Origin of the sequence: Streptomyces sp. NPDC058697, assembly GCF_042715345.1 — a bacterium.
Taxonomy (GTDB): domain Bacteria; phylum Actinomycetota; class Actinomycetes; order Streptomycetales; family Streptomycetaceae; genus Streptomyces; species Streptomyces liliifuscus.
Genome location: NZ_JBHXSU010000013.1, coordinates 1 through 56,536, shown reverse-complemented (window position 1 = coordinate 56,536; position 56,536 = coordinate 1). Strand labels below are relative to the sequence as shown.

General features: G+C 70.3%; 48 protein-coding genes, 3 pseudogenes and 1 riboswitch. Of the genes and pseudogenes, 20 read left to right on the top strand and 31 right to left on the bottom strand.

All coding sequences use genetic code 11. The annotated features are described in order from the left end of the window. Positions 1-125: 125 nt before the first annotated feature. Together ACFWXQ_RS27885 and ACFWXQ_RS27880 are read left to right on the top strand one after the other, a co-directional pair. Complete coding sequence (locus tag ACFWXQ_RS27885; protein ID WP_383936320.1) at positions 126-848, top strand: hypothetical protein; 723 nt, start codon at positions 126-128, stop codon at positions 846-848. 896 nt (positions 849-1,744) lie between these two features. Continuing rightward, on the top strand, positions 1,745-2,008 hold the full coding sequence (locus ACFWXQ_RS27880; protein ID WP_383936322.1) for a hypothetical protein: 264 nt from the start codon (positions 1,745-1,747) through the stop codon (positions 2,006-2,008). A 175-nt stretch (positions 2,009-2,183) separates the two neighbouring features. On the opposite strand, the gene ACFWXQ_RS27875 is transcribed toward ACFWXQ_RS27880, so the two are convergent. Beyond that, entirely contained in the window at positions 2,184-2,588 is a 405-nt protein-coding gene (locus tag ACFWXQ_RS27875; RefSeq protein WP_383936324.1) for a DUF1992 domain-containing protein, read from the bottom strand. 172 nt (positions 2,589-2,760) lie between these two features. Between ACFWXQ_RS27875 and ACFWXQ_RS27870 the strand changes: the two genes are divergently transcribed. Continuing rightward, complete coding sequence (locus tag ACFWXQ_RS27870) at positions 2,761-3,159, top strand: hypothetical protein (protein WP_383936326.1); 399 nt, start codon at positions 2,761-2,763, stop codon at positions 3,157-3,159. 48 nt (positions 3,160-3,207) lie between these two features. On the opposite strand, the gene ACFWXQ_RS27865 is transcribed toward ACFWXQ_RS27870, so the two are convergent. Beyond that, on the bottom strand, positions 3,208-3,888 hold the full coding sequence (locus tag ACFWXQ_RS27865) for an O-methyltransferase (protein ID WP_383936328.1): 681 nt from the start codon (positions 3,886-3,888) through the stop codon (positions 3,208-3,210). A 302-nt stretch (positions 3,889-4,190) separates the two neighbouring features. Between ACFWXQ_RS27865 and ACFWXQ_RS27860 the strand changes: the two genes are divergently transcribed. Continuing rightward, positions 4,191-6,257 carry a bifunctional glycosyltransferase 87/phosphatase PAP2 family protein gene (locus tag ACFWXQ_RS27860; protein WP_383936330.1) on the top strand — a complete coding sequence of 689 codons (2,067 nt, stop codon included), beginning with the start codon at positions 4,191-4,193 and terminating at the stop codon, positions 6,255-6,257. Here ACFWXQ_RS27860 and ACFWXQ_RS27855 read toward each other — a convergent pair. Together ACFWXQ_RS27855 and ACFWXQ_RS27850 are read right to left on the bottom strand one after the other, a co-directional pair. Next, a complete protein-coding gene (locus ACFWXQ_RS27855) occupies positions 6,211-7,866 on the bottom strand; it encodes a hypothetical protein (RefSeq protein ID WP_383936332.1) in 1,656 nt (551 codons plus the stop codon). The genes ACFWXQ_RS27860 and ACFWXQ_RS27855 overlap by 47 nt on opposite strands. A gap of 194 nt (positions 7,867-8,060) precedes the next feature. Continuing rightward, the gene (locus ACFWXQ_RS27850; protein WP_383936334.1) at positions 8,061-9,305 is read right to left on the bottom strand and encodes a cytochrome P450; all 1,245 of its coding nucleotides are present in this window, start codon (positions 9,303-9,305) and stop codon (positions 8,061-8,063) included. Between the two features lie 303 nt (positions 9,306-9,608). On the opposite strand from ACFWXQ_RS27850, the gene ACFWXQ_RS27845 reads away from it, so the two are divergent. Next, positions 9,609-10,778, top strand: a complete 1,170-nt coding sequence (locus tag ACFWXQ_RS27845) for a steroid 3-ketoacyl-CoA thiolase (RefSeq protein WP_383936336.1) — start codon at positions 9,609-9,611, stop codon at positions 10,776-10,778. Between the two features lie 132 nt (positions 10,779-10,910). Here the strand turns inward: ACFWXQ_RS27845 and ACFWXQ_RS27840 are convergent. The 3 genes and pseudogenes from ACFWXQ_RS27840 to ACFWXQ_RS27830 all read right to left on the bottom strand — a co-directional run. Continuing rightward, positions 10,911-11,068 (bottom strand): annotated as a pseudogene (locus ACFWXQ_RS27840) (helix-turn-helix domain-containing protein); the annotation flags it as partial. Positions 11,069-11,097: 29 nt separating this feature from the next. Next, positions 11,098-12,609 carry an IS607 family element RNA-guided endonuclease TnpB gene (gene tnpB, locus ACFWXQ_RS27835; protein ID WP_383936338.1) on the bottom strand — a complete coding sequence of 504 codons (1,512 nt, stop codon included), beginning with the start codon at positions 12,607-12,609 and terminating at the stop codon, positions 11,098-11,100. Beyond that, positions 12,606-13,184, bottom strand: a complete 579-nt coding sequence (locus ACFWXQ_RS27830; RefSeq protein ID WP_383936340.1) for an IS607 family transposase — start codon at positions 13,182-13,184, stop codon at positions 12,606-12,608. Before ACFWXQ_RS27830 ends, tnpB (ACFWXQ_RS27835) begins: the two co-directional genes overlap by 4 nt. Positions 13,185-13,284: 100 nt before the next feature. Between ACFWXQ_RS27830 and ACFWXQ_RS27825 the strand changes: the two genes are divergently transcribed. Next, complete coding sequence (locus ACFWXQ_RS27825; protein WP_383936342.1) at positions 13,285-13,653, top strand: ATP-binding protein; 369 nt, start codon at positions 13,285-13,287, stop codon at positions 13,651-13,653. A gap of 57 nt (positions 13,654-13,710) precedes the next feature. Beyond that, positions 13,711-13,992 (top strand): annotated as a pseudogene (locus ACFWXQ_RS27820) (WD40 repeat domain-containing protein); the annotation flags it as partial. A 40-nt stretch (positions 13,993-14,032) separates the two neighbouring features. Here ACFWXQ_RS27820 and ACFWXQ_RS27815 read toward each other — a convergent pair. Both ACFWXQ_RS27815 and ACFWXQ_RS27810 read right to left on the bottom strand, forming a co-directional pair. Next, complete coding sequence (locus ACFWXQ_RS27815; protein ID WP_383936344.1) at positions 14,033-14,902, bottom strand: hypothetical protein; 870 nt, start codon at positions 14,900-14,902, stop codon at positions 14,033-14,035. A 212-nt stretch (positions 14,903-15,114) separates the two neighbouring features. After that, positions 15,115-16,119 carry an alpha/beta fold hydrolase gene (locus tag ACFWXQ_RS27810; RefSeq protein ID WP_383936346.1) on the bottom strand — a complete coding sequence of 335 codons (1,005 nt, stop codon included), beginning with the start codon at positions 16,117-16,119 and terminating at the stop codon, positions 15,115-15,117. A 355-nt stretch (positions 16,120-16,474) separates the two neighbouring features. On the opposite strand from ACFWXQ_RS27810, the gene ACFWXQ_RS27805 reads away from it, so the two are divergent. Then, entirely contained in the window at positions 16,475-17,302 is an 828-nt protein-coding gene (locus ACFWXQ_RS27805) for a glycoside hydrolase domain-containing protein (protein ID WP_383936348.1), read from the top strand. A gap of 156 nt (positions 17,303-17,458) precedes the next feature. Here ACFWXQ_RS27805 and ACFWXQ_RS27800 read toward each other — a convergent pair whose 3' ends face one another. The 7 genes from ACFWXQ_RS27800 to ACFWXQ_RS27770 form a co-directional block, all read right to left on the bottom strand. Next, positions 17,459-18,187: a YoaK family protein gene (locus ACFWXQ_RS27800; RefSeq protein WP_383936350.1), complete on the bottom strand. Its 729-nt coding sequence runs from the start codon at positions 18,185-18,187 to the stop codon at positions 17,459-17,461. Positions 18,188-18,365: 178 nt separating this feature from the next. Beyond that, entirely contained in the window at positions 18,366-18,791 is a 426-nt protein-coding gene (locus tag ACFWXQ_RS27795) for a transglycosylase SLT domain-containing protein (protein ID WP_383936352.1), read from the bottom strand. Positions 18,792-19,124: 333 nt separating this feature from the next. Then, positions 19,125-19,955, bottom strand: a complete 831-nt coding sequence (locus ACFWXQ_RS27790; RefSeq protein ID WP_383936411.1) for an ECF transporter S component — start codon at positions 19,953-19,955, stop codon at positions 19,125-19,127. A gap of 185 nt (positions 19,956-20,140) precedes the next feature. After that, positions 20,141-21,931, bottom strand: a complete 1,791-nt coding sequence (locus tag ACFWXQ_RS27785) for an ABC transporter ATP-binding protein (RefSeq protein ID WP_383936354.1) — start codon at positions 21,929-21,931, stop codon at positions 20,141-20,143. After that, positions 21,928-23,160, bottom strand: coding sequence for an energy-coupling factor transporter transmembrane component T (locus tag ACFWXQ_RS27780; RefSeq protein WP_383936356.1), 1,233 nt, complete (start codon positions 23,158-23,160; stop codon positions 21,928-21,930). The genes ACFWXQ_RS27785 and ACFWXQ_RS27780 overlap by 4 nt, the downstream gene beginning before the upstream one ends. Before the next feature lie 11 nt (positions 23,161-23,171). Next, positions 23,172-23,870, bottom strand: coding sequence for an SCO2322 family protein (locus tag ACFWXQ_RS27775; protein ID WP_383936358.1), 699 nt, complete (start codon positions 23,868-23,870; stop codon positions 23,172-23,174). Next, positions 23,867-25,126 carry a prenyltransferase/squalene oxidase repeat-containing protein gene (locus ACFWXQ_RS27770; RefSeq protein WP_383936360.1) on the bottom strand — a complete coding sequence of 420 codons (1,260 nt, stop codon included), beginning with the start codon at positions 25,124-25,126 and terminating at the stop codon, positions 23,867-23,869. Before ACFWXQ_RS27770 ends, ACFWXQ_RS27775 begins: the two co-directional genes overlap by 4 nt. A 148-nt stretch (positions 25,127-25,274) precedes the next feature. Then, a riboswitch (cobalamin riboswitch) is annotated at positions 25,275-25,392 on the bottom strand. A 261-nt stretch (positions 25,393-25,653) separates the two neighbouring features. Here ACFWXQ_RS27770 and abc-f point away from each other — a divergent pair. After that, positions 25,654-27,279, top strand: coding sequence for a ribosomal protection-like ABC-F family protein (gene abc-f / locus ACFWXQ_RS27765; RefSeq protein ID WP_383936413.1), 1,626 nt, complete (start codon positions 25,654-25,656; stop codon positions 27,277-27,279). Positions 27,280-27,308: 29 nt separating this feature from the next. On the opposite strand, the gene ACFWXQ_RS27760 is transcribed toward abc-f, so the two are convergent. Beyond that, positions 27,309-28,334, bottom strand: a complete 1,026-nt coding sequence (locus tag ACFWXQ_RS27760; RefSeq protein WP_383936362.1) for an MBL fold metallo-hydrolase — start codon at positions 28,332-28,334, stop codon at positions 27,309-27,311. A 232-nt stretch (positions 28,335-28,566) separates the two neighbouring features. Here ACFWXQ_RS27760 and ACFWXQ_RS27755 point away from each other — a divergent pair, with 232 nt between their 5' ends. Beyond that, positions 28,567-30,024, top strand: a complete 1,458-nt coding sequence (locus ACFWXQ_RS27755; protein ID WP_383936364.1) for an aldehyde dehydrogenase — start codon at positions 28,567-28,569, stop codon at positions 30,022-30,024. Between the two features lie 3 nt (positions 30,025-30,027). Next, entirely contained in the window at positions 30,028-30,261 is a 234-nt protein-coding gene (locus ACFWXQ_RS27750; protein WP_383936366.1) for a ferredoxin, read from the top strand. Positions 30,262-30,292: 31 nt separating this feature from the next. On the opposite strand, the gene ACFWXQ_RS27745 is transcribed toward ACFWXQ_RS27750, so the two are convergent. Genes ACFWXQ_RS27745 through ACFWXQ_RS27735 form a run of 3 tightly spaced genes read right to left on the bottom strand, consistent with a single transcriptional unit; the run spans position 30,293 to position 31,562 of the window. Next, positions 30,293-30,670 carry a hypothetical protein gene (locus tag ACFWXQ_RS27745; protein ID WP_269653439.1) on the bottom strand — a complete coding sequence of 126 codons (378 nt, stop codon included), beginning with the start codon at positions 30,668-30,670 and terminating at the stop codon, positions 30,293-30,295. Next, the gene (locus ACFWXQ_RS27740) at positions 30,667-30,870 is read right to left on the bottom strand and encodes a hypothetical protein (protein ID WP_269653440.1); all 204 of its coding nucleotides are present in this window, start codon (positions 30,868-30,870) and stop codon (positions 30,667-30,669) included. The genes ACFWXQ_RS27745 and ACFWXQ_RS27740 overlap by 4 nt, the downstream gene beginning before the upstream one ends. Before the next feature lie 44 nt (positions 30,871-30,914). Further along, positions 30,915-31,562 carry a TetR family transcriptional regulator gene (locus ACFWXQ_RS27735; RefSeq protein WP_269653441.1) on the bottom strand — a complete coding sequence of 216 codons (648 nt, stop codon included), beginning with the start codon at positions 31,560-31,562 and terminating at the stop codon, positions 30,915-30,917. 234 nt (positions 31,563-31,796) lie between these two features. Between ACFWXQ_RS27735 and ACFWXQ_RS27730 the strand changes: the two are divergent. The 3 genes and pseudogenes from ACFWXQ_RS27730 to ACFWXQ_RS27720 form a co-directional block, all read left to right on the top strand. Beyond that, positions 31,797-33,102: pseudogene (locus ACFWXQ_RS27730) on the top strand (glycosyltransferase family 4 protein); the annotation flags it as partial. Between the two features lie 775 nt (positions 33,103-33,877). Then, complete coding sequence (locus ACFWXQ_RS27725; RefSeq protein ID WP_383936369.1) at positions 33,878-34,648, top strand: class I SAM-dependent methyltransferase; 771 nt, start codon at positions 33,878-33,880, stop codon at positions 34,646-34,648. Continuing rightward, positions 34,645-35,715, top strand: coding sequence for a prenyltransferase (locus ACFWXQ_RS27720; RefSeq protein ID WP_383936371.1), 1,071 nt, complete (start codon positions 34,645-34,647; stop codon positions 35,713-35,715). Before ACFWXQ_RS27725 ends, ACFWXQ_RS27720 begins: the two co-directional genes overlap by 4 nt. 48 nt (positions 35,716-35,763) lie before the next feature. Here ACFWXQ_RS27720 and ACFWXQ_RS27715 read toward each other — a convergent pair whose 3' ends face one another. Continuing rightward, complete coding sequence (locus tag ACFWXQ_RS27715) at positions 35,764-36,060, bottom strand: hypothetical protein (RefSeq protein WP_383936373.1); 297 nt, start codon at positions 36,058-36,060, stop codon at positions 35,764-35,766. Positions 36,061-36,276: 216 nt separating this feature from the next. On the opposite strand from ACFWXQ_RS27715, the gene ACFWXQ_RS27710 reads away from it, so the two are divergent. The 3 genes from ACFWXQ_RS27710 to ACFWXQ_RS27700 are packed head-to-tail and all read left to right on the top strand — an operon-like array spanning position 36,277 to position 39,843. Continuing rightward, positions 36,277-37,497: a hypothetical protein gene (locus ACFWXQ_RS27710; RefSeq protein WP_383936375.1), complete on the top strand. Its 1,221-nt coding sequence runs from the start codon at positions 36,277-36,279 to the stop codon at positions 37,495-37,497. Beyond that, positions 37,494-39,098: a VWA domain-containing protein gene (locus ACFWXQ_RS27705; protein ID WP_383936377.1), complete on the top strand. Its 1,605-nt coding sequence runs from the start codon at positions 37,494-37,496 to the stop codon at positions 39,096-39,098. Before ACFWXQ_RS27710 ends, ACFWXQ_RS27705 begins: the two co-directional genes overlap by 4 nt. After that, positions 39,085-39,843 (top strand): hypothetical protein, encoded by a 759-nt coding sequence (locus ACFWXQ_RS27700; protein WP_383936379.1) that lies wholly within the window; start codon positions 39,085-39,087, stop codon positions 39,841-39,843. The genes ACFWXQ_RS27705 and ACFWXQ_RS27700 overlap by 14 nt, the downstream gene beginning before the upstream one ends. 90 nt (positions 39,844-39,933) lie before the next feature. Here the strand turns inward: ACFWXQ_RS27700 and ACFWXQ_RS27695 are convergent, their stop codons facing one another. The 10 genes from ACFWXQ_RS27695 to ACFWXQ_RS27650 form a co-directional block, all read right to left on the bottom strand. Beyond that, the gene (locus tag ACFWXQ_RS27695; RefSeq protein ID WP_383936381.1) at positions 39,934-40,941 is read right to left on the bottom strand and encodes an LLM class F420-dependent oxidoreductase; all 1,008 of its coding nucleotides are present in this window, start codon (positions 40,939-40,941) and stop codon (positions 39,934-39,936) included. Positions 40,942-41,073: 132 nt separating this feature from the next. Next, complete coding sequence (locus ACFWXQ_RS27690; protein ID WP_383936383.1) at positions 41,074-41,916, bottom strand: hypothetical protein; 843 nt, start codon at positions 41,914-41,916, stop codon at positions 41,074-41,076. Positions 41,917-42,167: 251 nt separating this feature from the next. Beyond that, complete coding sequence (tnpB, locus tag ACFWXQ_RS27685; protein ID WP_386269418.1) at positions 42,168-43,631, bottom strand: IS607 family element RNA-guided endonuclease TnpB; 1,464 nt, start codon at positions 43,629-43,631, stop codon at positions 42,168-42,170. Positions 43,632-43,861: 230 nt separating this feature from the next. Beyond that, positions 43,862-44,800, bottom strand: coding sequence for an N-acetylmuramoyl-L-alanine amidase (locus ACFWXQ_RS27680; RefSeq protein WP_383936387.1), 939 nt, complete (start codon positions 44,798-44,800; stop codon positions 43,862-43,864). Between the two features lie 174 nt (positions 44,801-44,974). Next, complete coding sequence (locus ACFWXQ_RS27675; RefSeq protein ID WP_383936389.1) at positions 44,975-46,177, bottom strand: sialidase family protein; 1,203 nt, start codon at positions 46,175-46,177, stop codon at positions 44,975-44,977. Next, complete coding sequence (locus ACFWXQ_RS27670) at positions 46,165-46,707, bottom strand: RICIN domain-containing protein (RefSeq protein ID WP_383936391.1); 543 nt, start codon at positions 46,705-46,707, stop codon at positions 46,165-46,167. The genes ACFWXQ_RS27675 and ACFWXQ_RS27670 overlap by 13 nt, the downstream gene beginning before the upstream one ends. Before the next feature lie 102 nt (positions 46,708-46,809). Beyond that, positions 46,810-47,316 (bottom strand): RICIN domain-containing protein, encoded by a 507-nt coding sequence (locus ACFWXQ_RS27665; RefSeq protein ID WP_383936393.1) that lies wholly within the window; start codon positions 47,314-47,316, stop codon positions 46,810-46,812. A 115-nt stretch (positions 47,317-47,431) separates the two neighbouring features. Continuing rightward, entirely contained in the window at positions 47,432-48,481 is a 1,050-nt protein-coding gene (locus ACFWXQ_RS27660; RefSeq protein ID WP_383936395.1) for a helix-turn-helix domain-containing protein, read from the bottom strand. Between the two features lie 138 nt (positions 48,482-48,619). After that, a complete protein-coding gene (locus ACFWXQ_RS27655) occupies positions 48,620-49,270 on the bottom strand; it encodes a class I SAM-dependent methyltransferase (protein ID WP_383936397.1) in 651 nt (216 codons plus the stop codon). A 156-nt stretch (positions 49,271-49,426) separates the two neighbouring features. Next, positions 49,427-51,208, bottom strand: a complete 1,782-nt coding sequence (locus tag ACFWXQ_RS27650; protein WP_383936399.1) for an MFS transporter — start codon at positions 51,206-51,208, stop codon at positions 49,427-49,429. Positions 51,209-51,429: 221 nt separating this feature from the next. On the opposite strand from ACFWXQ_RS27650, the gene ACFWXQ_RS27645 reads away from it, so the two are divergent. From ACFWXQ_RS27645 to ACFWXQ_RS27635, 3 genes are all read left to right on the top strand, one after another. Continuing rightward, entirely contained in the window at positions 51,430-53,691 is a 2,262-nt protein-coding gene (locus ACFWXQ_RS27645) for an acyl-CoA dehydrogenase (protein ID WP_383936401.1), read from the top strand. After that, positions 53,688-54,878: a lipid-transfer protein gene (locus ACFWXQ_RS27640; RefSeq protein WP_383936403.1), complete on the top strand. Its 1,191-nt coding sequence runs from the start codon at positions 53,688-53,690 to the stop codon at positions 54,876-54,878. The genes ACFWXQ_RS27645 and ACFWXQ_RS27640 overlap by 4 nt, the downstream gene beginning before the upstream one ends. A gap of 125 nt (positions 54,879-55,003) precedes the next feature. Continuing rightward, positions 55,004-56,434, top strand: a complete 1,431-nt coding sequence (locus ACFWXQ_RS27635; RefSeq protein ID WP_383936405.1) for a DHA2 family efflux MFS transporter permease subunit — start codon at positions 55,004-55,006, stop codon at positions 56,432-56,434. Positions 56,435-56,536: the final 102 nt, after the last annotated feature.

Here is a 56,536-nt window from a genome sequence, read left to right as displayed (position 1 = left end):
TCGAACGGGGGACGCCGCGATCGACACGCTGCCGCACGGATGTCGTGAGCGCAGTTTGGGGAGCGTCGTGCGGGCAACCCGGCTGGGGAAGCGGCCCTATGGGCCCAGAACCCGGAAGGCATTCCATGTCCACAGGCGTGATCATCCTTCTGATCGTGGTCGCGGTGGCTGTTGTGGCCGCCGTGGTCGCCCGGTCCGTCGTGGCCCGCGGGGCGGGCGGCGGGCGAGGCCTGAAGCGGCGCTTCGGGCCCGAGTACGACCGGGCCGTCGCGCGGCACGACGGCGACTCCAAGGCCGCCGAGCACGAACTCGAAGAGCGGGTGAAGCGGCACGGATCGCTGCGCGAGCAGCCGCTGGAGCCCGGGGCGCGGGAGCGGTATCTGGTCCGCTGGACCGCCGTGCAGGAGCAGTTCGTCGACTCGCCGCGTGACGCCGTCGTCGAGGCGGACCGGCTCATCGCCGAGGTGGCCGGCGCCCGTGGGTTCCCGGACGGCAGCCGTCACGACGAGCAGCTCGACGCGCTCTCCGTGCACCACGCGCACCACGTCCACGGCTACCGGCGCGTCCACCGGGCCGCGCACGCGCCCACGGCCGGCTCCGGCACGGGCCAGGCGGCGGCCGGTACGGAGGAACTGCGCGAGGCGTTGGTGGAGGCCCGCGCACTCTTCCAGGACCTGACGGCCCCGGCCCGCGGAGAGGAAAAGGCGCTGTCCCGTGGGAAGAGCGCCCCCCGCGAGAAGACCGACGAGGCCCCCGAGACCACCCGAACCGACACCGACACCGACAGTTCCCGCGGCCGCACACACGCCCCGTGGGCCCTCAACAGGCGCCATGTGAAGGGGAGTTGAGAGCCATGCCGGACGACAACAAAACAACCGGACCCCCGCCCCCACCAGAACGACGCAACGACAGGCGGACACCCACCACCGACCCGGCATCTGCCACCGATTCGGCATCTCCCGACCGGGAGACACCTCCGGACCGGCCGACGTCTGCCGACCGGCGGACGTCTGCCGACCGGCCGACGTCCGCCGACCCGACCGGGGCGCCTGACCGGGCGGAGGGCGCCAGTCGGGCCGAGATACCCGGCAAGGCTGGGGCCGCCGACCGGACCGGGATACTTGGCCGGGCTGGGTCTGCCGACCGGGCTGGGGCAGCCGACCGTGCGGAGGGTGCCGGGCGTGCCGAGGCACCCGACCGGAGTGGGGCGCCTGACCCGACCGGGGCACCTGGCCGGGATGAGGCTGCCGACCGGACCGGAGCACCCGGCCGGGCTGGGGCAGCCGACCGGACCGGGGTGCTTCCCCGGGCTGGGGCTGCTGACCGGGCCGAGGGCGTCAGGCGGGTCGAGGCACCCGGCCGGAGTGGGGCGCCTGACCTGACCGGGGCATCCGGCCGGGATGAGGCTGTCGACCGGACCGGGGCACCTGACCGGGCCGAGGCGGCCGACCGGGCGGAGGGTGCCAGTCGGGCCGAGACATCCGGCAGGGCTGGGGCTGCCGACCAGACCGGGATACTTGGCCGGGCCGGGCGGCCCGCCACCCCCGGCGGGGTCCCCGCTCCCGATGCCGGCTCAGGCACACCCGCCCCGTCAGGGGCGCGGGGAACTGCGCGCTCAGCCCAGGCGGACCGGCACATGACCACGACGGGAAGTTCCACGGCTCCCGAAGGCACACCTGTCCCTGGCACTCACGGCAAGGCAACCCCTGAAACCGCCAGCGGCACCCGCACCGGCGGACGCCTGATGTCCCCCGACGCCGGCGACAAGTGGACCCTCCAGCTGCAACACGCGGTGGCCGGCTTCATAGACGGCCCCCGCGGCTCGGTCGAAGAGGCCGACAAGGTCCTCCAAGAGGTCGCGGCACGGTTCACCGACGCCGTCACCGAGCGCCGCCGCACACTCCGTACGTCCTGGCAGACCACCGGCGAGGACAAGGCCGACACCGAACAACTCCGCCTGGCCCTACGGGACTACCGGGAACTGGCGGAACGGCTCCTGCGGCTCTGAACCCACAGGGCCCAGCGAACCCCCGTACCCCCGCGAACTCCCGCACACCACAAGCACCTTGAGGCATCTTGCGCAGCGAGGCCCTGCCCCGGGCCATGTGTCGGGGCAGGGCCTCACCCGTGCCCCGAAAGGGCGGCGCGGTCTCGACGAGGACGAGGGCGAGGACGCTGCGGCCTCAGCCGGCGCGCCGCTCGTGCCACTCGCGGACGATCTCCTCGACGTCGTACGGCTTGAGGCCAAGCGGCGGGCCAGGCGGCGGCTTGAACATCATTTCGCGGATCTTCTTGTTGATCTCCGTGACGATCCGCCGTACCGCCTGCTCCGACGGGGCCTTGGCGACCGCCTCAAGGGCGTCCTCGGCCTCCTTGCGGAGGGCCAGCGTCGGCGGCAGTACGGTCAGGCCCTCGCGGATCATCTTCTGCTTGATCCACCACAGTTCGTCGTACGACGTCTCGGGACCGCTCGTCAGCGGCTTGCCCATGCCGGGGAGGTCGGCGAACTCCCCACGGGCCTCCGCATCGCGGATCTGCTTGTCGACCCAGGACTCGAAGCTGACACCAGGAGGCTTGCGCTCGGTCATGAGTCCATTGTGCCGGACGGTGCGCGAACCGTGCCGGAACGGTATGGGGCTGCACCGGACGGTCCGGGGCCGGGCGAATTATCATTCGGCGGCGACACCTCGCCGGGGCGTCAACCGCGTCCTGGCGCGGGACAATTGGAACGCGGGAACGCGCGGGAACGAAGGAGCACACGTGCTCGAACTCACCATGGCCACGGTGTCCGGTACGGAAGCCGGCGCGACGGCCGGTATGCAGATGGCCGACGCGCCGAGCGAGCCGGGTGCCGTGCTGCGGGTGGGGCGGGACCGGGGCGTGTGCCGCCTCGCGACGCCCGACGACTGGCTGTTCGTCTCGCGGGTGCACCTGGAGTTCCTGTGCGGGCCCGAGGGCAGCTGGCAGGTGACCTGGCTGCGGGGCTCGCACGACGACCCCTCGTCCGAGGTGCGGCTCACCCTGGTCGGCGGGGCCGCCCCGCAGATCCTGCCGTACGGCGGGACGGCCAAACTGCCCCTCGGCGGTTCCGGCGAACTGATCGTCTACGACCGCACCGGGCCCCGCAGCGTCAACGTGGGCTTCTACCACGAGGTCTGACCCCCGAGGGGCGAGAGTCCGTAGCCCCCGTGAACGGCCAGGGAGGGGCTACGGCAGTACGCGTGCCAGCGCGAACCCGTCGTACCCCTTCGAGCCCACCGTCTGGATCGCCGTGGCGGTCAGTTTCGGGTGTGTGGCGAACAGGTCGAGGGCCTCGCGGGTGCCCTGCACGCTCGGGTCGTCGCTGGTGGCGTCGGTGACGGCGCCGCCGCGGACGACGTTGTCGAGGATGATCAGGCTGCCGGGGCGGGTGAGCTTCACGGCCCACTCCACATAGCGGGGGTTGTTGACCTTGTCCGCGTCGATGAAGACCAGGTCGAAGGGGGCCGGGTTCCCGTCGCCCTCGTCGGCCAGCTTCGTCAGGGAGTCGAGCGCCGGGCCCACCCGGACCTCGGTGATCTTGTCCAGGCCGGCCCGGGCGAGGTTGCGGCGGGCCACCTCGGCGTGTCGTTCGCTGTACTCCAGCGTGATCAGCCGGCCGTCCTGCGGGAGGGCGCGGGCCAGCCAGATGGTGCTGTAGCCGCCGAGTGTGCCGATCTCCAGGATGCGCGTCGCGCCCTGGATCACGGCGAGGAGATGCAGCAGCTTGCCCTGCGGCGGGGCGACGTTGATGTGGGGCAGTCCGGCGGTGTCGCTGTCGCGCAGCGCGTCGGTCAGGGCGTCGTCCGGCGGGGCGAGGAGGCCGGTGAAGTAGTCGTCCACGTCGTGCCAGAGCTGCGGCTCGGTCATACGGGTATGCCTTTCGTCTGTCTAGTTAGGTGCGCTAAGTAGTTCCGTCGCTGAATATAGCCGGTTACTGGCAGGTTGGGTGGTTGTATTCCTCTCACGGCGCTCGCGGCGGCTTGTGAGGGAGCCACATCGGCCGCTCTACACCTCCATCCGGACAAAAGGCTGAAGGACGTCAGGTGAAGAGGGGGTTGCCTGCGTCTCACGGCGGGGGGAGTGCGAGCCTCTTAGGATTCGAACAGGAAACAGACGCACCCAGACCCATGGGACACCGGGGACGAACGGGGCGGGAGGGCCGACGGCGCGTGGCGAATGTTGAGCACGGTGGGCGACCAGGGGATGCCTTCGGGGCGGCGGCGCCCGGAGCGGCGAAGGCACGGCTGGGACTGGTCCGCGCGGGCCTCTGGCTGATCGCCGCCGTCCTGGCGGTACGGCAGGTCGCCGTCGTCCTGAGCACGCCGAGAGGGGAACGGCTGACGGACCTGGAGACCTGGGTCGGACCCAACGGCGTACTCCATGTGAACGGGTCGCTGTACGACTCGACCCAGTTCACGGGCACACCGTTCGCCGGGCTCGTCCTCAAACCCCTCACCCGTTCGGCCGAACAGGCCCTCGGCTGGGGCTGGACCTTCGGCACGCTGCTGCTGGTCGCCGCCCTCGGCCTGGTCGCCGCGCGCGCCCTGCCGCAGCCCGTGAGCCGCCGTACGGCCCTGCTCGCCGCGCCCGTCGCCATCAGCCTGCTGATGCTGTCGCTGCCCGTGCGCAACACGCTGTACCTCGGCCAGACCAGCATCATTCCCGTGCTGCTCGTGCTCCTCGGCTGCTTCGCCGTGCGCGGGGAACGGGCGAGCGGGGTGCTGATCGGGCTCGCGGCGGCCCTCCAGCCGACCGTGCTCCTCTTCGCGCCGCTCCTGTGGTTCACCGGCCGCCGCCGGGCCGCCGCCTCCACCGGGATCACCTTCGCCGCGGGCACCGCGCTCGCGTGGGCGGCGATGCCGCACGACTCGTACACGTACTGGGTGCACCACCTGGCCGGAGTCGGGCTCGGGCGGCCCGCCGACGATCTCGCCAACCAGTCGCTGCACGGCGCGTTGCTGCGGCTCGGCCTCGAAGGCCCGCTGGAGATCGGGCTGTTCCTGACGCTGGGCGCGGCCGTCGCCGTGCTGGGCCTGCGCCGCGCCGTGCGGTACGCCCGCGACGGGCAGTTGCTGCTCGCGGTCGCGATCACCGGCTGTGTCGCCGTCGCCGTGTCGCCCACCACCTGGCAGCACCAGCTGCTGTGGGTGCTGCTGGCGCTGGTCGGCCGGGTCGGCAGGAAGGCCGGCGACCGGTACGTATGGCCCGTGGCCGTCATCCTGGTGATGACGCTCCCGGCGAAGATGATGCTGCCGAACATGGCGGCCCTCTACCCGCTGCGTGACAACGTCGTCCTGCTCGCCGCTCTCGCGGCGGCCACCGTGGTTCCGTTTCTGTCCCGTACGTCGGAGTACTACCGCTCGCCCGTCCCCACCGAGTACGCGCAGCCGGTGCCCACGCGCTGGAAGCACGTACCCCTGCTGCCGTTCCTGCGCCGGGTCCTCACCAGACCGAACCTGCTGCTCGAACTGCTCCTGATCCGCGTCGGCTACTCCGCGTACCAGCAGGTCAGGCTCGCGGCGACCGGCGGCACCAACACGGGGGGCCGGACCACCGCCGAGGAGCACGGCGAACAGATCCACGCGATCGAGAAGTTCCTGCACATCGACGTCGAGCGCTGGGTCAACCACGCGGTGGTGGACGTCCCTTGGCTGCAGAGCTTCTTCGACTTCTACTACACGTCGTTCCACTTCGTGGTGCCGCTGAGCGTCCTCGGCATCCTCTACGTCCGCCGCCCCGCCGAGTACCGCTGGGCCCGCGCAGCGCTCGGCTTCGCCACACTGTTCGCGCTCGTCGGCTTCTGGCTCTACCCGCTGGCCCCGCCGCGGCTGATGCCCGGCCTCGGCTTCATCGACACCGTGCACGGCGTGCAGGACTTCTCCCAGCCGGACTACGGGACGCTGACCGCCCTCACCAACCAGTACGCGGCGATGCCTTCGCTGCACTTCGGCTGGTCGCTGTGGTGCGGGCTCGTCATCGCGATCCTCGCCCCGAAATGGTGGATGAAGGCACTCGGCCTGCTGCACCCGCTGTTCACGGTCTCCGCGATCGTGGCGACCGCCAACCACTGGGTCCTGGACGCGGCGGGCGGCGCGGCCGTCGTCGGCGCGGGCTTCGCGCTGACCTACCTCCTCCAGGGACCGCGTCCGCGCCAACTCGCGAAACCGGCGGCGGAGTCGGAAGCGGACGTCAGCATCGCGGAGCCGGTCCCGGCGAAGGGCCGTACCCCGAGCTGATCCGGTACTCGCCCGGCTCGGTCACCGTCAGACGCGTGAACTCGCCCGCCTTCTCCAGGCAGCCGCCCTCGGCGTACAGCCAGGGCGAGAAGGCGACGCGCACGGTCACCGAGCCGGCCCGCGGGACGTGCACGAGGACCTGGGCGCTGTCGGCCCGCACGACGGTGGCGGGCTTCGACACCAGCGGCACCGCCCCGCGCACGCGGTAGACCCGCCAGTTCACGTCCCGCCACACCGGCTCCAGCCATTCGGTGCCCCGCGCGACCAGGCGCGCCTCGTCCTCCGCGAAGCCGTCCGGCTTCCCCGAGGGCAGCACGACGAAGCCGACCGCCCACCGGTCCAGCCAGGCGCGGTACGTCGTCTCCGAGAACGTCCCGTCGTAGAAGAGCCGGCCCCGCTCCATGTCCAGCTGCCGGTTCCAGCCGCGCGCCAGGTTCACATGCGGGGCGAGCGCGGTGGCCTCGCGGTGGTTGCGGGCCGGGACCACCTCGACGCGCGTACGGTCGGCGCCGAGCCGGTCCAGCGCCTCCACGACGCTGGTGGTGTCGTGGGCCCAGGCCGGTACCACCGTCGACACCTGCAGATCGTCGACCGTCTTCTTGCCCACCCAGCCGACGGAGAAGACCAGCGCCATGGCGAGAGCCACCCGTCTCTGCCTGCTGCGCCCGCGGGGTACCCCGGCCGGTGCCGAGGTGGCCGGCACCGCGAGCAGCGCGGCCAGCAGGGCGGCCGGCGCGAAGAGTTCCGCGAGCCGCTCCACGTTCGTGCCGACCGGCGAGGGGATCAGATACGTGAGGACCGTCCCGGCCGCGTACACGACAGCTCCCCAGCGCAGCACCCGCCAGCCGCGCGGCGCGAGCGTCAGCACGACGAGGCCGATCACGACGGGCGGCCAGATCCGGGCCGCGGGCATCAACTGCTCGCCCGTGAACGGGAACAGCAGGGTCGTCGTGCCCACCACCACGACCGGCGGGACGATCAGCGTGGCGGCCCGCACCCGGTCCCGTACGAGGGCGTGGCCGGCGCCCGCCACGACCAGGAACAGCCCGGCCACCGGGCTCGCCATGGCCGCCAGCGCCGCGTACGCCACCGCGAGCGGCAGCCGCCGTTCCCGGGTCAGCAGCACACAGGCCGCCAGCCCGAGCGCGACACCGAGGGCGAAGGTGGTCCGCCCCGACGCGACGTTGCACCACAGCGCCAGCGAGGCGAGCAGTGCCGGGCCGAGCGGCCGGCGGATCCCCGTACGGACGATGAGGACCGAGGCCAGCCAGGCGGCGAGGAGCCCGGCCGCGACGGTGACCGTCCGCACGCCGAAGGCGGCCATCAGATAGGGCGAGATCAGGCTGTAGTTGGCGGTGTGCATCCCGCCGTACCAGAACAGGCTGTACGCCGAACCGCCGTGCCGGGACGCGAAGTCCGCCCAGGCCTCCTGTGCCGCGAGATCACCGCCGCCGGTGGCGAGGAACAGCCACCACACCACGTACAGCGGCAGGGTCGGCAGGGTGGCGAGGACCGGAACGCGGTACCGCCTCCAAACCGGGCGGAAGTCCCGCTTCCGGGAGGTGGCCGCGTCCTCCGGCCGGACGAGTGACAGTTCGGCTGGGACCACGGCTCGGCTTTTCCGTTCGAAGTCTTCGAAGGTGTCAGTTGGCTGTGCCATCCGTGAAGACGCGTAACGGACCGGAAACGTTCACTCTTTTTCGGGCGCGGGGCAACCCGGTGGAACCCTGTTGGCCCCGGGGGAGGCAGGGGCGGGGCGTAGGGGGGATGCCCCTGCCTCCCGCGTAGCGGGTCACCGGCGGGTCAACCGGCGCTGACCTGCAGTTCCTTGACGCCGTTGATCCAGGCCGAGCGCAGTCGGCGCGGGTCGCCCGCCAGTTGGAGGCCGGGCATCGCGTCGGCGATCGCGTTGAAGATCAGGTCGATCTCCAGGGTGGCCAGCGACTTGCCGAGGCAGAAGTGCGGGCCGCCGCCCCCGAAGCCGAGGTGCGGGTTCGGGTCGCGGGTGATGTCGAAGACCTCCGGCGAGTCGAAGACCTCCGGGTCGTTGTTGGCGGAGGAGTAGAAGATGCCTACGCGGTCGCCCTTCCTGATCTGCTTGCCGCCCAGCTCGGTGTCCTGGGTCGCCGTGCGCTGGAAGGAGACGACGGGTGTCGCCCAGCGGACGATCTCCTCGGCGGCGGTCGCCGGGCGCTCCCGCTTGTAGAGGTCCCACTGGTCGGCGTGGGTGAGGAAGGCGTGCATGCCGTGGGTGATGGCGTTACGGGTCGTCTCGTTGCCCGCGACGGCCAGCATCAGTACGAAGAAGCCGAACTCGTCCGAGCCGAGGTTGCCCTCGTCCTCGGCGGCGACCAGCGTGGTGACGATGTCCTTGGCCGGGCACTGCTTGCGGTCGGCGGACATGTTCATCGCGTAGGCGAGGATCTCGGTGGCCGACTCCTGGCCGACCTCCTCGGTGATGGCGTACTCCGGGTCGTCGTACGCGATCATCTTGTTGGACCAGTCGAAGATCTTGGCGCGGTCCTCCTGCGGGATGCCGATCAGCTCGGCTATCGCCTGGAGGGGCAGTTCGCAGGCGACCTCGGTCACGAAGTCGAAGGAACCGCCGGGGCCCGCGTTCGCCAGCGCGGTCTCCACGATCCGGCCCGCGCGGCCGCGCAGGTTCTCCTCCAGCGCGCGGATGGCCCGCGGGGTGAAGCCGCGCTGGACGATCTGGCGGACCCGGGTGTGCTCGGGCGGGTCCATGTTCAGCAGGATCAGCCGCTGCGCGTCGATCGCGTCGCGCTGCATGTGCTCGTTGAAGCGGATGATCGCGGTGTTGAGGGTGGAGGAGAACAACTCCGGGTGCGTGGACACGTACTTGACGTCGGCGTGCCGGGTGACGGCCCAGTAGCCCTCGTCGCCGAAACCGGCGAGATTGGGCGGCTGGGGGATCCAGCGGACCGGTTCGGTCCGGCGCAGCTCGGCGAACTCCGGGAAGGGCACGCGGTGGTGCAGCACGTCGGGGTCGGTGAAATCGAACCCGTCGGGCAGCGCTGGACAGGTCATCGGCAACTCCAGGTCGTGCGACGGTCGGGTTCTGGCAGTCGGCGTTCCGTCACGTTCTGACGGTCCATCAGGTACCGGGAATTGCCGTGAAGGTAGTAACGGGTTCTACAAGTGGCAAGAGGCGCGACGACTCGAATTGCGTGCGGAAGTCGTGCAGATCGCGACTTCGGGAGCTGCACGACCCTTGCGGTGACGGACGCCGGGTCAGCAGACTGCAGGCAGAACTAGAACGCGTACTAGTTCAGCGTGGCGGGTGGGCCGGGACGCCCGCGCCGCGCGGGTGACCCGAGGAGAGGACTCCCCATGGCCGCGGAACCCGTGATCGTAGAAGCCGTGCGCACCCCCATCGGCAGGCGCGGCGGCGCGCTCGCCAACCTGCACCCCGCCTACCTGCTGGGCGAGACCTACCGAGAACTCCTCGGCCGTACGGGTATCCACGCGGACTGCGTCGAGCAGGTCGTCGGCGGAGCGGTCACCCACGCCGGAGAGCAGTCGGGCAACCCCGCCCGTACGGCGTGGCTCGCGATGGGCCTGCCGTACGAGACGGCGGCGACGACCGTGAACGCGCAGTGCGGATCCTCGCAGCAGGCCTCCCACATGGTCGCCAACATGGTCGCGGCGGGCGTCATCGACGTCGGCATCAGCTGTGGTGTCGAGGTCATGTCCCGAGTGCCGCTCGGAGCCGCCTCCAAGCACGGGCCGGGGAAGCCGACCCCCGACGAGTGGAACGTCGACCTTCCCAACCAGTTCGAGGCGGCCGAGCGGATCGCTCGTCACCGGGGGCTGACGAGGGAGAACGTCGACTCGCTGGGGTTGATTTCACAGGAGCGGGCCGCGGCGGCGTGGGCGGAGGAGCGCTTCAAGCGGGAGACGTTCGCCGTTCAGGTGCCCACCACGGAGGACGAGCAGCGGGCCGGGCAGGGCATGTGGCGCCTCGTCGACCGTGACGAGGGGCTGCGCGACACGTCCATGGAGGCGTTGGCCGGCCTGAAGCCGGTGATGCCGACTGCGGTGCACACGGCGGGGAACTCGTCGCAGATCTCCGACGGGGCCTCTGCGTTGATGTGGGCGTCGAAACGGATGGCGCGGGCGCTGAAACTGCGCCCACGGGCGCGGATCGTGGCTCAGGCCCTGGTCGGCTCCGACCCGCACTTCCACCTCGACGGCCCGATCGACGCCACGAAGGCGGTGCTGGGTAAGGCGGGCATGTCGCTCAAGGACATCGACGTCATCGAGGTCAACGAGGCCTTCGCGTCAGTGGTGTTGAGCTGGGCCCAGGTCTTCGAACAGGACCTGGAGAAGGTCAACGTGAATGGTGGCGCGATCGCGCTCGGGCACCCCGTGGGTGCCACCGGGGCGCGGCTCATCACCACGGCACTCCATGAACTGGAGCGCAGGGACAAGGAGTTCGCCCTCATCACGATGTGCGCGGGCGGTGCGCTGGCGACCGGGACGATCATTCAGCGGTTGTAGCGGCCCAGTTGAGGAACGTGGTGAAGGTGGCGGGTCTGGAGTAAGCGTTGGCGGGTCAGCCGTGCCGCGGTTGCTCAGATCGTTCTGATTCAACGCACCGAGCGCAGCACAAGCATATGACTTGGTCTACGCGACGAGTCGCGACAACCAACCAGCCCCCAGCGCCGCATCCTTCCGCTCGCTGAACTAGTGCGGGGCGGCTCTCGGGCCGGCTCGATCTGTCCGGCCCATGAACCCGTGTAGTTGACGATGCCGCCGAGCTGTTTCTGGGTGAGCCTGGCGGTGCTGCGTGAACTACTACATTCCGTTACTTTGATCATCAAGTGATCTCAGCAATCCCAATGTTTCCACTGGAATGGTCCGTAACGGGTTGCCAGAGCGTGAGTTCAGCGCTGGTGGCCTGTTGACGGTCTCCCGTTTCCTTCCCGGCCCGGGGGCTGGGGATTGTGCCACCTGCCCGCCCCGTCCCGGCCTTGCGGCGCGGGCGGGTGGCGCGGGTCTTGCGGTCGGCTCCACGGGGCTTCGACTCCGCCTTGACGGCGGGGTCCAGGTCTCCGGCCACTCCGGTACCTGTCGTACGGGCCGCGAGGGCGACCAGGTTATGTCCCGCGTTCGCGTCCCGGTCAAGGACGAGGCCGCAGTTGTCGCACTCGAAGACACGCACGCCGAGGGGCAGTTTGGCTTTCACCACCCCGCAACGCGAGCAGGTCTTCGAGGAGGGGAACCAGCGGTCGGCGACGACGAGGCGTGTGCCGCGCCGACGGGTTTTATAGGTGAGCTGACGTCGGATCTCACCGAACGCGGCATCCGCGATCCGGCGGGACAGGCGCCGGTTGCGGCCCATTCCGGCGACGTTGAGATCTTCGACGACGACCGTGCCGTACTCGGAGGCGAGACGGGTCGTCAACTTGTGGAGGGTGTCCTCACGGAGATTTGCGACCCGGTGATGGATCTTGTTGCGCGCCTGGTTCGCCTTCTCCCAGCGCTTCGACGCCTGCTGTCCGGTGCGCCGGTCGGGGCCACGGCGGCGGGAGGTGGTGCGGCTGGCAAGGCGCAGCTGCTTCTGCGCGCGGTCGAGGTGGCGCGGGTTCTTCTCCTCACTGAGGGCACCGTCGCTGTCCACGAGGACGGCCAGCGTCTTGATGCCGAGGTCGATACCGACCGCCCCATCCGGACGGGCAACCTTTACGAGTTCGTGCTTCTCCTCGACCTGGATCGATACAAACCAGCGGCCCCGATGCAGACGTGTGGTCGCGGACAGGATCCGCATGTGCCCGGCATCGACCAGGGCCCTCAATCGGGAGACGTTCTCGTGGAGCCGGACGCGGCCGATCCTCGGCAGGGTGACGTGATGTCCGTCAGGTTCGATACGAATCGTCCCGGTGGTGAATCGACAGGCCAGGCGTGTTTTCCGCTTCGATTTGAAGCGCGGGACGCCCATCGCGCGGCCCTTGCGTCCGCCGCGCTTCGACTTCGCGTAGTTGTCGAACGCTGCTGACGCGCTTGTCAGGCCGGTGTTGTAGGCCTCCTTGGAGTTGCCCTCCCACCAGTCGGCGAAGCGCAGGTTGGTGCGCTTGTCCTCGTTGAACGCCTTCCGTAGCGAGGGCAGTGACCACGACCGCCACTCGGTGAGCTGGTCCTCGGGGATGCCGTACGACTGCTCGGCCTTGCGCTGCCACCACGCGGCGGTGACGTACGCGACCGCCCAGTTGTACGCTGCCCGCGCTGCACCTGCATGTGAGTGCAGGTGACGGCTGGCCGTGGCGTTCGGGTCCAGCGCGAGCTTGTGTGCGAAGACGGTGAAACCGGGCCGGGGCTTGAACTTCTTCATCCGGCCACCTCTGGGCCGGTGGCGACGGCGATGGCCTGGGCGGCGCGGTTCTTCGCGGCGCGTCGGCCATGCAGGCGTGTACACATTGAGGTCAGGGCCTCGGTGATATCCCCAACGAGGTCGTCGGCGGTCTCCGAGGGGTCAAGGACGAGAAGGCGCCGCCCCGAGGCCGAGAGGGCGGCTTCCAAGTACTCGAAGCCGAACTGGGCGAGGCGTTCGCGGTGCTCGACCACGATTGTTCCCACACCCGAATCGGCGAGCAGCCGATGCAGCTTGCGACGGCGCCCGTTCAATCCGGAGCCGACCTCCGTCACCACGTCAGCGACCGCGAGGCCCTGGGACGTTGCGCCCTGAATGGTCCGGGAAACCTGGCGCTCCAGGTCTGCTTTCTGGTCAGTGGACGAGACACGGCAGTACGCCACGACCCGCCCCGCGGCCTGCGGGGCGGACTCAGTCACGAGCCATGTGCCTGACGGCGTCTGGACGACCGGGACCGGCATACGGCCCTCTTTCGCCCAAGTCCACGCGGTCTGGTAGTGCACGCCGTTGCGTGCTGCCCACTCAGAGAGTTTCACATCGCCAGGATATTCACTGATGATGACTGATATTCACTGAAAGTAATGAGAACTGTTGTGCGCCCTCCCACCCTCGCGAGCCCCGCACCACCCGTAAGGCATGCGCCTCGCCGGCTGCGAACACTCGCCGCGGTACGTCCGCCGAATCGTCCGCTTCTATTTGGGCGAGTGGGACATACCGGAGCTGACCGACGCCGTGGAACTGGGCGCGACCGAGCTGCTCGCCAACGTCGTACGCCATGTCCCGGACCGGCGCTGTGTGTTCCTGTTGCTGAGGCAGGTGGCGGGGGTTCGGGTGGAGGTGACGGACGGGTCTTCGCGGCTTCCGTCGATTCCCGTCGAACTGTCACCCGAGTCGGAAGGCGGCCGTGGGCTCGTCCTGGTCGACGCGGTGGCCGACAAGTGGGGAGTTGATCCCCTGTCCGGTGGCGGGAAGAGCGTGTGGTTCGAGTGCGGAAGCACGCTCTGACAGCGGGAGCGGACAACGTCGTCGCGCTACGAGCCCCTTCGCGGCCGGACCGTCGCGGTCCTGCGCGGGCACAGCGACGCCGTGAACGCCGTCGCGTTCGGCCCGGACGGGACCACCCTCGTCTCGGGCGGTGACGACCGCACTCGGTGTGGTGGCGGCCGTCACCTACGCGCGAGACGGGGCCACCCTGCTGACGGGAGGCTGCGAACGGCACCGCCAGGATCTGGGACCTCGATGTCAACCGCCGTATCCGCCAGGTGTGCCGCGTCGTCGGTGGCATCGACCTGGGACGGTGGCGCCGACTGGGCTTCGGCGTCCACGCCGTCACGCCCGCCCTGAGGTTCGGGGCGGGCTCCCTTCGGCGGAGGATCAGGTCAGGTCAGCCGGCGGGAAGGAAGCACTGTGCGAGGGCGACCAGTTTGGTGTCGGGGAAGCCATGGGAGATGCCGCTGACGATCCAGCCCTCGGCGCCCGGGAACGAGTCGAGAATCCCTCCCTGCTGTTCGGTGCCATCGGACTTGGACAGATACACGCCGCCCGAGATCATGGTTTCTCCCGGTGTGCACGGAGCGTGGACGATCTTCTCGGCGATGGGGTTGCTGGGGAGCGGGACGTGGGCCTGGGCGACGTGCGCACCGGGCAGCGGTGCGCACTGCGTGGTGATGACGAGCGTTTCACTGAGACTCGAAGAGTGGCCCATCATGGTCCAGCCGGTACCGTCAGCGGTCACCCCGTTGGAGTACATCGCGTTGCCTTTGGTGCTGGGGGCGCCCTGCGGAGTCCGGAAGGAGCCGCCACCGCCGAACGCGCGCGTCCCGGACGGGCAGGACACCACGCCCCGGCGACTGCCTTGCGCGTCGCTGAAGAAGGTCTCCGTGCGTGAGATCCATCTGGCCGAGCTCACGCCGGGGACCTGGGACTGTGGCAGGCAGCCGACGACGATCTCGAGGAAGGCCCGGGCGGCGGCGCTCCTGAGTCGGCCGGTGGCCGACGCTCCGGTGAAGTCCGGGAGCGGGGTGATGCTTGCGATGCCGGCGTTGCCCGCGCCGGAGTTGACCATCCGGGTGCCTGTGGGACAGAGCACGGTGCCGCTCACCACGTCGCCCGGCGAGCCGACGACAACGCGTTTCTTGTATTGGATCTGGAGTGCTGCGGCCGAAGATGAGGCCGGGGCGGATGAGGCCGGGCCCGCGGCTGACACTCCCGCGGCCACCATCACCGCCGCAAGGACGGTACGAGCGATTTTCATGATGCTTCCTTCACGGCTCACGGCTCACGGCTCACGGCTCAGGGCTCGAGGAACTACCGGGTCTGCGGCCGGCGGGCAGGCGCGGGCATCGAGAGCAGATGCCTGGACTGCGTTCTCCCCCCGATCGGAATCTTGCGTACTCCAAGAATCAGGGAGGAGCGGGATGGGTGTCAGGAGGGAAACTACGTCAGCCGCTACCCCAACCCGGTACCTCAGTCGCGTGGGGCGCCGCGGGCCCACCAGGCGGCGATCTGGGCACGCGAGGTGAACCCGAGCCGTAGCCGGATCCGTTCCAGGTGTCCCTCGGCGGAGCGGTCCTCGATCCCCAGCCGATGGGCGATCTGCCGGTTGGTGAGCCCCTCGGCGACCATGGCCACGACCTGTAGCTGCCGTCGGGTGAGCCTGTCGGGGCGCCCTTCGGACAACGGGACCCCGTGAGGCTCTCCCAGGAATTCCAAGATCGCGCGGAGGATGGACGCGCTGTCACCGGCGTAGGGGAAGTGGCTTCTGCCCACAAGCGACACCAGCCGCGCACCCGGGATCCGGGCCGCGAGGTCACGGCCCAGCCGGTACGGGATCGCCCGGTCCTCGCGCCGGTGCAGCACCAGCGTCGGCGTGGCGACACGGTCCAGCAGGCCCTCCACGCGCAACTGGTAACAGTGGGCCAGCAGTTCGCAGGCGACCTCCGCCGTTGCCGAGTAGCGCTGCAACTCGGCGAACTGCGCCTTCGCCTCGGCGCTTGCATCCGGCAGGAACAGGTCCGCCAGCACACCGGAGCCCAGGCCCCAGTGTGCGCGGATCATGGCGAGGACGGCCGTGCGGACCTCGGCGGAAGCGATCTGGCCGCCATCGGCGTAGCCGCCGTACACCATCAGACGGCCCACCCGATCCGGGTGCCGCGAGGCGAAGGCCAACGACACCGCCCCGGCCCCGGAGATGCCGAGCAGGTCGAAGCGCTCCAACTCCAGATGGTCGACGACCGCTGTGAGTACCTCCACTGCGGTTTCGAGGTTCTGGCGGCCCGGCCACGCGTCGGAAAGCCCGCAGCCGGGCCCGTCGTACTGAACTACGGTCCGGTGCGCGGAGAGCGGGGCGTAGAAGGCGCGCATCGCCGGGTCCTGCCACTGCAGTTCAAGGTGCCCTATCCACGCGGAGGGCACTACGAGCGCGGGGCCCCGGCCGACGGTCGCGTACGCGATCCGCACACCGCCCGGCATGGTGCAAAAGCGGATCTGGCGTCGCGGCCCGGGATCTCGCGCCGACTCCGATGACGGATGGCGCATCGTGAACCTCCAGAGATCGACCGGGAGTTGCGACGGCGCTGACGAATTTCATGATGCCCGACCGTGAATCGCAACTCGCCCCGGCGACTCGCCGGCCTCGATTCGATCGAGACCCTGGGTTTCCGATCACGATGCGGACGTCGGCTATTGTGCGATCCTCTCCGACGTCCGGAGAGGGAACACAGCGTCACTGCATGGGTCGATGAACGCCGCAGACACACCTCGCTCATGTCAGGTCGCGGTGCGCGTCGGTGTCGGCTGCGGGCCGCGCATGTGAATGGGGTGGGGATTGTCCAGTCATCGGCTGTCCAAGAAGGGGCGCTACATCGCCTGGACGGCGGCTGGAGCCGCCGTTGTCGCAGGTGCCGGGATCGCGGCACAGACTTCGATGGCGGCCACGACCCTGCCCGCGCAAAAGACGTACACCGGCCGCGCATTCGATGCTTGCACGGCGCCCTCGCTCAAGGCGATGAAGGCCTGGAACACGGGCTTCTACGGAGCCGCAGCGGTCTACATCGGCGGCAAGAACCGCGGCTGCGCCCAGCCCAACCTGACCGCGTCATGGACGAAGTCGGTCTCCGCCCTGGGCTGGAAGCTCATACCCCTCTACGTCGGTGCCCAGCCGCCCTGCCAGACGAGCGCGAATCCGGAGAAGTTCACCGCCTCCACGGCCGCATCCCTCGGCGCGAGCAACGCCAAGGACGCAGTCGCCAAAGCATCGGCGCTCGGCATGAAGGCCGGCAGCCCGATCTATCTCGACATCGAGCCGTACGACATCACGAACAAGTCGTGCAACGACGCTGTGCTCACGTACGTCCGCTCGTTCACCAAGACGCTGCGCGCCAAGACGTATCGCGGCGGCTTCTACGGGTTCAGCAGTTCCAGCGCCAAGGCGATCGCCACGGCCGCCGACAGGACGGACCTGCCGGGCAACCTCTGGTACGCGCTGTGGGACAAGAAGAACACCACGACCGCGGACTGGCCTTGGGACCCGAAGCTGTTCACCGGCCACAGCCGCGCCCACCAGTACATGGTCAACAGCAAGGAGTCCCGGGGCGGTTACACCATCACCGTGGACCGCAACGCCTGGGACGCCCCTGTCGCACTCATCGGCTGACACCGCTCCGTCCGGTGGCACTGGGGCACGGAGTCGAACCAGTGGGGCGGCCATACGATGCGCCGACGTCACGTCCGTGATGGACTCGTACGTCATCAGGTGTGAAGCATGCCTGCTCCATCGGCAGCGGCGTGGCCGTCTTCAGCCGAGTCGCCCTCACTCCTTCCCCGAGGCGATGACCGCCAGCACCCCCACCACTCCCGCCGCGACGAGCAGCGGAATGGCCAGGCCGTGGTTCAGTACCAGCCATGCGCCGAGCAGCGCGCCCGCGAACATCGCGATCACCAGCGCCCCGCGTCGTAGGGAGTGGTGGCCGCTGCCGCCCGCGGCGGGGGAGTCGCCCGCGAGGCCGGTCAGGGTCATCGTCACGACGGTGGTGGTCGTGAGGGCGGGTACGCCCAGCTTGCTCACCGTCGCGTTGCGCAGGCCCATCGCGAAGGCCGTCACCGCGATGACGGCGTACACCGTGGCGCCGGTGTCGGGTCTGGCGAAGGCGATCACGGAGGCCGTGCCCACCAGCAGCGCTTCGGCGGCCAGTGAGAGACGGGTCCAGGTCCGGCGGGAGCGCTCGCCGAGCCGGAGTGCGATCCGCCCGCCCGCCACCGCGCCCACGAGGAAGGTGGCCAGTGACGTCAGCGTGTGGGACACCGAGAAGCCCGGGGCGCCGGCGGCGGCGAAGCCCAGGACCACGATGTTGCCGGTCATGTTCGCCGTGAAGACGTGCTCCAGGCCGAGATAGCTCACCGCGTCGATCAGCCCGCTGACCACGGTCAGAGCCAGCAGGACGATGACCAGCCGCAGGCCGCGCGCTTCGGGATCGGGGCCGGGATCGGGGGTCTGTGTGGGCTCGGGGCCGTCTGTCTTCCCCGTCTCATCGGCGCTCATGGGGCCTCCGGTCGGCGCGGTGGGCTCGGTGCCCGCAAGTTCATCACGGGTGGCCGTCGAGATTCCGGATGCGCCCCACCGGAGCATGACGAAGGCGGCGGCCCCGGGGATCGGGGGCCGCCGCCTTCGCGTACGGGGGTGCACCCGCCCGGGTGCACGTGGGGGTCTTGCGGGCCGGTCAGTACCAGCCGTTGGCCTGCCAGAAGTTCCAGGCGCCGGTCGGGCTGCCGTAGCGGTCGTTCATGTAGTCGAGGCCCCACTTGATCTGGGTCTTCGGGTTCGTCTTCCAGTCGGAACCGGCGGAGGCCATCTTCGAGGCCGGCAGGGCCTGGACCAGGCCGTAGGCGCCGGACGAGGAGTTGGTGGCGGTGACGTTCCAGCCGCTCTCGTGCTCGACGATCTTGCTGAACGCCTTGTACTGCGAGTCGTTCGGGATCATCTTGTGCGCGATCGCCTTGGCCGAGGTGGGGGAAGCCTTCGCGGGAGCCGCGGCCTGAGCGGGGCCCGCCGCGAACACCATGCCGGCGGTGGCAGCGGCCACGGCGGCACCGGTGAGGGCCTTCTTCGGAGTGGCGATGCGGCGGATGCGGGTGGAGATGGACACAGAGAACCTTTTCCTTCGGGGACATGGCGGTCGCTCGTACGCCGTGACCCGTAAGGCCTTGGCATGCGTTGGCGCCGAGGCCCGGGTGGGCTCGTCGGCGCCTTGCGACTCCTCCAGAGAAACAGGCTCGGAGGGCGTCCGCAATGACCCCTTTTGCTAGTTGTGGTCGTATCCGCCGTAAAAGGTCCTTCTGTGACGTGGCTCTCAATCCCCAGGTCAGGGGTGATAAGGGCGTGCGCATGACAAGCAGAATGATCTACTACCGCGCTTAGCAAGTGACTTAGGTCCTGTGGGCCGCCTCACGGTGGGTGTAACCGGCAGTGGTTGAAGCGTCTACGGTGTGCGGCCGGACGGTGTGACGGGCGCCGCATCACGTGGCTCCTCGAAGGTGACCGACGTCTCGAACGCCGCCCTCCGCGTGGCCCGCCGGAGCGCCTTGAGGACGGTCGCGCCGAGCGTGAGGGTCAGAACGACGGTCACCACGGCCCGGCCCAGGTCCCAGCCGAGCGAGGTGGCCAGACAGTACGCGACGAAACGGGCCAGGTTGGCATCCACGTCGTCGTGCGGGTCGAAGGCGACGTTCGACGACAGCGCGTCCATGAAGGGCCAGCCGGCCAGGTTCATGAACGTGCCGTACGCGAAGGCCGCGGCGAACCCGTACAGGGCGAGCATCGACAGCTCGCCCCGGCCGCGCAGCCGGTCCGGGCCCGGGAGCAGGCCCGCGCCCATCGTGAACCAGCCCATGGACAGCATCTGGAACGGCATCCACGGCCCGACCCCGCCCGTGAGCAGCGCCGACGCGAACATCGTGACCGCCCCGAGTACGAATCCGAAGCCCGGCCCGAGGACCCGCCCGCTCAGCACCATCAGGAAGAACATCGGCTCGATGCCGGCGGTTCCGGCCCCGATCGGCCGCAGCGCGGCCCCCGTCGCGGCGAGCACGCCGAGCATGGCCACGGCCTTGGGGCCGAGCCCCGACTCGGAGATCGCCGCCCCGACGACCCCGACCAGCAGCACGAGCAGCCCCGCGAACAGCCAGGGCGCGTCCTTGGCGTGGGCACTCACCTGTGACGTGGGTCCGCTGAAGAAAGGCCAGGTGAGCGCCGCCAGACCGACGAGGCTCACGAGGAGAAGGGCGGCGAGGGAGCGGGGGCCCAGGCGGATGGGGCGGGCTTGGCGCTGGGGGCGGGGGTGAGATTCGGGTCGGGGGTGTGGTTCGGGGCGGGGGTGCGGTTCGGGGAGGGGGCGAGGTTCGGGTCCGGGGCGAGGTTCGGGTCCGGGGTGGGATTCGGGGAGGGGGTGTGGCTCGGGTCCGGGGTGCGGTTCGGGTCGGGGGTGCGGCTTCTCTCTCATGAGTCGGCGTCCTCCGCTCCTTCGGTCGTGCGGAGCGCCTCGCGTACCTGCGGGACCGTCAGCCACTTCTGCGGGGCGAGGATCTTGGTGACCTGCGGGGCGAAGGACGGGGAGGCGACGACGACCTCGGCGGTCGGACCGTCCGCGACGGGTTCGCCGTCGGCGAGGATGACGACCCGGTGGGAGAGCTCGGCGGCCAGCTCGACGTCGTGGGTGGCCAGCACGATGGCGTGGCCCTCGGCCGCCAGCCCCCGCAGGACGGTGACCAGACGGGACTTCGCCGCGTAGTCGAGGCCGCGGGTCGGCTCGTCGAGGAGGACCAGGGGCGGGCGGGCCGTCAGTACGACCGCCAGCGCGAGCGCGAGCCGCTGGCCCTCCGAGAGGTCCCGCGGATGCGTGTCGTCTGCGATGCCCGGGAGCAGCTCGGACACCAGGGTCCGGCAGGTGCCCGGTTCCGCCCCGGCGTCGGCGTCCGCGGCCGCGCACTCCCCGGCCACCGTGTCGGCGTACAGCAGGTCGCGTGGCTCCTGCGGTACGAGGCCGACGTGGCGGATGAGTTCACGGGGCGCCGTGCGGTGGGGCTCGACGCTGCCCACGCGCACGGATCCCGACGCCGGTGCGACCAGGCCGACGAGGGCGGAGAGCAGCGTGGACTTGCCGGCGCCGTTGCGGCCCATCAGGGCGACGGTCTCACCGGGGCCGACGGTGAGCGTGACGGAGTGGAGCACCTCGGTGCGGCCGCGGCGGACGGAGAGGTTCTCAATCACCGCTGAGTGGTTGGTGGTTGGGGTTGAGGTTGGGGTTGGGGTCCGGGGCGCGGTGTCGGGGGTGCGTTTGCGGAAGAGGCGGGGGAGGGGGCGCGGACGGGGGTGACGGGAGGGCGCCGGGGTGGCTTCCGTCGGGAGCGGGGGTGCTGTGGGGTTCGCGTACGTGCTCGTCGTGTTCGCCGTGCTCGCTGCTTCGTGCGTGCTGTTTTCCAGCCGTTCCCGCAGTGCGCCCGCCCGTCGTCGGGCGTCCCGCACCGTCAGCGGCAGGGGTGACCAGTCGGCGAGCCTGCCCAGCGCCACCACCGGCGGGTACACCGGGGAGACGGCCATGACCTCGGACGGGGTGCCCAGCACGAGAGGGGCGCCGGGGGTGGGGAGGAGGGCGACCTGGTCGGCGTACTGGATGACGCGTTCCAGGCGGTGCTCGGCCATGAGGACCGTCGTGCCGAGGTCGTGGACCAGGCGCTGGAGGACGGCGAGGACCTCCTCCGCGGCGGCCGGGTCGAGGGCCGAGGTCGGTTCGTCGAGGACCAGGACCTTGGGGTGCGGGGTGAGGACCGAGCCGATCGCGACGCGCTGCTGCTGGCCGCCGGAGAGCGTGGAGATGGGGCGGTCACGGAGGTCGGCGAGGCCGAGCAGGTCGAGCGTCTCCTCGACGCGGCGGCGCATCACGTCGGGGGCGAGGCCCAACGACTCCATTCCGTAGGCGAGTTCGTCCTCGACCGTGTCCGTCACGAAGTGCGACAGCGGATCCTGGCCCACCGTGCCGACGACGTCCGTGAGTTCGCGCGGCTTGTGGGTGCGGGTGTCGCGGCCCGCTACCGTCACGCGGCCGCGCAGGGTGCCGCCCGTGAAGTGCGGGACCAGTCCGTTCACCGCGCCGAGCACCGTCGACTTGCCGACCCCGGACGGTCCGACCAGGAGCATCAACTCGCCTTCGGGGACGGTGAGTTCGATGCCCTGGACGGTCGGCCCTGCCGCTCCGTCGTATGTCACGGAGACATTCTCGAAGCGGATCATGAGGGTTCCTTGCGGGTGTTCTCGGGGGTCGGGGCGACGAAGGCGGGGAGGAGGCCGAGGAGGATCGCCGCCGCGGGCCACAGGGGGAGTGTCGGTGCGGTCAGCGGGACGACACCGGGGTGCAGGGCCGCGGAGTTGGCCGGGGCGTAGGAGGCGTAGAGGATCAGCAGTGTCGCGACCGCCGCGCCGGACGCGGCGACCAGCCACGCGCGGACGCCCCATGCGTCCGGGCGGTAGCGCGTACGCAGCGAGCGGCGGCCGCCGAGCCACAGGCCGGCGAGGGCCGCTGTCAGTCCGGCGAGCAGTACGGGCAGGCCGTAGCTGCCGCCTTCCGCGGTGAGCAGGCCGTACGTTCCGGCGCAGACGCCGACCAGGCCGCCGAGAGTGAGTACGGCGGTGGTGCGGCGGACGGTTCGCGGTACGTCCGCCGTGCGGCCATAGCCGCGTGCGTCCATCGCCGCCGCGAGGGCGACGGATCGCTCCAACGCGCCCTCCAGGACCGGGAGTCCGACCTGGAGCAGGCCGCGCAGGCCCTTGTCCGGGCGGCCGCGGAGGCGGCGGGCGGCGCGCAGGCGCTGGACGTCCGCGATCAGGTTCGGGGCGAAGGTGAGGGCCACCACTACGGCAACTCCCGCTTCGTACAAGGCTCCTGGGAGGGATTTGAGGAGGCGGGCCGGGTTCGCGAGGGCGTTCGCCGCGCCTACGCAGATGAGGAGTGTGGCGAGTTTCAGGCCGTCGTACAGGGCGAAGGTCAGGCCTTCCGCGGTGACTCTGCCTCCGATGCGGATGCCCTCCGCCCAGTCGGGGAGGGGGAGTTCGGGGAGTGTGAGGACGGTGTGGGTGCCGGGGATGGGGGAGCCGAGGATTACGGCGAACGCCAGGCGGATGAGCAGGACGGCGAGGGCGAGTTTCACGAAGGCGGCGTAGGAGTGGGCCCAGGGGGCCTCTGTTCGGCGGGCCGCCACCACGTAGCCGGCTACGCCGATGAGGAGGGCTAGGAGGAGGGGGTTTGTGGTGCGGGAGGCGGCTGTTCCCAGGCCCAGGGCCCAGAGCCACCAGGCGCCTGGGTGGATTGCGTTGGTTCGGGTTGCCTGTGGGGCGGTGAGTCTGTGTTGGACTCTTTTGGATAGGGCGCCCGGAGTCTGTGGCTGTGCCCACCCGTTCCGCCCTGCGGAACGCCTGCCCACAGTAGTTGCGGCAGTCGCCTTGTCGTCGTTGCTGGCGGTCATTGCAGGGCCCGTCAGTCGCGGCGGCGGCGGGCTTGCCAGGTGGCTGCCGCGGCCAGTGCTGCCACCGCGGCGATTCCGGCCAGCAGGCCCAGCGACGGGCCGCCGTTGCCGTTGTCGTCGGCGGAGTTGTTCTCCGGCTGCTCTACGGGTGACGTCGAAGCCTTCGGGCGGTCGCCCGTGACCGGCTCGCCGCAGCCCGTGCTCGGGTAGCCCGCGATGGCGCAGAGGAGGGCGTTCGTGTCGTAGCGGAGGGGTTTGGCGACGGCGGCGAGGGCGTCCGCGGTCGTGGCGTCCTCGTCGACGCGGGCGCAGGCCGTGCGGGGGCGGGGCGGGGTCGAGCCGGACGGGGCGTCCGCGGCCGTGCCGAAGTCGAGGACGAGGCCGACCCGCTTGGACCCCTCCCGCGTGGGCGTCTTCGCGCAGATCGTCGCGAAGTCGGCCGCCCCGCGCGGCTTCGCCGAGTCCTTGGAGTCCTCGCTCACCGAGAAACGGAACCCCTGAACGTCACCGTCCGAGGGCCGCGCGGTCGACGGCCCCTGGGTCGCGTACACCCACGTATCGGCTGCATCGGCCGTATCGCCCGTATCGGCGGTGGAGTTCAGGTCCCAGAAGGACCAGTAGCGGTAGCCGACCGCCTGGGCCTGCCCCGCCGTGCCGAGGACGGCGAGCAGCAGGCACAGGACCGGCAGAACCAGGCGGCGGCAGGTCACGGCTGCTGCTTCTTGTTACGGCCGCTGAGGAGGAAGCCGATGCCGATGCCGCCGACCAGGCCGACGCCGATGATCCACCAGAGGCTGACCCCGCCGTCATCCTCGTCCGAAGCAGCTGCCTCGTCGTTCTTGTCGTCGGCCGGGGCGGTGGAGGCGTCGGAGGTCGCCGCCGCGGGGCCGGTCGCGCCGAGCTGCTTCACGAGGTCGGCGCCGCCGAAGGCGCGCGGGTCCGAACCGGTGGCGTTCGCCGCGAAGATCAGCTGCGCGTACGCCGCCGGGCCGCTCTTCGCCGCCCAGGTACCGGAGTTCTTCTCCAGCCAGGCCAGTGGCTTCCCGGTGTCGGCCGTGCGGCCGGCGGCGGCGAGCGCGACGACCGTGTCGGCGGTGTTGCCGTAGTCGGGCTGGTCCTCGGCGCCGGGGAGGGAGGACTTCAGGTAGCCGTTCTTGGCGACCGCGCCCGCGAGATACAGGGCGCCGTTGGCCGCCGCGTCGTTGATCGTGAGGGAGTCGCCGCCCGCGCACTTGGCGCTCTTCGAGGAACCGCCGTCGGCCTCGGGCTCCGGGGACAGCCCGTCGCCGAGGGCACCCAGCACGCCCGCCGCCGTGGCGTCCGCGTTCGCCGCGAGCTTGCCCTTCTTGTCCGGCTGGAAGGCGAAGGCGCCGCCGCCGGTGTCGTCGCAGGGGACGGAGAGGCCGAGCAGGGCGTCGTACGGCGTCCGGTCGTCCTTCGAGGGCACGTCCTTCGGGTCGGTGTCCCCGGCGTCGAGCGCTCCGATCACGACGGACGTCGAGTTGGTGTCGCTGGGCGTGCCGGGGGAGTAGCCCCAGCCGCCGTCCTTGTTCTGCACGGACTTGAGCCACTTCACGGCCGCGCCCGTCACGGCGTCGCTCGCGTCGAGGGCCTCCAGGGCCTGCAACGCGGCGGCGGTGCTGTTCGTGTCGACCTGGGTCTTGGCGTCGCACTTCGCGCTCGGGTCGGGGCGGTACGCGGCGAAGGCCCCGCTCTCGCACTGCTGGCCGACGAGCCAGTCGACGGACTGCTTGGCGGGCTTGACCCCCACGCTGTCCTGGGCGAGCAGTGCGAGCGACTGCCGCCAGACGCCGTCGTAGGTGGGGTCGGTGCTGCCGTACAGGGCGGAGGGGAACGCCTGGGACGGGGTCGCGCCGGGCGACTCGTCGGCGAGGGCGGCGGGCGCGAACGCCGTACCGATCACGGCGGTGGCGGCCAGTACCGCTGCGCTGCGGCGGACAAACATGATCGGTGGTGCCTTTCCCTGTCAAGGAGCCAGGCAGCCCAGAACCCGGGCGGCTCGGCTCCGTATGCCTCGACGGTGCCGGTCACCGGCGGTTCCGGTGACGCGAGCCGGTCACTTCCGTACGAGGCAATCCGGCTCGCCGCCCCGATCGGCTGATCGACTGATCGGCCGGTCGACCGGGTGGCACACGGTTGCGGGTCAGCGCCGGATTTGCACCGGCTTCCCCCCGTACGACTGTGATGACGACCCGCTCACTGTACCGGCCCGTAGCAAGACCCTGAGGGGCGGCTGTGGGGCCGCGGGTGGAGCCGGGCAGTACTGAGCGGTTGACGAGACGGACCGTATCGTCTAGCTTTGTGTTCGTCGGTCGGCGGCGGGCGTTCCCGCTGCTTGCCGCACGACCCTGTTCACCGAGCACACGACCCTGTTCACCGAGCAAAGGACCGCACTTGCACCGTGCTTCCGTCGGTACCACCGTCACTGGTTCTTCTCCCTCTCCTCTCACCGCGTCTCTCGCCACGTCCCAGATCGCTCTCGCCGAGGTGACCAAGCGCTACGGCGACCGCGTGGTGCTGGACCGGGTGTCCCTCACTGTCCGGCCGGGCGAAAAGGTCGGGATCGTCGGGGACAACGGCTCAGGGAAGTCCACGCTCCTGCGGCTGCTGGCCGGACAGGAGCCGGTCGACAACGGCAGCCTGACCGTCGTCGCACCGGGCGGGATCGGCCACCTCCGCCAGACTCTCGATCTGCCCGGATCGGCGCGCGTGGGCGATGCCGTGGATCACGTACTGGGCGAACTGCGCGCCCTGGAGCACCGTATTCGTGTCGCCGAGGCCGCACTGGGTACGGCCGGCACCGCCGAGTTCGAGCGCTACGCGGCACTGGTCGCCGAGTTCGACGCGCGGGGCGGGCACGGGGCGGACCGCCGCGTCGAGGTGAGCCTGCGCCGGCTCGGCGAGCACGCGCCACTGGACCGGGGGCGTGCGCTGAGCACTCTCTCCGGAGGGCAGCGCTCCCGGCTCGCGCTCGCCGCGACCCTGGCCTCGGCCCCCGAACTGCTGCTGCTCGACGAGCCGACCAACGACCTGGACGACGAGGCCGTCGCCTGGCTCGAAGGGCATCTGCGCCGCCATCGGGGCACGGTCGTCGTGGCCACGCACGACCGGGCGTTCCTGGAGCGCGTCACCGACACCATCCTGGAAGTGGACCAGGACCGGCGCACGGTACGGCGTTACGGCAATGGGTACGCCGGCTTCCTCACCGCCAAGGCGGCGGCCCGGGCCCGGTGGGCGTGGGACCACGAGCAATGGCGCAACGAGGTCGCCCGACAGGAGCACCTCGCCGACGCCGGTATCGGGATGCTGGCCGAGATCCCCCGCAAGGCGCCGTCGGCGTTCAGCGGCGCCGGTGCTTTCCGGGCGCGCTCGCGGGCGCATGGCGCACAGAGCCGCATCCGCAACGCACGCGAGCGGTTGCAGCGGCTGACCGAGCACGCCGTGCCGCCGCCTCCGCAGCCATTGCGGTTCACGGGCCGCGTCGAAAGCGCGCCGACGTCGACCGCCGAGGAGACATCAACCGCCTCGGCGTATCTGGAAGGCGTCCTGGTCGAGGGGCGGTTGTATGTCCCTTCCCTCGAACTCGCCCCCGGTGACCGGCTCCTCGTCACCGGTCCCAACGGTGTCGGCAAGACCACCCTTCTCCAGCTGCTGGCAGGGGAGTTGACGCCCGACGCCGGTGTCGTACGCCGACCACGCCGCGTCGGATTCCTGCGTCAGCAGAGCGAGCCCGACGACGCCTTCGACGCCCGTACGCTGCTCGCGGCGTTCGCGGCCGGCAGGGCGGGGCGCCCCGACGAGCACGCCGACGCACTCCTCGCGCTCGGCCTGTTCCACGCCGCCGACCTCGCCGTTCCCGTACGGAACCTGTCCGTCGGACAGCGCCGGAAGCTCGAACTGGCCCGGCTCGTGACGGCCGGTCCACTCGATCTGCTCCTCCTTGACGAGCCGACGAACCACCTGGCCCCCGCCCTGGTGGAGGAGATCGAGGCGGCCCTGGCCAACTACACCGGCACGCTGGTCGTGGTGACGCACGACCGGCTCCTGCGTGATCGTTTCCATGGGTCGCGCCTGGAACTGCCCATGGCTGCCGTCTAGATGACGACACGTCAGTCCACTGAGCAGGTTCAGACGGCCACGTATGTCACCGGATCGCTCCCCGGTACCGCCTCCGCGTGGCCCAGTTTCAGCAGGCGGCGCAGGTGGGCCTCCGCCTCCGAGACGGCGATGTTTCTCGATCCGTAGGGGATGTCGTCCCACGGGCGGTTCCACTCCATGCGGACCGCGAGCTGCCATGAGGTGAGCGGGGTGGCGAGGAGGGAGCGGAGGTCGGTGAGGCGGGACTCGTGGTGGTCCAGCAACTCCCTTACGCGGGACGGGGCGTCGGTGAAGGCGTGCAGGTGGGCCGGGAGGACCTCGGCCGGTTCGAGGCGGCCGATCCGCTCCAGGGAGTCGAGGTAGTCGCCGAGCGGGTCGGCGACGGTCTCGTCGTCCGGGTCCTCGTACAGGCCGATGTGCGGGGTGATCCTCGGCAGGAGGTGGTCGCCCGAGAACAGGCGTCCGTGGCCCGGGAGTTGGGCCGGATGGGCCTCCTCCAGGTGGAGGCAGACATGGCCGGGCGTGTGGCCCGGCGTCCAGATCGCGCGCAGGCGGCGGCCGGCGAGGTCGAGGAGTTCGCCGGGGACGATCTCGCGGTCGGGGAGCGCGGGGGAGGCGCCGGGGAACATACGGGAGCGGGCGGTGCGCATCGGCGCCACGTGCTCCTCGGGAGCGCCCGAGGCGGTCAACTTGTCGGCCATGTACGTGAACCAGCGCCCGGGCTTGGTCCCGCGTGTCCGCCGTACGATCGAGATGTCGGCGGCGTGCATCGCGATCCAGGCGCCGGACGCCTCCCGCACCTTGCCCGACAGGCCGTGGTGGTCCGGGTGGTGATGGGTGATCACCACCCCGTGGATCTCCGCGACGGACGTCCCGCACGCCACGAGCCCCTCGGCGAGCGCGTCCCAGGACGCCGGATCGTCCCAGCCCGTGTCGATCAGCACCGGCCCGCGGTCGGTGTCCACGACATACACGAGCGTCGTTCCGAGGGGATTGTCCGGGATGGGAACCTCGACGGACCGTACGCCGCCGCCGTGATCGGTCACCTGTGTCATGGGTTCCCCTGTCGCCGACTCCCGGCCACTATAACTAGAACCAGTTCCAATGGGAGCCCAAGTCACTCATCGGGTCGGCGTGATGGATCGCGATGGATCACGGGAGCGGTGAAGTGGTGTGCGGTCCGTGGACTCCTCCAACTAGAACTGGTATCAGTTCCAGTGTCGTCATGCCTGATGAACCGTCAGCTTGATGCACCGTCAGAAATGTCCTCCGGAGAGGCAGTCGGCCATGACCGAGCTCGTGGAACACGGACAGCTGTTCATCGGCGGGGAGCTGGCCGCTCCCCTGGGCCAGGACGTCATCGAGGTGATCTCCCCGCACACCGAGGAGGTCATCGGCCGGGTGCCGCACGCCTCGCGGGCGGACGTCGACCGGGCCGTCGCGGTCGCGCGGACCGCGTTCGACGAGGGACCCTGGCCGCGGATGTCCCTCGACGAGCGCATCGAGGTCGTCACCCGGATCAAGGACGCGATCGCCGTACGTCACGAGGAGATCGCCCGCGTCATCTCCTCCGAGAACGGCTCCCCGTACTCCTGGAGCGTCCTCGCGCAGGCCCTCGGCGCGATGATGGTGTGGGACGCGGCGATCACGGTCGCGCGGGACTTCACGTACGAGGAGACGCGCGACGGAGTGCTCGGGAAGATCCTCGTGCGGCGCGAGCCGGTCGGGGTCGTCGCGGCCGTCGCCCCCTGGAACGTCCCGCAGTTCGTGGCGGCGGCCAAGCTCGCGCCCGCGCTGCTGACCGGCTGCACGGTCGTGCTCAAGCCCTCGCCGGAGTCGCCGCTCGACGCGTACATACTCGGCGAGATCGCCAAGGAGGCCGGGCTGCCCGAGGGCGTGCTGTCGATCCTGCCGGCGGACCGCGAGGTCAGCGAATATCTCGTCGGGCATCCCGGGATCGACAAGGTCTCCTTCACCGGGTCGGTCGCCGCGGGCAGGCGGGTCATGGAGGTCGCGTCGCGCAATCTCACGCGCGTGACACTGGAGTTGGGCGGGAAGTCGGCGGCGGTGGTCCTGCCGGACGCGGACATCGAGACCTCCGTGCCGGGCATCGTCTCGGCGGCCTGGATGAACAACGGCCAGGCGTGCGTCGCGCAGACCCGGATCCTGCTGCCGCGCTCGCGCTACGACGAGTTCGCGGAGGCGTTCGCCGCGGCGGCGGGGGCGCTGGTGGTCGGCGACCCGCTCGACCCGGCGACCCAGGTCGGCCCGCTGGTCGCGCAACGGCAGCAGCAGCGCAACCTCGACTACATCCGCATCGGCCAGGAGGAGGGCGCCAAGATCCTCACGGGCGGCGGGCGTCCGGCGGGCCTCGACCGCGGCTGGTACGTCGAGCCGACGCTCTTCGGCGACGTCGACAACTCCATGCGGATCGCTCGCGAGGAGATCTTCGGGCCGGTGATCTGCCTGCTGCCGTACGGCGACGAGGCCGAGGCGGTCAAGATCGCCAACGACTCCGACTACGGGCTGAGCGGCAGCGTCTGGACGGCCGACGTGGCCCGCGGCATCGACGTGGCCCGCCAGGTCCGTACCGGCACGTACTCCGTCAACACCTTCAGCCTCGACATGCTCGGCCCCTTCGGCGGCTACAAGAACTCGGGCCTGGGGCGCGAGTTCGGTCCCGAAGGCTACGGGGAGTACCTGGAGCACAAGATGATCCACCTGCCGGCCGGCTGGGAGGCCTGACCGATGGGCGACCGCTGGCACGTCGAGGTCGACCGCTCCCTCTGCATCGGCTCGGCCCAGTGCACCCACCTCGCCCCCACCGCCTTCCACCTCGACACCGCCATGCAGTCCCACCCGGCGGAACCGGAATCCGACGCCAACGAGAAGGTCCTGGAGGCGGCGGAGGGGTGTCCGGTGGAGGCGATCATGATCACCCTCCTCGGCTCGGGCGAGGCGGTGTTTCCTCCGGAGGAGTGAGCACGGAGGGCGGCGGGGCCTGCCGGTGGTCCTACCGCCAGGAGGCGATGGTGCGGGCTACGTCCCGGAGGTCGGCTTCCTGGGCTCGGATGGCTCCGGCCAGCAGGTGAACGTCGTCGGGTTTGGGGTCGACCGGCTGCTCGGAGGCGTTCATGTAGAGCGCGGTGCAGGCCCAGCCGATGACGGCGTTGAAGTCGGCGAAGGGCCGCAGGAGCAGAGCGGTGTGGAACAACGTGGCGGCCCGCGCGGCCGGCTCCTCGTAGTAGAGCTGGCCGTGTGGCTGCTCGAAGAGGTGGCGGTCCGCCATGGCGTCCAGGGCGCCCCAGTCGGCGACGGGGGTGTTGACGGGCGAGACGCGCGTCTGGACCTCCAGGATCCACCCCGCGTCGACGCGGATGACAGGGCTCAACGCATGCCCTCCGGCATGTCCTTGAACACGTCCATGGCCCACGCGACGGTCTCGTCGACGCCCTGCAGGAACGCCGTCCGCTGTGCGTCCGCGAGGATTATGTCGTGCGCGTGGGAACGCATCGACTTGCCGAGCGAGGCCGCGTGCGCCTTGGCGAAAGCGAGCTCTTCCTCGGTGAATTCCACTGTGATCATCGGCATGCCGAAAATGGTAGCAGCGGTGAAATCGATGGCAGTAGCACAGGTCAATCGTCCGTTGACGTCAGGTCGATGAGCCTGCACACCGTCTCGATGTCGATCTTTACCTGGGCGATGGAGGCGCGGCCCGAGAGCCAGGTGATGAGGGCCGAGTGCCAGGTGTGTTCGATGACTCGGACCGCGGAGAGCTGGGCGGGGGTGGGGTCGTCGAGGCCCATCGCGTCGAGGATGATCACCGTGGTCTGGCGGGAGACCTGGTCGACCTCCGGGCTGACGCTGCGGTCGGCGAAGGTCAGGGCGCGGACCATCGCGTCGGCGAGATGCGGCTCGCGCTGGAGGGCGCGGAAGGCGCGCATCAGCGTCTCCGCCACCCGCTCCGCCGCCGTGTCCCCCGCCGGCGGCTTCTTGCGGAGCGTCCCGTGCATGTGCGCCAGCTGGTCCTGCATCGTCGCGACCAGCAGATGCACCTTGGACGGGAAGTAGCGGTAGAGCGTGCCCAGGGCCACCTGGGACGACTCCGCGACCTCCCGCATCTGCACCGCGTCGAACCCGCCCCGGCTCGCCAGCTGCGCGCTCGCGTGCAGGATGCGCCGCCGCCGCGCCTCCTGGCGCTCGGTGAGCGGGGGAGTGACCGGCTGCGCGGCCCGTACCGCCGGCTGCGCGGCCTTCGCCGCAGTCTTGGCTTCCGCAGGCATGGATCCCGATTCCGTGACGTTCCTACAAGATTCGTAGAACAGAGGGCTCGATGGGGACGAGTGGGCGACAGCAGAGTAGAGCCCGGCCGTGGCGTGAATCACCTGATCCACCGCTCACAGGAGAGCTACCTGCCGGTAGATTCTGTGCTCCCTGAACGATCAAGTCTGAAACTTGTTCTAGATTACCGTCCCGAAGTAATCTCGCGGGAACGTGCTGGAAGAAGGGGGCCGAGAGTGACCCATGAGGCCATGGAGGCAGGCCTCCACGCGGGCTCGGCCGCCGACGCCGACCGACCGCTGCGCATCGCGCTCCTCACCTATAAAGGGAACCCGTTCTGCGGCGGCCAGGGCGTCTACGTACGGCACCTCTCGCGCGAGCTGGCCCGCCTCGGCCACCAGGTCGAGGTCATCGGCTCCCAGCCCTACCCCGTGCTCGACGAGGGCGAGGGACTCGACGGGCTCTCCCTCACCGAGCTGCCCAGCCTCGACCTGTACCGCCACCCGGATCCCTTCCGGACCCCGAAGCGTGACGAGTTCCGTGACTGGGTCGACGCGCTAGAGGTCGGCACGATGTGGACCGGCGGCTTCCCGGAACCGCTGACGTTCTCGCTGCGCGCCCGCCGCCATCTCCGCGCCCGCCGCGGCGACTTCGACGTCGTGCACGACAACCAGACCCTGGGTTACGGGCTGTTGGGGGACGTCGGGGCCCCGCTGGTCACCACCATCCACCACCCCATCACCGTGGACCGGCAGTTGGAGCTCGACGCCGCGGAGGGCCGGCGCCGCCGGATGTCCGTACGCCGCTGGTACGCGTTCACGCGCATGCAGAAGCGCGTCGCCCGCCGGCTCCCCTCCGTCCTCACCGTCTCCGGCACGTCCCGCCAGGAGATCGTCGACCATCTCGGCGTACGCGACGACCGCATCCACGTCGTCCACATCGGTGCCGACACGGACCTCTTCTCGCCGGATCCGTCCGTGCCGCAGGTGCCGGGGCGGATCGTCACCACGTCCAGCGCGGACGTCCCCTTGAAGGGCCTCGTATTCCTCGTCGAGGCGCTCGCCAAGGTCCGTACGGAGCATCCCGCCGCGCACCTCGTCGTCGTCGGCAAGCGCGCCGAGGACGGGCCGGTCGCCCAGCTCATCGAGCGGTACGGCCTCGAAGGCTCCGTCGAGTTCGTGAAGGGCATCTCGGACGCGGAGCTCGTCGACCTCGTACGGTCCGCCGAGGTCGCCTGCGTGCCTTCCCTCTACGAGGGCTTCTCGCTGCCGGCGGCCGAGGCGATGGCGACGGGGACACCGCTCGTCGCCACGACCGGCGGGGCCATCCCCGAGGTCACCGGCCCCGACGGCGAGACCTGCCTGGCCGTCAGGCCCGGCGACGCGGGGGCGCTGGCCGCCGGGCTGAGCAGGCTGTTGGGCGACCCCGCCCTGCGCGCCCGCCTCGGCACCGCCGGCCGGGACCGCGTCCTCCGCCACTTCACCTGGGCCAAGGCCGCCGAGGGCACGGTCGCCCGCTACCGCGAGGCGATAGCGGGCCCCTCCACAGACGGCCCCGGGCCCCTCACCGCGGCCTCACAGGCCTCAAACCCCGCGCCCACCACCGGCCTGGACGGCGCGTCCACCACCGCTTCGGCGCCGACGCCTGCCGCTCCGCTGGGCCCGGCGTCCGCCACCCCGCCGGCCTCGGCGTCCGCCGCTCCGCTGGACCTGGCGTCCGCCTCCCCTTCGCAGGTGGCGCCCGTAACCGGTCTTGGTGGGGCGCCCGCCACCGGTCTGGGTCGGGCGTCCGCCACCGCTTCGGCTGCGGCGCCTGCCACCCCTCTGGCCCAGGCGCCCGCCAGTCCTTCGCAGATGGCGTCCGCCACCCCTCTGGGCCTGGCGTCCGCCACCACTTCGGCACCGGCGCCGGCCGCTCCGTTGGACATGGTGTCCGCCACCGGTCCTGGTGGGGCGCCCGCCACCGCTTCGGTCGCGGTGCCTGCCACCCCGGTGGCCCCGGTGCTCGCCAGTTCTTCGCACGCGGCGCCCGCCACCGATCTGGACGGAGCGTCCGCCACCGCTTCGGCGTCGGCGCCTGCCACCCCGGTGGCCCCGGCGCCCGCCAGTCCTTCGCAGGTGGCGTCCGCCACCCCGCCGGCCCTGGCGTCCGCCATCCCTCCGCACGCGGCGCCCGCCACCCCGCCGGCCCCGGCGCCCGCCACCCCTCCGCACGTGGCGTCCGCCACCGCCGTGAGCGTGGCGCCCGCCACCGCAGCCGTGAACGCGGCGCCCGTGACCGCCCCCGTGGAAACCCCTCACCGTGAAAGCAGGACCACGTGCTGACCGTCGACTTCTCCCGGTTTCCGCTTGCCCCGGGGGACCGTGTGCTGGATCTCGGGTGCGGGGCGGGACGCCACGCCTTCGAGTGTTACCGGCGCGGCGCGCACGTCGTCGCGCTGGACCAGAACGGGGAGGAGATCCGCGAGGTCGCCAAGTGGTTCGCCGCGATGAAGGAGGCGGGGGAGGCGCCGGAGGGCGCGAGCGCCACCGCCATGGAGGGGGACGCGCTCCAACTCCCCTTCCCCGACGAGTCGTTCGACGTCGTCATCATCTCCGAGGTGATGGAGCACATCCCGGACGACAAGGGCGTACTCGCCGAGATGGTCCGCGTGCTCAAGCCCGGCGGGCGGATAGCCATCACCGTCCCGCGCTACGGGCCCGAGAAGGTCTGCTGGACGCTCTCGGACGCGTACCACGAGGTCGAGGGCGGCCACATCCGCATCTACAAGGCGGACGAACTGCTCGGCAGGATCCGCGAGGCCGGCCTGCGGCCGTACGGCACGCATCACGCCCACGCGCTGCACAGCCCCTACTGGTGGCTGAAGTGCGCGTTCGGCGTCGACAACGACAAGGCGCTGCCGGTACGGGCGTACCACAAGCTCCTCGTCTGGGACATCATGAAGAAACCCCTGGCCACCCGGGTCGCCGAGCAGGCGCTGAACCCCCTGATCGGCAAGAGTTTCGTGGCGTACGCGACCAAGCCCCACCTGCCCGTCGACGCCGCCTCGGTGGACTCTTCCGACGCTGCCACGGTGGACCCTTCGTGACGACACCGCGCACGGAGCACCTCGTCCTGACCGGAGTGCTCACCGCGGAACAGGCCGCGCAGACCGTCCGCGGCATCCTGGACGTGCAGCGTGCGGACGGCGCCATACCGTGGTTCCGCGGACACCACCTCGACCCGTGGGACCACACCGAGGCCGCCATGGCCCTGGACGCGGCCGGCGAGCACGAGGCCGCCGGGCGGGCGTACGACTGGCTGGCCCGCCACCAGAACCCGGACGGTTCCTGGTACGCGGCCTACGCCGACGGAGACGCCACCGACGTCACCGACCGAGGCCGCGAGACCAACTTCTGTGCCTACGTCGCCGTCGGCGTGTGGCACCACTACCTCGCCACCGGCGACGACACGTTCCTGGACCGGCTCTGGCCGACCGTCTTCGCGGCGGTCGAGTTCGTCCTCGAACTGCAGCAGCCCGGCGGACAGATCGGCTGGAAGCGCGACGACGACGGGACGCCCGTCAACGACGCGCTGCTGACCGGGAGTTCGTCCGTCCACCACGCCCTGCGCTGCGCCCTAGCCATCGCCGAGGAACGCGAAGAGCCCCAGCCCGACTGGGAGTTGGCGGTGGGCGCACTGCGCCACGCGATACGCCGGCACCCGGAGCGGTTCCTCGACAAGGACCGCTACTCGATGGACTGGTACTACCCCGTGCTCGGCGGCGCACTGACCGGCGCCGAGGCGAAGGACCGCATAGAGGGGGGCTGGGACCGCTTCGTTGTCCCGGGGCTCGGCGTGCGGTGCGTCGTCCCCAACCCGTGGGTGACGGGCGGCGAGTCGGCCGAACTCGCCCTGGCGCTCTGGGCCGTGGGCGAGTCCGACCGGGCCCTGGAGATCCTCCAGTCGATCCAGCATCTGCGGGACCCGGGAACCGGCCTGTACTGGACGGGCTATGTCTTCGACGCCCAGGCCGTCTGGCCCGAGGAGCTGACCTCCTGGACGGCCGGTTCCCTGCTCCTCGCCGTCGCCGCTCTGGGCGGCGACGAGGCGACGTGCGCGGTCTTCAGCGGCGACCGCCTGCCGACGGGCCTGGACCCGGACTGCTGTCAGTAGGGGCCGGGCACCCGCTCGGTACGTACTCGCACCTGCTCAGTACGTACGTCAGTGACGGTGGGCGCGGTTGGCGATCGCGTGCCCCACGAAGAGGTACACGACGGCCGCGAGGCCATACCCTGCGACGACCCGTGCCCACTGCTCGTCGAAGGTGAACAGGTCGTGCGACCAGCCGGCGAGCCAGCGTGCCGCGTCATGGATGAACTGGACGAAGTCATTGCCCTGGTTGGCGTCCAGCAGGTACATCAGGATCCAGAGGCCAAGGATGAGGGCCATGATGTCGGCGACGACCGCGATGACCGTGCCGGCCTGGTTGGCACCGCTACTGCGAGTTCGAGAGGACATGCTCTGCGAGTTGCCCTTGAATCCTGGATGAAACCCGTTGCGGTCGGTCGGGTTGGAATCCGCCGAGGTCAACGTGACCCCCGGGAGGCGGTGACAAACCCTCCCCGTGATGGTTCGTCAGCGATTAATCTTGGTTCCAACTGCCGTTCGTCGTGAGGTGGTTCGGCGGTAAGCGCTGTCACCGACGATCCTGCCCCACGCTAGGGGGAGACGCCGGTGTCCGCGAACAGATCCGTGTCAGAGGAACCCCGTCTGGTCGTCAACAGACCCGAGCGCAGTCGCCTGCGCCGCACACTCGCTCTCACACTCCCGGTCCCCGTGGTCGGCCTGATCCTGCTCCTGGCCTCCGGCCATCTGCTGATGCCGCTCGACCGGGTCGTCACGATCGAGGCCAAGATGGCCTCCAAGAGGGACTTCTTCGAGGATCCCGAGGTCAAGCGCATCCTGATGGAGCACGGTTTCCGCGTCCACATCACGAGCATGGGCTCCCGCGACATCGCGAACCAGGACGTCGAGGGATACGACGTGGTGTTCCCCTCCGGACAGCCCGCGGCGGACCTGATCACCAACAAGCGCGCGAAGGCGGGCAACCCGGTGCTCACCTACCGGCCGTTCGTCAGCCCGATCGTGCTGGGCACCTACCGGGCGTACGCCGAGACGCTGAAGGACGCGAAGGTCGCAGAGCCCCAGTGGAGCGGGAGCGTCGGCGGCAAGCCGCTGTACTACACGCTCAACATGTGGAAGTTCCTGGAGCTGACCGAGAAGAACAAACGGTGGGACAAGGTCGGCATCAAGAAGTACGGGGTGCGGAACGGCAACAAGATCCTCGCCCAGACCTCGAACATCTGCCAGTCCAACTCCGGCGGTACGTATCTCGGTCTCGTCGCCTTCGTGAGGCACACCAACGACGCTCCGAACGGCATGCGCGAGGCGGAGGAGCTCGCCGAGGAGATCAAGCCGCTGCTCGTCGAACAGGGCCTGCCCGCATCCGAGATGGCCGAGACCTACCTCTCCCCGAACGGCAAGAGCATCTCGCCGATCGCGGTCTTCTACGAGCACCAGTACCTCGCCCACCAGATCCGCTACCAGAAGGCGAAAGGCAGGCCCGACACCGACCGTGTCCTCCTCTACCCGGACACCCGTTTCGTCACCGAACCCCAGCTGGTCGCCCTCACCAAGGACGGCGAGCGGCTCGGTGAACTGGTGACGAAGAACCCCGAACTCCAGTCCCGAGCAGTGGAGTTGGGCTTCCGGCCGCGGGACGCCACCGCGGACGAGATGAGCGACCAGCTGGCGAAGTTCCTGACCGACCGCCGGATCCAGGCACCCGTCACCTCGGCCGACGACACCAAGGCGGTCCTCCCCAGTCTGTCCCTCCTGGAGCGGATGATCCAGATCGTCGGAGACTGCCCGGAGCCGCAGAAGGACCCCAAGTGAGACGCGGGCTGCGGGCCCTGGCCCTGTGCCTGACGCTCACCCTGACCGTCACCGTCACCGTCACCGCCTGCACCGGAAACGACGACGAGAAGACCACCCTGCGCGTCCTCGCCGGACCCGACCTCGCCGTACTGGAGCCGCTCCTCGACGAGTTGAAGGACGAGACCGGTGTCGAGCTCGACATGGACTACCGGGCCGACGCGGACACCGGTGACGACCTGGTCCCTGGCTCCGGCACCGGAAAGGGCGGCGGGCACGACCTGGCCTGGCTCTCCACCGACCGCTCCTTCCGGCTGCGCCACAAGGACACCGCCCAGCGGTTGCTGCGTACACCGACCATGCTCTCGCCGGTCGTCGTCGGCCTGCGGCCGGACGTCGCACGCGAGCTGCGCGCCAAGTCGCCGGGCGGCAGGCTCAGTTGGGCCGACATCGCCGACGCCGCCGCCACCGGGACCGTACGCTTCGGGATGGCCGACCCCCGGCAGACGGGCAGCGGGCTCGCCGCGCTCGTCGGCGTCGCGACCGCCGCGGCGGGCACCGGCGGCGCCCTGCGCGAGAACGACGTCTCCTGTGACCGGCTGCGCGGCTTCCGCTCCGGCCAGAAACTCACCGCCGACTCCACCCGCGACCTGCTCGACGACTTCGTCGACCACCCCGGCACGGCCAACGCCCTCATCACGTACGAGTCCGACCTGCTCGCCCTCAACTCCGGTGGCCGGCTGAAGGAGAAGCTGGAGATAGTCCGCCCCGAGGACGGCATGGTCCTCGCCGATTTCCCCCTGCTGCTCCTCGACCAGGAAGACCCGGACCGGCGGGCCGCGTACGACAAGGTCGTGGAGTGGCTCCAGCGGGACTCCGTACAGGAGAAGATCATGCGGACGGCCCTGCGGCGGCCGGTGAGCCCGTCCGTCCGGCGGGACGGACAACTGCGCGCCCCGGTCGGCAACGCGCTCTACTTCCCCGACCAACTACGCGTCGTGGAAAGGCTGTTGGACGACTACGGTGATCCCCGGCGACGCGTCCCCGACCAGGTGATCTTCCTGCTCGACTTCTCCGGATCGATGCGCGGCGAGCGCATGACGGCCCTGCGCGAGGCCTTCGCGGACCTCAGCGGCGCGGACTCCTCGGCGACGGGCAAGTTCGCACGCTTCTACCAGGGCGAGCGGCTGACCGTCGTACGGTTCGGCGAGCGCGTACTGGAGGAGAGGACCGTCACCGTCGACGGACAGAAGGACCTCAAGACACTCGCCGACGTCGTCGCGCGCGGCGGCTACGGCGACGCGACCGCCGTCTGGACCGCCCTCGACCACGGCTACCGCACGGCCTCGACCGTCGTGGCCGACGACCCCGAACGGGCCGTGTCCATCGTCCTGATGACGGACGGCGAGAACAACTCCGGTATCGCGTACGAGGAGTTCGTACGCCGCTACGAGGCGCGGTCGGCCGAGACCCGCGCCGCGGTCCACACCTACCCCGTGCACTTCGGGGAGGCCGACGCGGGCGCACTGCGGCGCGCGGCCAAGAAGACGGGCGGACGCATGGTGGAGGCGCAGGGCTCATCCCTTTCCGAGGCGTTCAAGGAGATCCGTGGCTGTCGTTGACGCGCAGTGGTGGGGTGTGTGGTGGCCCTGGATGACGGTGTGGCTGGTCACCGCGGCCGGTCTGGTGACGCTCTGTGCCGTGCTGGCGCGGCACGTCCGGGAGCGAAGACGGCGGGCGCTCGGGCAGCGGTCCGCGTACAGCATCTGCTTCTACCTCGACGAGAAGGCGGTGATGGACCTCTACCGCATCGGCAACTACAGCGCGGCGCTGGAGCAGGCGGTCGAGCACCGGACCAACGTCAATACCAGCCTGGGTCTTTGGGGCAGGCTGCTGCCGTGGACGGTCAAGGCCAACCGGGACATCAGCCAGGAGAAGTTCAGCAGTTACGTCCAGAGGAGCGAGCCGATCTCCGTGATCGGGATGCTCATGGACGCCTTCGAGCGCGCCGACGTCATCGTCCACGCCGACCTGCGCTCCGGGGATGTCACCCCGAACCGCGCCCTCGCCGAGACCCTCGGCCCCGAGGCCGGCCGCGGCGGGCTCGCGCTCAGCGACATCGAGGAGTTCGTCTCGGTCCGCGGCCGCTTCCTGGTCGAGTCGGACTCGGCCGAGGAGATCGTGCTGCGTGCCCCGTACGGGGATCCCGGGCAGCCCTCCCACGTCCGCGTCACCTGCGCCGCAGGCGGCCTGCGTGGCGAACGGATCAACGACGGGACCTTCCAGGCGCGTTGCCTGGGCAAGATGACCGGCTGGCGCTCGGACACCCGCGAGGTCACGCTGGAGGCGATAGCCATATTCCGCTAGACGTCAGCGGGCCCCAAAGGGGCGCGGGGAACTGCGCGACCAGCCACAACGAACCCGCAGATGAAGCACCACACTTCAGCAGCGGAGCACTCAGTTGAGTTCGGCCAGCGTGCGCAGCGTAAGCCGGTCCGGTGACAGCACCAACAGGTCCGTCACCGGACCCTTCCTCCACAACTCCAGCCGCTCCGCGATCCGTTCGCGCGGCCCGACGAGCGAGATCTCGTCGGCGAACGCGTCGGGCACGGCGAGCACGGCCTCCTCACGCCGGCCCGCCAGGAACAGCTCCTGGATACGGCGGGCCTCCTCCTCGAAGCCCATCCGCGCCATCAGATCGGCGTGGAAGTTGCGTGCCGCGTGCCCCATGCCGCCGATGTAGAAGCCGAGCATCGCCTTCACGGGCAGCAGTCCCTCGGCGACGTCGTCACAGACCTTGGCCCGGGCCAAGGGTGCGACGAGGAAGCCCTCGGGAGCCGCGTCGAGAGAGGCCTCGTACACATCGGTCCTGAACGGCGACCAGTACAACGGCAGCCAGCCGTCCGCGATCCGGGTGGTCTGCGCGATGTTCTTCGGCCCCTCGGCGCCGAGGAGGACGGGCAGTTCGGCACGGAGGGGATGCGTGATCGGCTTGAGTGCCTTGCCGATCCCCGTCCCGTCCTCGCCCCGGTACGGATGCGAGTGGAACCGCCCGTCCAGCTCCACGGGCCCCTCGCGCCTGAGGACTTGGCGTACGACATCGACGTACTCCCGGGTCGCGGTGAGCGGCGACCTGGGGAACGGGCGCCCGTACCAGCCCTCGACGACCTGGGGACCCGACAGGCCGAGGCCGAGCATCACGCGGCCGCCCGAGAGATGGTCGAGCGTGAGCGCGTGCATCGCGGTCGTGGTGGGGGAGCGGGCCGCCATCTGGGCAATCGCCGTACCCAGCTTGATCCTTGAGGTCTGGGCCGCGATCCAGGTGAGCGGCGTGAAGACGTCGGAGCCCCAGGACTCGGCGGTCCACACGGAGTCGTAACCGAGCCGCTCCGCCTCCTGGGCGAGAGGCACATGGTCCGCCGAGGGACCACGTCCCCAGTAACCGAGAGCGAGTCCGAGCCGCATGCACACCACTCCTGACGGTCCGTCAGATACTGGACACCCCGGCGACTGTACGCCGAACGGCCCCCCACCCGGAAGAGCGCCGAAGTGCTCGTGCGGATGGAGGGCCGTGGTGGAATCCGGCGGCGGTGGGCGTCAGCCGCGCTGGATCCCGGACGTGTCCTGCAGAACACCCCGGCGGCCGTCCTGCGTCTGCGCCACCAGGCTCGGGCCGCGCTGCTCGACGGCCAGGTACCAGGTGCCCGGCGCCAGTTCGGCGATCGGAGTCGGCGAACCGTCCTCCGCGAACAGCGGACGCGGCACCGGCACGGCGAACCAGAACGGCGAGAACTCCCCGCCGGACGGCTGCGCCTGCGGGGCCTGCGCCTGCTGCGGCTGGGGCTGCGTGCCGAACGGCTGACCGGGCTGACCGGGCTGCGGCTGACCCCCGTAGGGCTGGCCGGGCTGCGGGGCACCGGCGCCCGGGTAGCCGTAACCCCCCTGCGGCTGACCGCCGTACGGCTGCGGGGCGGCCGGCTTGGGGGCGGGGAGGAGGGGGCCCTTGAGGGCCGGGACGAGGGGGGTGGCGACCGCGGCGCCGGCGAGGGCCAGCGTGGCGACCAGGCTGAGGATGAGACCGGTGCCCGCCCCGAAGTTGGTGAGACCGCCGTTGTTGTCGAAGCCACCGGCCGGGTCGAAGATGTTGCCGAGCGCGCTCCAGGCGGCGAACACCGTGAAGGCGATGCCGAACGGGCCGAGTTCGATACCGGCGACCTTCGGCAACTGCGGCAGGCCGCGGGCGACGACGATCAGCGCGGCGCCGATGAGGCCGGCGAAGGTGACGCTCAGGAGGAGAGGGCCACTTCCCCAGGCGTTGGGAATGTCGGCGCTGTCGCCGGCCCCGTCGATCGAGTAAATGTCGAGGAACGACGCGATCAACAGCAGAACCGCTGCTCCGATCACCACGCCGTCGCCTCGAGTGAGGGAGCGGATATTCACTTCAGGTCCTTCGTCAGTCGTCTCGTCATCGGTGGAGGCGTCGCTGTCACCATGTCGCCGTAAGGCCGCGGTGTGAAGCGCGGGGGTGGCCCCTCATCGTAGAGATGACACTATCGTCAGGCCGAACGGGGTGTCCGCCGGGATCAGCACGCAGATCACCAGTCCGTGCAGGAAACTCACGATTCCGTTACTCGGAGTCTCTGTGACTCTCGGCATTCCAGGCGTTACGGCCAGGAAGGTCCGTGACGGTGTCACCACAGCGCGAGTTGCGCTTCGGTGTCCTGGCGACGGTCTCCCGCTTCCTTCCGCCGCTGGTGCGGCAGGCTTGCGCCACCTGCCCGCCCGCCTCGTCCGGTGTTCCGGTCGGGGCGTTGGCGGCGGGTCTTACGGTCGGCTCCACGGGGCTTCGACACGCGTGGCGTGTCCTGGTCTCCGGCCACTCCGGTACCAGTAATGCGGGCCGCCGCGAGGGCGACCAGGTTGTGTGCTGCGTTCTTGTCGCGGTCGAGGATCAGGCCGCAGGCGTCGCACGCGAAGACTCGGACGTGCAGCGGCAGCTTGGCTTTCACTGCGCCGCAGTTCGAGCAGGTCTTTGAGGAGGGGTACCAGCGGTTGGCCACGATGGTGGGGCAGGCGTTGCGTCGGCCCTTGTAGGTGAGCTGGCGTCGGATCTCCCCGAATCCGGCATCGGCCACGCGGCGGGCGAGCCGTTTGTTGCGGAGCATTCCGGTGACATTGAGGTCTTCGATCACCACCGTGCCGTACTCGGCGCGTACGCGAGTGGTGAGTTTGTGCAGCGCGTCGGTGCGTAGGTTCGTCACTCGGTGGTGGATCTTATTGCGCTCACGGTTGGCTTTCTCCCACCGCTTCGAGGGCTTCTGACCGGTCCTGCCGTCTGGCTCCTGCCGTCGGGAGACACGGCGGGAATGGAACCGAAGCAGCTTGAGGGCGCCGTCCAGATGCTTCGGGTTGGGCTCGTAGCGGATCTCTCCGGAACTGTCGGCCAGGACCGCGAGGTGCTTGACGCCCAGGTCGATGCCGACTGCCACATCCGGACGGTCGACACGGGTGATCTCCCGGGCCATTTCCACCTGACAGGAGACGAACCAGCGCCCGCGCTCATGCCGGGCGGTCGCGGACAGGATGCGTGCCGTGCCGGCCCGGATGCGGGTCAGCAGCTTGATGGCGGATTCGTGGGTGCGGATCGTGCCCAGCCGGGGCAGGCTGACGTGCCGGCCATCCGGCTCGATGCGGATCGTGCCGGTGGTGAACCGGCAGGCCTGGCGCGCCTTCCGCTTCGGCTTCAGGCGCGGGATCCCCACCCTGGCACCCTTGCGTTTGCCCCGTTTGGACTTGGCATAGCTGTCGAACGCGGCAGCCGCGTTCGACAGGCCGGTGTTGTATGCCTCTTTGGAATTCTCCTGCCACCAGCCGGCGAATCTCGGGTCGGTGGTCTTGATCCGGTTGAACTCCTTGCGCAGTGTGGGGAGCGACCACGACCGCCACGGTGTCAACTCCTCGTCGCCAATGCCGTAGGAAGTTTCGGCCTTGCGCTGCCACCATGAGGCGGTCACCCATGATACGGCCCAGTTGTAGGCGGCCCGGGCGGCACCGCAGTGCGAACGCAGCGCCTGCTCCTGTCCGGCGTTCGGATCGAGAGCGAACTTGTAGGCCTGCACAACACAGCCGGGCCGCGGCCGGAACTTCCTGCTCACTCGGCAGCCCCCTTGGCTTCGAAGATCCCCTCGCCGTGCCCAACGAGCACCTCGCGCAGAGGTCACGCATTCGATGAGGGAACACCAGTTTCCATCTGGGGACGCAAAGACCCGGGCCTACGCCGCACAGGACGCGCCATGCCGCACCGTTCAGGTCGGAGGGCTTCACGCAGCACGACACAGGCCGAGCGAGGCTGAGATGCACTGATGGATGGCTCAGCGGCAGTTGTCTACTTCTTCAGGAAGCTTGCGATGCCGTCCGAGATTCCCTGCGCCGCCTTCTGCCGCCACGCGCTGCTGGTCAGTTGGGCGGCGTCCTTGCTGTCGCGCATGTTGCCGCACTCGATGAAGACCTTGGGAACCGTTGACAGATTGAGACCGCCGAGGTCCTTGCGGACGTCGAGGCCGGTGCCGCCGCCGATGTAGTTGGAGGGGGCGCTGCCGGTGACGCGCAGGAAGCTGCCTGCGACGCGTTCGCCGAGTTCGCGGGACGAGGCCACGATCGGACGGGTGTCGGCCGCGCCGGAGTGCACCGAGCCGGGCAGGATCACATGGAAGCCGCGGTTGCCGGCGCCTGCGCCGTCCGCGTGGATCGACACCACGGCGTCGGCGCCGGCCTTGTTCCCGATCTCGGCCCGCTCGTCGACGCACGGGCCCCAAGGGCGGTCGCCGTCCTGGGTGAACTTCACGGTGGCGCCCTCCTTCTCCAGGACGGTGCGCATCCGGCGGGCGACGTCGAGGGTGAACTTCGCCTCGGTGTAACCGTCGTTGGTCGCCGTACCCGTCGTGTCGCACTCCTTGGAGTTCGTCCCGATGTTCACCTGCTGGTTGATCTCCGACGTGTGCTGGAAGTTGCCGGGGTTGTGACCGGGGTCGATGACGACGACCTTGCCCTTGAGCGGGCCGGAGGCGGCGGTCGCCGACGCGGAGGGCGACTCGCCGGGTTGCTCCTTGCTGTCGTCCGAGGCGCCCGGTGTGGCGGGCCTGCCCCACGAGGAGGCGGACGAGGGCGACGCCTGCGCGTCCCCGCCGGAGTCCCCCACCGTCTGCCACACCAGCCAGCCCACCAGCGCGCCCGGCACGAGCGCGGCGACGGCCACGGTCAGGGGGCCGCGCAGGGGGTGGCGCGGGGGACGGGGAGGTTCGAAGTCAGGACCTACGTACGACACGCCTGCCACCTTACGGGCACCCCCCGGGGTCCGCAGGTTTCCCTGGGCCACGCCGGTGACGGTGTCGACGGCCAGGCCTGTCGCGCTGCCCGTGATCACGCAGTGCGGGCCGGAGCGCCCCTGAATCGGGGGCTCCGGCCCGTCTTCGGGACGTACGGCCGCAGGACCGGATGCCTACGTGTCGGAGATGTCGAGCCTGCTCACCTTGATGGCGGACGTGTCGTGCTCCCAGACGACGAAGAACTTGCCGGGCGCGTACTCGTCGGCCATCGGGTACGTGTCCCAGCCGGCGCCCGTGCCGGCCGGTGTCGGGTCGTCGGCGGGGCCGTCGGCGAACAGCTTGGCGGCTCCCCACGCCTTACCGGGGCTCTTGACCTTGTAGTTCAGGACCTTGCGGTAGGCACTGGCATCAAGAGAGGTGTTCGCGATGGTCAGATACCGGCCGGCGCTGTCCGTGGTGAAGAACACCTTGGAGTCGTAGGACGGCACGTTGCTGTCCAGGGCCCAGTCGGTCCAGGACTGGCCGCCGTTGTCGCTGGTGGCCGTCACCGCGGAGACCTTCGACACGGCGTAGTTGCTGCGCGCGACCATGATCAGCTTGTTCGGGTCGTCCTGCGAGACGGTGAGCTGCGGTTCGCCGCCCATGTACTTGTTCGGGTCCGGGATGGCGGGACGGGCGACCCACTTCTTGAGGTCGGTGGAGTACAGCACCCCGTTCTCCCGGCCCGACGCCCAGTACGGCATGACGTGATCCCCGTTGGCCAGTTGGAGCGGACGTCCGGCGAAGGCGAGGTTCCCCAGGCCCTCGTCGGTGGTGGTGGCCGGGTCGTCGAGCGGCATGTCGACGGCGTAGTCCTGCCAGGTGTGCCCCTGGTCGGTGCTGCGCTTGACGACGATGTCGTTGATCGGCAGACCGTTGTCGTTGTTTCCGTCGCCGTCGGTCTCGCTGTCGTCCAGCACCGGGGTGCGGCCCATGTACGCGAAGAGCTCGTCGCCCACCTGGTAGAGGGTGACGTAGTGCCAGAGGTACTCACTGGTCTCCTGCGCCAGCACCTTCGGGTGGGACCACTTCGCCCCGCCGTCGGTGGTGTACGAGTACCGGATGTACCCCTCGTCGACCCTGCCGGGCAGGGTGCCCTCCCGCCAGGCCACGACCGCGTTGTTCGAGCTGGTGCTGATGATGTCGGGGACGCGGAGGCCGTCGCCCTCGGTCTCCTGGTTCGTGTAGACGGTCCTCACGTCGGAGACCCCCGCGGCGGACGCGCTGTCGGGGGCGACGAGGAGGGCCGCGAGCAGGGCGGCGACGAGGGTGAGGAACGTCGTCAGGTAGATCGGCCGAGGTGCTCCCGAGGGCCGCTGTCCCGTTACCAGAGCCACTGCTGGTCCCTCCCCGAGCAGGTCCACTGCATGGCCTCGGTTCCGTTGGTCGTGGTGCTGTTGGGGATGGCCAGGCAGAGGGAGCTGTTGGCGTTCCGCAGCCGGTCGGTCTCGTCGTGGGCCCAGACCTGGTCGGTGTTGTCGCTGCACGGCCACTGGATGGCCTTGGCGCCCCCGTCGGTGCTCGAACTCCCGATGGCGAGGCACTTGCCGGTCGCCTGGTTGCGCACCCGGTAGCCGTTCGTCACGGGTTCGAGCGTCCAGTACTGGCTCGCGCTGGTACTGCAGGTCCACTGGATCAGCACGACCCCGTTGGCCGGATTCGCGTTGGGGACTGCGAGGCACTTTCCGGTGCCCTGGTTGTAGAGCCGGGCGTACACCGGCGCCTCGGCGGCCGCGGCCGCCACGGTGGTCCCGGCCGCCGTCTCGGCGCTCTCCGCCGCCGACGCCGTGCCGGTCAGCGAGGACCCCGTCAGCACGGGCGCGCTCAGCAGGGCGACGGCCGCCGCGGCGACGGCTCGTCCTCTCACCCTGGAGCTCGCCGACGCTCTGCTCCTTGTCAACTGCTCATCCCTTTCTGCGTGTTCGAGAACGAGGGGTGGCCCTCCGGAAGAGGGCCACCCGGTTGATCACTACCAGAGCCACCGCTGGTCCGTGCTCGTGGTGCAGGTCCACTGAATGGCTTCGGTGCCGTTGGCCGGGCTGGCGCTGGGGATGGCCAGGCATCTGTCGCTGTTCAGGTTCCGCAGGCGGTCGATGCTGTCGTGGATCCAGATCTGCTCGCTGCCGCCGCCGCACGTCCACTGAATGGCCTGGGTGCCGTTGGCCGTACTGGCGTTGGGCATGGCGAGACACTTGTTGCTGTTCAGGTTCCGGACGCGGTAACGGTCGCCGTTTCCGCCCTCCACCGCTTCCAGCTGCCACTGCTGTTCACCGTCGCCGCTGCAGTCCCACTGGATCAGGCCGATGCCGTTGGCCGTGTTGGCATTGGGAACGGCCAAGCAGTTTCCGGTGCCCAGATTGACGAGAGTCTTGTAGGCGGCTGCTTCGGCGTGGGCCGCCGTGGACAAGGCCAGTGCGCAGGCGGCCGTGGTGGCCACTGCGGCGACTCGCGCGACGATTTTCGTGGTCTTGGACATGGTGATGTGCCCCTCGGTCCGGTCGGGAACGGTGTGCGAGACGTACCCGGCAAGAATGCGGTGGGGCTCCTGGGGCTGTCGTGAGCGGTGAGTCCACAGATCCTGCGCTCTGCGTCTACTCCGCCGGTTCCGCCGGTTCCGCCTGTTCCATCCGCTCCGTCTGCTCCGGCGAGGAAAGCGCCTGGAGCCGGTACTCCTTGGGCGTGAACCCGTACGCGCCGCGGAAGGCGCGGGTGAAGTCGGAGGCGCGGGGGAGGCCCCAGCGGGCGGCGACGGTGTGGATGGGGACGGCGCGCAGCGCTGGGTCCGCCAGGTCGCGCCGGGCACCCTCCAGCCGTAGCCGGCGGATCCAGGCCGCGACCGTCTCGCCCTGTCCGTCCTCGTCCCGGGCCGACTCCTGGAAGAGCCGGTGCAGATAGCTGACGGAGATGTGGTGTGCGGCGGCGATCACGGGTGGTGTGAGCCCCGGGTCGCGCAGGTTCTGCCAGATGAACGCCCGTATGCGCGTGGTCATGGCCCGGTGACGGGTCTCCGGCGGCAGGGCGTCCTCGACGTCGAGCACCTGGGCGAACCAGGCCGACAGCAGGTCGAGCAGCACCGTCCCCAGGCGCGGTGCTTCGGACGGCTCAAGGACGCCGGACTGCCGGTCCAGGCCGATGAGGAACTCCGTCAGCAGCGAGCCGGTCCCCTCCCGCCCCGACAGCCGCCTGCCCAGCAGCTCCCGGACCCGGTCCGGCGACAGGGGCAGCAGTGACTTGGGGAAGTCCACGGCCACACCCGTGATCAGCTGGCGGCCCCCGCCGTCCGGCGGTTGCACGTCGTACGGCTCAGCGGTGTCGGTCACCCACAGGTCGCGCGGGCCGTACAGGTCGGTCCGCCCGATGTGGTCCAGCCCCAGCCCGCCGCCGAGCATCAGGGACAAGTGGTACATCTCGGGGTCGCACTGACGCACCATCTTCTCGGTGCGCAGGAATCGCGAGGGCAGGAACGACGTCGGCCACACCATCATCGGGCCCAGCTCCAGCAGGCGCTGTTCCGCCCAGAAGTCGCCGGCGTGGTCACTGGTGATGTCGCTCGGCGCGATCGCCCGGTGGACCAGCTCACGCCAGTAGTCGAACCTGTGCTCCGTCGGCACGTCCTCGCTCCGGAACACCGTCCCGATCATCCCGCCCCGTCCCTCCCCGGTCGCCGGGCGAGCTGCCGCCCAACTCCGCCCGTGCGGAGGGTACTTCAATCTTCATACGGTGCATTCGGGTGCCTTGGGAAGCCGACTCGGGCCGGACATCGCGACCACCCCCCAGCCTCAGATCCCCGGGCCCGTCCGCCGCAGCACTCGCAGCGAATCCGTCACCGAGACCTCCGTGAACGCGCCCGACTCCAGCGCCCGCAGATACACGCGGTACGGCGCCTGCCCGGTGAACTCGTCCACCGGGTCGGGGAACACGTCGTGGATGAGCAGCAGCCCGCCCTCGGCGACATGGGGCGCCCAGCCCTCGTAGTCACCGGTCGCGTGTTCGTCGGTGTGGCCGCCGTCGATGAAGACGAGGCCGAGAGGGGAGTTCCAGAAGGCGGCGATCTGCGGCGAGCGGCCGACGACTGCGACCACATGGTCCTCCAGACCCGCCCGGTGGAGCGTACGGCGGAAGGCCGGGAGCGTGTCCATGACGCCGAGCTCCGGGTCGACCGTGGCCGGGTCGTGGTACTCCCAGCCCGGCTGCTGCTCCTCGCTGCCGCGGTGGTGGTCGACGGTGACCGCCGTGACACCGACCTCGCGGGCGGCGCCGGCCAGCAGAACAGTGGAACGCCCGCAGTACGTGCCCACCTCCAGCAACGGCAGCCCCAGCCGCCCCGCCTCGACGGCAGCCCCGTACAACGCGAGCCCTTCCCCCACGGGCATGAACCCCTTGGCACCCTCGAAGGCAGCGAGAATCTCGGGCTTGGGCGCGGCGGGCATGGGGTTCCTCCAGGTCGTACGAGTACGGGGGCGCCCCATGGTGCACCACGCCCCCGGCTCGTGGGAGACGGGGGCGTGCGCTGATGCTGAGCGCCAGGGGCGCCCTTCAGGGGCGCGGGGAACTGCGCGACCAGCCCCCACCGACCCGCGGACGAACTACGACGCCCCCAGCGGAACGCTCACCCCGGGCAACGAGAGATCCAGCTCGACCGCCCGGTCACCCCCCGGGTGCGTGGCCGACGAGGCCAGCGGCTCGTGGCCCGGAGCCTTCGCGGCCAGCACATACGCACCCTCCGCGGGCACGGCGAGCACATAGTCGCCGCCCTCCGCCGAGAGCGTCGCCCCCGCCTGCCGCCCCCGCCGGTCGATCAGCGTGACTTTGGCCCGCGCGACCGGAACACCGTCGGCGGTGAGGACACGGCCACGGAAGCCGGCCGGAGCGGTCTGGTCGGCCGGGGCCGGTTCAGGCGAGACCTCGCCATGTTCGGCGTCCTCACTGGACGCCACCAGATGCGGCTTCGCCGCGTTCACGGCAGCCCGCCGCCCCGGCAGGAACGCCGCGAACACCAGCCCCACCAGCACCGCACCCGTGGCGATCAGGAACGACACCCGGAACCCCTGCATCGTGGGCACCGCGACCCCGCCCACCTGGTCCGCCGTGTTCGCCAGGACCATGCCGATCACGGCACTGGACACGGACGTACCGATCGAGCGCATCAGCGTGTTGAGGCCGTTCGCCGCGCCGGTCTCCGACGCCGGGACGGCGCCGATGATCAGTGCGGGCAGCGAGGAGTAGGCGAGACCGATGCCCGCGCCCAGGACGACGGCGATGACGATGGTCTGCCAGGCGGCGCTCATCAGGCCGAGGCCGGCGCCGTAGCCGACCGCGATGATCAGCATGCCGATCATCAGGGTGACCTTGGGGCCGTACTTGGCGGAGATACGGGCGTACACCGGCGCCGTGAACATCATCGTCAGGCCGAGCGGAGCCACGCACAGACCCGCGACGACCATGGACTGGCCGAGGCCGTAACCGGTCGACGTGGGCAGCTGGAGGAGCTGGGGCAGGACGAGCGAGACGGCGTAGAAGGCGACGCCGACCATGATCGAGGCGAGGTTGGTGAAGAGCACCGCGGGGCGGGCCGTGGTGCGCAGGTCGACCAGCGGCGCCTTCAGGCGCAGCTCCATCAGGCCCCACAGGAGGAGGACGACCGCTGCCGCGCCGAACAGGCCGAGCGTGGTGCCGGAGGTCCAGCCCCAGTCGCTGCCCTTGGTGATCGGCAGGAGGAAGAGGACGAGACCGGCGGAGAGGCCGAGCGCGCCCCAGACGTCGAAGGTGCCCACCGCGCGCATCGGGGATTCCGGTACGAAGGCGAGGGTGAGCAGGATGGAGAGGGTGCCGAGGCCCGCGGAGCCGAAGAAGAGCGCGTGCCAGTCGGCGTGCTGCGCGACCAGGGCGGCGACCGGCAGGGCCAGACCGCCGCCGACGCCGATCGAGGAGCTCATCAGGGCCATCGCCGAGCCGAGCTTCTCGCGCGGCAGCCCGTCGCGCATCAGGCCGATGCCGAGCGGGATGGCGCCCATCGCGAAGCCCTGCAGGGCACGGCCGACGATCATCACGAGCAGATCACTGGTGAAACCGGCTATCAGCGAGCCCACGACCATCACGGCCAGGCTCGCGATCAGCATGCGCCGCTTGCCGTACAGGTCGCCGAGGCGCCCCATGATCGGTGTGGAAACGGCGCCCGCGAGCAGGGTCGAGGTCATCACCCAGGTGGCGTTGCTCGGCGAGGTGCCCAGCAGCTCCGGCAGGTCCTTGATGACCGGCACGAGCAGGGTCTGCATCACCGCGACAACGATGCCCGCGAAGGCCAGCACCGGCACGATTCCGCCGCCGCCGGGCCTTCGCGTACGCGGGTCCGTCGTTGTCCGGGTCATTACGTGCTGCCTCCAGAGGCGAGAGCGGGGTAGGTGCAGGGTGAACCCCGTGCGCCCAGGCAACTATTCCGTTGCTTCGAGCCGCTAACGAATTCTTGACTTTCTCATTACATGGAGACGTGGACGGGAAGTGGGTCGGCGGCGGATCGGGGGGAGGCCGGAAATGGATCCGTCGGTATCTGACCTTCCGTCAGATTGGAACGTGTTCTAGTCTGCGCCGCATGGGGATCGGGATCACGCGGGAACAGCGGGACCTGGCCGAGGCCGTACGCGGCTGGATCGCCCGGACGGTGCCACCCGAGGAAACGCGCAAGCTGCTCGACGCACCCGGCGGCCAGGGCGGCCGCCCCGCCCACTGGGACGCGCTCGCCGCGCAGGGATTCCTCGCGGTGCACCTCCCGGAGAAGTACGGAGGCGGCGGCGGGACGGTGCTCGACCTCGCCGTCGTACTGGAGGAGGCCGCACGGGCGGCGCTCCCCGGGCCGTACGCGGCGAACGCGCTCGCCTCGCTCGTACTCGCGAGGGCGGGCGCCACGGCCGAGGGGCTGGTGCGGGACATGGCCGGGGGCGAGCGGATCGGGGCGGTCGCCCTCGGGACCGGGACGCTGACCGCCGTGGCCGACGCGGACGGGTGCGGGTACGGGTACGTGCTCGACGGGACGGCCCCGCCGGTACTGTCCGGCGGCGACGCGGACGTGCTGATCCTGGCGGCGTCGGCGTCGGCGTCGGCCTCGGGGGCTGGGGCGTCGGGTGGTCGCACGGTGTGGATGGCGGTGGACGCCTCGCAGCTCTCGGTCCGCGTCCACGAGAGCGCCGACCCGACGCGCGCGACCGCGGAAGTGGTGGCCACGGCGGTACGCGTCCCGCCGGACCGCGTCCTCGACATCGACTCGGCGCTCGTGCGGGACCTCGCCGCCGCCGTGTTCGCCGCCGACGCGTGCGGGACCGCCGCGTGGGCGCTGGAGACCGCGGCCGAGTACGCGAAGGTGCGGGAGCAGTTCGGGCGGCCCATCGGTCAGTTCCAGGGGATCAAGCACCTGTGCGCCGACATGCTGGTCCGCGTCGAGCGGGCCGGTGCGCTGGCGTGGGACGCGGCCCGTGCCGTACAAGAACCCGACGGCGTAAGGGAGTTGGTGACCGCTCTCGCCGCCGGTGTCGCGCTCGACGCGGCCCTCACATGCGCCAAGGACTGCGTCCAGGTACTGGGCGGCATCGGCTTCACCTGGGAGCACGACGCGCATCTCTACCTCCGACGGGCCCTGGTGGCACGGCAGTTGCTCGGCCACGGACACCTCCTGCGGGCGGTCGGAGCGGCGGAGAACGGAGCGAGACGCGAGCTCCGTACGGAGCTTCCCGAGGCGGAGGCCGCGCGGCACCGGGTGGCGGCCCGCGCGGTGATCGCGCGCGTACGCGGCCTCGAACCGGCGGCCGTACGGAGGGAGTTGGCGCCCACCGGGTACACGGCACCCCATCTGCCCCCGCCGTACGGACTCGGTGCCGGGCCCGTCCAGCAGCTCGCCGTGCAGGAGGAACTGGCCGCCGCCGGAGTGCGCGTCGGTGATCTCGGGATCGCCACCTGGGTCGTACCGTCGCTCATCGCCTACGGGACCCCCGAGCAGCAGGAGCGGTATCTGCTGCCGACGCTGTGCGGGGACGTGCTGTGGTGCCAGCTCTTCTCGGAACCCGGGGCCGGGTCCGACCTCGCCTCGCTCCGCACCCGCGCCGAGCGGACGGCGGACGGGCGCTGGCGCGTCAACGGGCAGAAGGTGTGGACGAGTTCGGCCCAGTGGGCGGACTACGGGATCCTCCTCGCCCGGACGAATCCGGACGCGCCCAAGCACAAGGGGCTCACCTACTTCGTCGTCGACATGAAGGAGACGGACGGCATCGAGATCCGTCCCCTGAAGGAGATCACCGGCGAATCCCTCTTCAACGAGGTCTACTTCGACGACGTCGTGCTGCCCGCCGACGCCGTGGTCGGTTCGGTCGACGACGGCTGGCGGGTCGCGCGCAACACCCTCGGCAACGAACGCGTCCACATGGCCGATCAGTTGACCTTCGGCACCGGCCTCGAAGCGATCGTCGCCCGCTCCGCCGGCCTCGACGACACCGTGCGGGAACGCGTCGGAACTCTGATCGCGGAGGCCCACGCCCTGGGCTGCATTGGACTCCGTACGACCATGCGGCAGGTCTCCGGCGTGGACCCGGGCGCCGGTGCCTCCGTACGCAAGCTCGTGCAGACCGCGCACCAGCAGAAGGTCGCCGAGCTGGCACTCGAACTCCTCGGCCCTGCCGGTGCGTTGCGCGAGGGCGCCGGGGAGCGGGCCGTCCACGGATTCCTGCTCAGCCGGTGTCTGACCATCGCCGGCGGGACGACGCAGGTGCAGCTGAACGTGGTCGCGGAGCGCATCCTCGGCCTGCCGAGGGACCAGCGAGCGGAAGAGCGAGCGGAAGAGCGAGCGGAAGACCGGGGAGAAGCATGAAGGCGTACGTCGTCGGTGTGGGCATGACCAGGTTCGAGAAGCCGGAGACCCGGGACTGGCAGTACTGGGACATGGTCCGGGAGGCGGGCACGGGCGCCCTCACGGACGCCGGGATCTCGTACGACGCCGTGGAGCAGGTGCCCGTCGGCTACTGCTTCCAGGCCTCCACGGCCGGACAGCGGGCCGCCTACGAACTCGGCCTGAGCGGAGTGCCCGTCTACAACGTGAACAACAACTGCGCGACCGGCTCGACCGCGCTGATGCTCGCCCGGCAGTTCGTGGAGGGCGGCGCGAGCGACTGCGTACTGGCACTGGGATTCGAGAAGATGGCGCGGGGGGCGCTGGGAGGCGGGGCCGACGGCGGCGACTTCAAGACGTCACCGGTGGCGCGTCACTACGCCGTGATGGCGGCGCGGCACGGTTTCGAGATGACCCCGCCCACCGCCCAGATCTTCGGGAACGCGGCGCGCGAGCACATGGAGAAGTACGGCACGACCGAGGCGCAGCTCGCGGCCGTCGGGGCCAAGAACCACCGGCACTCGGCGAACAACCCCAACGCGCAGTTCCAGGACGTCTACACGGTCGACGAGATCCTCGCCGCACGTACCGTGCACGCGCCGCTCACCAAACTCCAGTGCTCGCCCACCTCGGACGGGGCCGCCGCGGCCGTCGTCGTGTCGGAGCGGTTCGTGGAGCGGCACGGGCTGGGGGAGCGGGCCGTGGAGATCGTCGCGCAGGCGATGACCACGGACACGGAGGAGTCGTTCGCGTCCGGGTCGTGCATCGACGTCGTCGGGCAGCCGATGTCCCGGGCCGCCGCCCGGCAGGTGTACGAGAGGGCCGGGCTCGGCATCGAGGACGTCGACGTCGTGGAACTCCACGATTGCTTCTCCGTCAACGAACTCCTGACGTACGAGGCGCTCGGCATGTGCGAGGAGGGCGAGTCCGGGAAGCTCGTGGAGTCGGGCGCGACGACGTACGGCGGACGCTGGGTGGTGAACCCCTCGGGAGGGCTCATCTCGAAAGGACATCCCCTGGGAGCCACCGGAATCGCCCAAGTAGCCGAACTGGTCTGGCAGTTGAGGGGCGAGGCGGCGGCCCGGCAGGTGACGGACGCGCGCGTGGGCCTCGCGCACAACATCGGGCTCGGGGGAGCGGCGGTGGTGACCCTGCTGAGGCGGGGCTGAGCGGGGCTTCCGAGCGGGGCCGGACCGGTGAGGAGTGGCGGCCTGGGGCCTAGGTCCTGCGGCCGACGGTCCGTCCAGCGAAATCCCGATGTACGGGGCACGGGACCGCTGCGAGCATGACACGCATGCCCACGCTCAGAACCGCCGCAGAGATACCCGTGTCCGGTCGTGCCGCGCCGCCCACCTGGGTGGTGGTGGCACTCGCCTGCGCGGGACAGTTCCTCGTCGTCCTCGATGTGTCCGTGGTCAATACGGCGTTGCCGTCGATGCGGGCCGACCTGGGGCTCAGCGCCCCGGGGCTCCAGTGGGTCGTCAACGCGTACACGATCGCCTTCGCCGGATTCATGCTGCTCGGCGGGCGGGCCGGGGATCTGTACGGTCGCAAGCGGATGTTCCTGATCGGGCTCGCGCTGTTCACGCTGGCCTCGCTCGCGGGCGGGCTCGCCCAGGAGGGCTGGCAGCTGCTGGCCGCACGGGCCGTGCAGGGTCTCGGGGCGGCGGTGCTCGCGCCCTCGACGCTGACGATCCTGACATCGGCCGTGCCCGAGGGCGCGGCACGTGCGCGGGCCATCGCCACCTGGACCGCCGTCGGCGGGGGCGGTGGCGCGGCGGGCGGGCTCGTCGGCGGGGTCCTGGTCGACGGGCTGTCGTGGCGGTGGGTCCTGCTGATCAACGTGCCCATCGGTGCGGTGGTGCTGGCCGGTGCCCTGCTCTGGCTCGTCGAGAGCCGGGCCGGCGACGGGCGGCGGATCGACCTGCCGGGAGCCCTGTTGGTGACGGGCGGTCTCGCGACCCTCGCGTACGGGATCGTGCAGACCGAGGCCGAGGGGTGGACCTCGGCCGAGACCCTGGTGCCGTTGGCCGCCGGGGCCGTCCTGATCGGGCTGTTCGTGCTCGTCGAGGCGCGGACGAAGGTGCCGTTGATGCCGCTGAAGCTGTTCCGGCTGAGGTCCGTGTCCTCCGCGAACGTGGCGATGTTCCTGTGCGGCGCGGCGATGTTCTGCATGTGGTTCTTCATGACGCTGTACGCCCAGAACGTGCTCGGCTATTCGCCGCTGGACGCCGGACTCGCGCTCGTGCCCAGCTCGCTCGCGGTGATCCTGGGCTCGAAGGTCGCGCCGCGGCTGATGCCCGTTGTGGGGGCGCGGAATGTCGCCGTGCTCGGGGCGCTCGTGGCCGCCGTCGGGTTCGGCTGGCAGTCCACGATGACTGCCGACGGTGCGTATCTCACCGCGATCATGTTCCCCGGCATCCTGATGATGCTCGGCGCCGGTCTTTCCGCGACGCCGCTCGCCGCGCTGGCCACGTCGGGGGCGGAGCCGGGGGAGGCGGGGCTGGTGTCGGGGCTGATCAATACCTCCCGCACGATGGGGGGTTCTATCGGGCTCTCCGTGATGTCGACGATTGCCGCTGCGCGGACCGGGGGTGGGGTGTCGCCGGAGGCGTTGACGGAGGGGTATGCGTTGGTGTTCCGCACGGGTGGGGGTGTGTTGCTGGTGGGGGTTGTGCTGATGCTGGTGTGGCTCCCTCGGGTGGCTCCGCCGGGGGTGCGTTGATGGCTGCGGGCCCGGTGGGGGCTGGTCGCGCAGTTCCCCGCGCCCCTAAAAGCGGGGCTGCGCCCCTCGCTTTTGTCTTTTAAGGGGCGCGGGGAACTGCGC

What these genes read in the sequence shown, in the direction of transcription:
- ACFWXQ_RS27885 (WP_383936320.1), top strand. Translation starts at nt 126, where the DNA reads ATGTCCACAGGCGTGATCATCCTTCTGATCGTGGTCGCGGTGGCTGTT.
- ACFWXQ_RS27880 (WP_383936322.1), top strand. Translation starts at nt 1,745, where the DNA reads ATGTCCCCCGACGCCGGCGACAAGTGGACCCTCCAGCTGCAACACGCG.
- ACFWXQ_RS27875 (WP_383936324.1), bottom strand. Translation starts at nt 2,588, where the DNA reads ATGACCGAGCGCAAGCCTCCTGGTGTCAGCTTCGAGTCCTGGGTCGAC.
- ACFWXQ_RS27865 (WP_383936328.1), bottom strand. Translation starts at nt 3,888, where the DNA reads ATGACCGAGCCGCAGCTCTGGCACGACGTGGACGACTACTTCACCGGC.
- ACFWXQ_RS27850 (WP_383936334.1), bottom strand. Translation starts at nt 9,305, where the DNA reads ATGACCTGTCCAGCGCTGCCCGACGGGTTCGATTTCACCGACCCCGAC.
- ACFWXQ_RS27845 (WP_383936336.1), top strand. Translation starts at nt 9,609, where the DNA reads ATGGCCGCGGAACCCGTGATCGTAGAAGCCGTGCGCACCCCCATCGGC.
- tnpB (WP_383936338.1), bottom strand. Translation starts at nt 12,609, where the DNA reads ATGAAGAAGTTCAAGCCCCGGCCCGGTTTCACCGTCTTCGCACACAAG.
- ACFWXQ_RS27825 (WP_383936342.1), top strand. Translation starts at nt 13,285, where the DNA reads ATGCGCCTCGCCGGCTGCGAACACTCGCCGCGGTACGTCCGCCGAATC.
- ACFWXQ_RS27815 (WP_383936344.1), bottom strand. Translation starts at nt 14,902, where the DNA reads ATGAAAATCGCTCGTACCGTCCTTGCGGCGGTGATGGTGGCCGCGGGA.
- ACFWXQ_RS27810 (WP_383936346.1), bottom strand. Translation starts at nt 16,119, where the DNA reads ATGCCGGGCGGTGTGCGGATCGCGTACGCGACCGTCGGCCGGGGCCCC.
- ACFWXQ_RS27800 (WP_383936350.1), bottom strand. Translation starts at nt 18,187, where the DNA reads ATGAGCGCCGATGAGACGGGGAAGACAGACGGCCCCGAGCCCACACAG.
- ACFWXQ_RS27785 (WP_383936354.1), bottom strand. Translation starts at nt 21,931, where the DNA reads ATGATCCGCTTCGAGAATGTCTCCGTGACATACGACGGAGCGGCAGGG.
- ACFWXQ_RS27780 (WP_383936356.1), bottom strand. Translation starts at nt 23,160, where the DNA reads ATGACCGCCAGCAACGACGACAAGGCGACTGCCGCAACTACTGTGGGC.
- ACFWXQ_RS27770 (WP_383936360.1), bottom strand. Translation starts at nt 25,126, where the DNA reads ATGTTTGTCCGCCGCAGCGCAGCGGTACTGGCCGCCACCGCCGTGATC.
- ACFWXQ_RS27760 (WP_383936362.1), bottom strand. Translation starts at nt 28,334, where the DNA reads ATGACACAGGTGACCGATCACGGCGGCGGCGTACGGTCCGTCGAGGTT.
- ACFWXQ_RS27755 (WP_383936364.1), top strand. Translation starts at nt 28,567, where the DNA reads ATGACCGAGCTCGTGGAACACGGACAGCTGTTCATCGGCGGGGAGCTG.
- ACFWXQ_RS27750 (WP_383936366.1), top strand. Translation starts at nt 30,028, where the DNA reads ATGGGCGACCGCTGGCACGTCGAGGTCGACCGCTCCCTCTGCATCGGC.
- ACFWXQ_RS27740 (WP_269653440.1), bottom strand. Translation starts at nt 30,870, where the DNA reads ATGCCGATGATCACAGTGGAATTCACCGAGGAAGAGCTCGCTTTCGCC.
- ACFWXQ_RS27735 (WP_269653441.1), bottom strand. Translation starts at nt 31,562, where the DNA reads ATGCCTGCGGAAGCCAAGACTGCGGCGAAGGCCGCGCAGCCGGCGGTA.
- ACFWXQ_RS27715 (WP_383936373.1), bottom strand. Translation starts at nt 36,060, where the DNA reads ATGTCCTCTCGAACTCGCAGTAGCGGTGCCAACCAGGCCGGCACGGTC.
- ACFWXQ_RS27695 (WP_383936381.1), bottom strand. Translation starts at nt 40,941, where the DNA reads ATGCGGCTCGGACTCGCTCTCGGTTACTGGGGACGTGGTCCCTCGGCG.
- ACFWXQ_RS27665 (WP_383936393.1), bottom strand. Translation starts at nt 47,316, where the DNA reads ATGTCCAAGACCACGAAAATCGTCGCGCGAGTCGCCGCAGTGGCCACC.
- ACFWXQ_RS27660 (WP_383936395.1), bottom strand. Translation starts at nt 48,481, where the DNA reads ATGATCGGGACGGTGTTCCGGAGCGAGGACGTGCCGACGGAGCACAGG.
- ACFWXQ_RS27655 (WP_383936397.1), bottom strand. Translation starts at nt 49,270, where the DNA reads ATGCCCGCCGCGCCCAAGCCCGAGATTCTCGCTGCCTTCGAGGGTGCC.
- ACFWXQ_RS27650 (WP_383936399.1), bottom strand. Translation starts at nt 51,208, where the DNA reads ATGACCCGGACAACGACGGACCCGCGTACGCGAAGGCCCGGCGGCGGC.
- ACFWXQ_RS27645 (WP_383936401.1), top strand. Translation starts at nt 51,430, where the DNA reads ATGGGGATCGGGATCACGCGGGAACAGCGGGACCTGGCCGAGGCCGTA.
- ACFWXQ_RS27640 (WP_383936403.1), top strand. Translation starts at nt 53,688, where the DNA reads ATGAAGGCGTACGTCGTCGGTGTGGGCATGACCAGGTTCGAGAAGCCG.
- ACFWXQ_RS27635 (WP_383936405.1), top strand. Translation starts at nt 55,004, where the DNA reads ATGCCCACGCTCAGAACCGCCGCAGAGATACCCGTGTCCGGTCGTGCC.